The sequence below is a fragment of the Microbispora sp. ZYX-F-249 genome (assembly GCF_039649665.1).
Classification (GTDB): Bacteria; Actinomycetota; Actinomycetes; order Streptosporangiales; family Streptosporangiaceae; genus Microbispora; species Microbispora maris.
Window position 1 is genome coordinate 1 of sequence record NZ_JBDJAW010000043.1, and the last position, 57219, is coordinate 57219.

Genomic DNA, 57219 nt, shown 5'->3' on the forward strand with positions numbered 1-57219 from the left:
CGCCTGCCAGTTCCACAACCGCGACCGCTACCACAACCCCGACCGCTACACCCGCCAAAGGGTCGGCACAGACCGCTGGGCCTTCACCTACCACCCGGCCCGCCCAGCCCGGACCAGGCGGCTGCGAACCTGACATGTAGCGGAGGACACGGATCAGGGCCGGCGAATGAGGGCAGGCGGATCAGAGCCAGTCGCCGTTCTGGCCGACGGCGAGCAGGCGGTTCATGGTCTCCGGGGACCAGGTCCGGTCGGGCACGCGGTGGACGGCCCGGGACCTGCGCTGGGACTCCAGGTCGGGGAACAGGGCGAGCGAGACCTGACGCGCGGCGTCGACCACGAGCGGGGCCACCTTCTCCAGGGGAGTCCGGGCGTCGCCGACCAGGGAGATGCTGGCGACCGGCCCCTCGTGGCCGCGCACGGCGGCGGCGACGCAGGAGATGTCGGGGAAGCACTCCCCTCGCTCGAAGGCGAGACCCCGGCGCTGCCGGATGCGGTTGAGCTCCTGGTGCAGGGTGCCGATGTCGCCGATCGTCCGGTTGGTCAGGCGGCTGATGTGCCCGTCGATGAGCGCCTCGACCTGCTCGGGTTCCAGCCAGGCGAGGATCGCCTTGCCGAGGGCGGTGCAGTGGGCGGGAGCCCGGCCCCCGACGCGGGACGGCACCGACAGAGCGAACCGCCCGCCGACCTTGTCGAGGTAGAAGACCTCGGCACCGTCGAGCACGGCGAGGTGGACGACCATCCCGGTCCTGATCTGCAGGTTGTGCAGCAGCGGCGCGGCCGCCTCGCGGATCTCGCCGTGGCTGCCGTCCCGGCCGCCGAGCCCGAGTGCCCGCTTGCCCAGGCTGTAGCCGAACGACGTGTGGTCCAGCCAGTTCAGCCGTACGAGCTGGTCGAGGATGCGATGAGCCGTCGAGCGCGGGAGGTGCGTGCAGCGCGCCACGTCCTCGAGGGTGAGACGAGTGGAGCGACCGGTGAACGCGTCCATGATCAGCGTCATCCGTTCGACCATCGACGGCGGCAGCTCTCGCCGCGCGGGCGTCGTCGCCTCCTGCTCGGCCCGGAGAGCGGTCATCACACCTCCCAAAACTGAAATGAATTCTTGCTTCGGAATGTAGCAACGCTCAGCGCCCCTGAAAAGGGGGGAAGAGACATCCCCTTATGTTGCCCTCTGTCCGGTTCCGGTCAGCGGGACGAGCGGCGGCAGGGGCGTGCCCCTCCACTAGAAAGATTTCTGCCACGCGTGTTTCCCGACGTGAGGCCCTGTTCCCGATCGATGTGGAGGTGCGCCGGTGCGGATCGGCATCGTCAGTCCTGTGGTGGTCCGGCTGCCCGGGGTCCACTCCGATTGGGAGCGCGAGGCAGGAGTGGAGGATCTGGCCCGGATCGCCGAGACCGCCGACCGGCTGGGCTACCACCACCTCACCTGCAGCGAGCACGTGGCCGTCCCGGCCGGCATCGCCGCCGAGCGCGGCGCCGTCTACTGGGATCCGCTGGCGACCTTCGGCTACCTCGCCGCCCGCACGCGGCGGATCCGGCTGGTCACCCAGGTGCTGGTGCTCGGCTACCACCACCCTCTCGCCATCGCGAAGCGGTACGGCACGCTCGACCGCGTCAGCGGCGGACGGCTCACGCTGGGCCTGGGCGTGGGCAGCCTCAAGGAGGAGTTCGAGCTGCTCGGCGCGCCGTTCGAGGGCCGGGGAGCACGGGCCGACGAGGCCATCGAGGCCCTGCGCGCCTCGCTCTCGGAGCGGGAGCCGCGGTTCCACGGCGAGTTCTACGACTTCTCGGGATTCGTGGTGGAGCCGCACGCCGTGCAGCCGCGGGTGCCACTGTGGATCGGCGGCCGCACCTCACGGTCGCTGCTACGGGCCGCGACCTACGGCGACGGGTGGGTGCCGTTCGGACTGCCCCTGGACACGCTCGCGTCGATGGTTCGCGAGGCGGACCTGCCGGACGCCTTCGACGTCGTCCTGTCCGCCGGACGCCCGGTGGACCCCCTCGGCGCTCCCGACGCCGCACGGCGCGCGCTGGAGCGGGTGCGCGACGCCGGCGCGACCGTGACCGGCGTCACCGTCGCCGCGACGTCGGCGGAGCACTACCGGGAGCAGTTGGAGGCGCTGCACGCCCTCGCGACCGCGATGGGCGCCGACTTCGGGAGGACCGATGGCTGACACGGCGATGACCGGGACCGACGCCGAACGGCGGCTGGCCCGCCTGGAGGAGCGGGTCCGGATGCTGGAGGACGAGCGGGAGGTGACCCGGCTCATCCTCTCCTACGGCCCCCTGGTGGACAGCGGCAGCGCGGACGAGGTCGCCGAGCTGTGGGAGCCCGACGGCGTCTACGACGTGGACGAGCTGCTGATGCGCGGGCGGAAGCAGATCGCCGCCATGGTCCGCTCCGACGCCCATCAGGGCTGGATCGCGGGCGGCTGCGCGCACTTCAACGGCGCGCCGCACGTCACGGTGTCCGGCGACGAGGCGACCGCGATCGGCTACTCGCTGATGGTGGTGAACCGGCCCGAGGGCTTCACGCTGCGCCGGGCCACGGCCCACCACTGGACTCTGCGCCGCGGCCCGGAGGGCTGGCGGGTGGTCAACCGCACCGCGCGCGTGCTCGACGGGCGGCCGGAGTCCCCGCGGCTGCTGGCGGACGGCGTGGCCGGGAGGCCCGCGTGAACGACCGTGACCTGATCGCCGAGCGGCTGGCCCGGCTCGCCGCGGCGCTCGACCGGCGCGACTGGGACGCGATCGCGGGCATCTTCACCCCGGACGCCACCGGCTACCGCCGCAGGGGACGTGCGGAGATCGTCGCCACGATCCGGGCGCATCTCGGCGGCTGTGGCCCCTCCCAGCACCTGCTGGGCAACCACCGCGTCGAGATCGACGGCGACCGGGCCAGGTCGCTGACGTACGCGCGGGTCTACCACCAGGGCGCCGGGGCGTACGAGGGCCGCTTCTACGAGTGCTTCGGCGAATACGACGACCACTGGGAGCGCACGAGCGAGGGCTGGATGCTCACGTCCCGGGTGTTCGACATGACGATGTCGGCCGGCGACTTCGGGGTTCTCCAGCCCGGCTGAGCCCCGGTGCCGCCCGGTAGGGTGGGGGCATGCTTTGACGTCCGCCCGGTGCTCGGGCCCCTCCGCGGTTCTCCTTCGCTCATCCACGCTGACTCGAAGGAGAATCGATGACCACCTCATTCCGCATCGAGGTTCCCCGCGCGTTCGCCGCCTCCTACGGCGCGCACGGCGCCGAGGAGCGCGCCTGGATCGCCGGGCTGCCCCGCCTGGGCGGCGAGTTCCTGGAACGCTGGGGGCTGCGGCCCGACGGCCCCGCGGCCCACGGCATGGCGTCGCTGGTCGTGCCCGTGCTGCGGGCCGACGGGACACCCGCCGTGCTCAAACTGCAGCGGCTCCGGGAGGAGACCGCCGGCGTGGCCGACGGCCTGCGGGCGTGGAACGGCGACGGTGTCGTGCGCCTGCTGGACCATGACGAGCGGAGCGGCACGCAGCTGCTGGAACGGCTCGACGCGGCCCGGCCCCTGTCCTCGGTGGCCGACGACATCACGGCCCTGGAGATCCTGGCCGAGCTGCTGGCCCGCCTGACCTCGGTGCCCGCGCCCGAGGGGGTGCGGGGGCTGGCCGGGATCGCCGCCGCCATGCTCGACCAGGTCCCGCGGGCCGTACGCGCACTGCGCGACCCCGGCGAGCGGCGGCTGGTGCACGCCTGCGCGTCGGCGGTGGCCGAGCTGGCCGGTGAGCCCGGCGACCGCCTGCTGCATTGGGACCTGCACTACGACAACGTCCTCGCCGGGGAGCGCGAACCCTGGCTCGCCATCGATCCGGAACCGCTGGCCGGCGATCCCGGATTCGAGCTCCTGCCCGCCTTGGACAACCGGTGGGACGAGGTGGCGGCCACCGGCGACGTCGCCCGCGCGGTGCTCCGCCGCTTCGACCTGCTGACCGAGGTCGTCGGACTCGACCGGCGGCGGGCGGCCGGCTGGACCCTCGGCCGGGTGCTGCAGAACGCGTTGTGGGACGTGGACGACGGCAAGACGGCACTGGACCCCGTGCAGGTCGCCATCGCCACGACCCTGCTCCTTCGGCGACGCTAGCCGGACGTCTCAGGGCCGGTCGGGCATGTTGGTCCAGCCCTTGCCGTCGGCCCGGCCGTACCACCCGGACGCGGCGAGCGTGCCGCCGTCCACGGGGATGGTGTGGCCGGTGACGAACCGGGCCTCGTCGGAGGCGAGGAACTCCACGACGGCGGCGTAGTCGTCGGGCTCGCCGAACCGGCCGAGCGGCACCCACAGCGGGACCAGCCCCGGGTCTCGCCCGCGCAGCATCGCGCTCGCCGGCGTCTGCTCCGTGTCGGCGAGGTCGGGCGCGATCGCGTTGACCCGCACGCCGTACCGGCCGACCTCCACGGCGAGGCTCCTGGTGAAGGCCGACACCCCCGCGTTGTACGCCGAGTAGACGGCGTGGCCGGGGATGCCGCGGAACGCCTCCACGGTGGAGTTGTTCACCACGCAGCCGGAGCCCTGCTCGACCATCACCGGCAGGATGGCGTGGGTCAGCGTGAACACGTGCCGGAGGTTCAGCTCGTACAGCCGCTGCCACTGGGCGGGGGTGCTGCGCAGGAACGTCCTGGCGGCCGGGCGGAAGTCGCCCACGTTGTTGATCAGCACGTCCACCCGGCCGCCGCCCGCGTCCAGCGCGGCGTCCCGTACGCGGTCGGCGGTCTCCTCGTCACTTGCGTCGCCGATCGCCGTGACGCAGCGCCCGCCGGCGGCCTCGATGTCGCGGCGGGCCCGCTCGGCCGCCTCCGCGTCGATGTCGTTGAGCACCACCAGGTCGCCGCGGCGGGCGAGCCTGCGGCTGACCGCGCCGCCGATGCCCAGCGCGCCCCCGGTCACCACGGAGACGGTCATCGCTCCCCCTCCCTGCCGCGTACGCGCCGCACCGGCCTGGTCTCGATCCAGTCGATCCGCACCTCGCGGCGGGCGATGCGCCAGGCGCCGTCGTGCCGCCGGTAGGTGTCGGCGTACCGCAGGTGCCAGACCAGGTCGGACGGCCCGTCAGCCCGTACGGACAGGTGATGGGCCACGCAGGCCACCGCGCCCGTGGCGGTGCCGGGCTCCGGCCCGGCGTCGAAGACCTGCCCGGCGATCGCGTGGAAGGTCATGGTGAGGTCCCGCAGCGCGCCCATCGCGCCGGCGATCTCGTCGTGGCCCGTACGCGCGGCGACCGGGTCGAGCGCGCGCGGCGGATCCGGTAGCACGAGCACCCCGCCGGGGGTGAACAGCCCGGTCAGGCGCGGGATGTCGCGCCGGTCGGCGTACCACGCGTACCGGGCGACGAGGTCGGCCAGCGCGACGGCGTCGGCCGTGTCCAGGGTCATCGTGCTCATCCCGTGCTCACCTCGGGGTCAGCCCGAGGCGGGCGGCGCAGGCCGACAGCTCGTCCGTCGCCGCCGCGAGGTCGGCCGTCGGGGTGGGGGAAAGCAGGATCCGGCCGGCGCCCAGGGAGGCCAGCGAGGCGGCCTTCTCCGGGGTGATGCGGGAGACCAGGTGACCGAGCGTGAGCTCCAGCGCTCCGGGGTCGCGCCCGCACGCCTCGGCCTCGGCGCGCATCACGCCGAGCAGCCTGCGCAGGTCGTCTCCCACGACGCCGAGCGGCTGGAAACCGTCGCCCAGGCGTCCGGCGCGCCGGGCCGCCGCGACGCTGTGCCCGCCGATGTGGACCGGCACGGTCCCGCGGACCGGCTTGGGGTAGGTCATCGCGCCGTCGAAGTGGAAGAACTCGCCATGGTGGTCGACGCCGTGGTCGACGCCGTGGTCGACGCCGTGGTCGACGCCGTGGTCGACGCCGTGGTCGACGCCGTCCGGGCCGCCACCCGCCCACAGCGCGCGCATCACGCGGATCTGCTCGTCGGCCCGGCGGCCCCGGGTGGCGAAGTCGGTGCCGCAGGCCTCGATCTCCTCCTTCATCCAGCCCATGCCCACGCACACCCGCAGGCGCCCGCCGGACAGCGCGTCCACGGTCGCCAGGCGCTTGGCCAGCACGACCGGATGGTGGTTGGGCAGCACCAGGACACCGGTCGCCAGCCCGATCCGGCTCGTACGGCCGGCCAGGAAGGCGAGCAGGTCGAGCGGGTCGGGGATGTCGCAGTCGTCGGGCAGTTCCATCCGGCCCGAGCTGTCGTAGGGGTAGACGCTGGAGTAGCGGCTGATCACGACCGTGTGCTCGACCACCACGACGGACTCGAACCCGCACGCCTCGGCGTGCCGGGCGAAGCCCGCGATCCACTCGGGGTCGGCTGTCGTGTTCGCCGCAACCGGGGCCAGCACGGCGTATTTCATCGCTCCGCTCACGCCGGGACGCTATCGGCGCGGCCCGGGGCCGGACCGTGCTTCTCCCGATGACCGGGACGCTCCCCCACCCGCGCCGTGACCCATTCATGACCTTGATAGCCTGCCTGCTCCGAAAGGCACGGGGATCGGGGGCCCGATGGGGGAAGGGCGGCGGGTACGGCTCGGTGCGCCGCTCGACACGGCCGGGATCGTCCTCGCCACGGCCTTCTTCTGCCTGTCGCTCACGCCGTCGCTGCTGCCCCGCCCCTGGACGCTGCGGGGGATCATCGCGGGCGTGCTGTCCGCCACCGGATACCTGGTGGGCGTGATCGCCGGCGCGCGCGTACGCCCGGCCGCGGCCCGGATCCCGGTTCACACCATGACGCGGACCAGGGTGCGGTGGCGCGCGGGGTGGAACCGCACGGGACGGCGGCGGGTCCGGCGCGGGCGCTGGGCCGTCTCCTCGGGCGATGGTTCCCCGCGACGGCCGCGCAGTTCGCCGCGGGGCACCGGCCCGCACTGCTGGTCTTCGAGGAGAGCCTGGGGGCGTTCGGCGCGGAGTCGGCGTTCGGCGGCGACCGGGACCTGCGCGAGCCCGTCTACCGGGACGGCGAGACCGTGCGCTTCGCCAACCGGCCCTCGGACCTGGACGTCCCGGCGTCGCCGTGGAAGCGGCCGCGGGTCGTCTACCTGCAGCATCCCTCGGACCCGAACGTGTGGTGGACGCGCCGGCGGGGCACGGCCACGACCACGACGGCGAGGTGATCGCCGCGTGGGCGCGGATCGCGCACCGCGACACCGGTTCAGGCCTCCAGTGAGTCGATCCAGGCGAGCAGCCGGGCCCCCTCACGCGTCATGATCCCGGGGTCGCGCAGGGCGTTGGCCAGCAGCGACATGCCCTGGTAGGCGCCCACCAGGGTCAGCGCGAGGCCGTCGGGCTCGGGCAGGCCGAGCTCGCGGAATTGCTGCTCGACCCAGTCGAGCAGCAGCCGGATGACCTTGCCCGCCTCCGCGTCCAGGCCACCCTCGTCGCGTTTGTCCAGCTCGGCGGCGAGCGTGCCGGTCGGGCAGCCGTACCGTGCCGCGACGTCGCGCTGGCCGACCCACGCCTCCACGAGCCCCTTGAGCCGATCGCGCGGGTCCGGCAGCCGCTCCAGCCGCTCGGTGAGCTCCCCGAGGTGCCGGGCGTGCTCGTCCAGCGCGGCGGCGACGAGCTCGTCCTTGGTCTTGAAGTAGTAGTAGACGTTGCCCACGGGGACGTCGGCGGCGCGGGCGATGTCGGCGATGGTCGTGCGCTCGGCGCCCTGCCGGTGCACGACCTCGGCGGCGGCGGCCGTCAGCCGCCGCCGCTTGGCGCTCGCGGCCCGCACCCGGGCACTCGTCGAGTCAGTCACCCGACTGACTATAGGTGGTGCTCCGCGTCACCAGTTGGCCGGCAGTCCCGGCGTCGTGGGGGGCAGGGGGCGGTTCTTCGGGTGGATGACGTACACGACCCCGCCGCTGCCGGTGCTGCGGAGCCAGACGTTCTCGAAGTTGGCCCGCGGGTAGACGTGGCGCACCGCGTCATTGTCCGGCGAGGCGGGGTCGTTGGCGATCACGTCACCGTCGGCGGTGAAGCCGACGATGACCATGAGGTGACCGTTGGTGCTGTATCCCGCGCCGGGCAGCTCCTCCGCCTTGAACGACTGGGAGGTGACCACCGGGATGCCGGCCCGGATCAGCCGCTCCATCTCGGTCAGCGAGCGGAGCCGGGTGACGAAGCCCTCCAGCCCGTACCGGCCCGCGTACGCGGTGTTGAACGGCCAGTTCCCCGCGCCCTCGTAGGCGTAGTCGTAGGTGTACCGGGCGGCGTAGTCGACCTCGGGGTCGGGGTCGGAGGGGTTCACCCAGGAGGTCTCCTGCTTACTGGGCCACTTGCCCCAGTAGCCGAGCACCATGGTGGTCGAGGTCGGGCTGCACCACGCCTCTCCCCCGCCGTCCCACTCGGGATAGTGGCCCTCGTGGACGTTCTGGGAGCGGCGGGGCACGGGCAGCTCCACGCCCCAGGCGATGCCGCCGGGGCTCACCGGGACGGTCTGCCGGTCCGGCACGGCCGACGCCATCGCGCCGAGCGCGCGCACGACCGGCTTCGCGGCCGAGCCCGGCGCACGGTAGAGCGTGACGCGCAGCTGGTAGGAGGTGATCGCCTTGCCCGCCGCGGCCACGAACGTGTCGACCGAGACGGTGCCGTCGGCGTCCCGCTGCCCGGACAGCGACGTGCGGCGGATGTCCTCGTCGCCGTACGCCCAGCGGCCGAGCACGTACCACTTGGTCTGCCCGGCGGCGTGGCGGCCGCGCATCTCGACCTGCAGCCAGCTGCCCGCGGGCACGTCGGCGTTCCAGGAGGCCACCAGCTCGGTGGCGGCGAACCCGATGGGCCGCTCGGCGCCGGTCCACCGGGCGTACTCCCAGGTCTTCGTGCCGAGCGCGTCGGTGTAGGAGATCGTGCCCACGGGGGCGGCGAAGGACAGGGTGTTCCCCGCCTTCACGCCCTCGCGCAGGCCGGGGCCGAAACGGGCCCGCTGGTAGACGACGTCGACGGCGGACGCCGGGGGGTTGGCCGCCGCGTCGGCGGCCCTGGCGGGGACGGTGAGGGCGGAGGACGTCAGGAGGGCGGACAGGAACACGGGCAGGAACACGCTCGGCACACGCATGGCTCACCTCGGGGTGTCGTCGGCGTCCCCGACGCTAGATACCTGCCGCCCTCCCGCGCATCGGCAGGAATACGTATCCGTTACCGGCGTTCGCGGGGCAGGCCCAGCACGCGCTCGCTGATGATGTTGCGCTGGATCTCGTTGGAGCCGGCATAGATGGTGTCGGACCGGGAGAACAGGTAGAGCCGCTGCTCGTCGCTCAGGTCGTACGGCGGGCCGTCGGCGACCATGCCGGCCGCGCCGAGCACGTCCATGGCCAGCTCGCCGAGCTCGCGGTGCCATACGCCCCACACCAGCTTGGAGATGGACGACTCCGGGCCGGGCGCGCCCGCCGCGATGCCCGCCATCGTGCGCACGGCGTTGAGGCGCATGGCCTCCAGGCCGATCCAGGAGCGGACGAGCCGGTCGCGCAGCAGGGGGTCGTCGACGGCGCCCGTCCTGCGGGCCAGCGCGATGACCGCCTCCAGCTCGCGGCGGAAGCCCACCTGCTGGCCGAGCGTGGCCACGCCGCGCTCGAAGCCGAGCGTCGCCATGGCGATCTTCCAGCCGTCGCCGGGCGCGCCCACGATGTTCGCCGCGTCCGTCACCGCGCCGTCGAAGAACACCTCGTTGAACTCGCTGGTCCCCGTCATCTGCACGATGGGACGGATCTCCACGCCGTCCTGCCGCATGGGCACGAGCAGGTAGGACAGGCCGTGATGCCGCGCCGACCCCGGCTCGGTGCGGCAGACCACGAAGCACCAGTCGGCCTCCATGGCCAGGGAGGTCCACACCTTCTGGCCGGTGACCCGCCAGCGGTCGCCGTCCAGCTCGGCACGGGTCTGCACGCCGGCCAGGTCGGACCCGGCGTTCGGCTCGGAGTAGCCCTGGCACCACAGCTCCCGGGCGGCCACGATCGGCGGCAGGAAGCGGGCGCGCTGCTCGTCGGTGCCGAACGCGATGATCGTCGGGCCGAGCAGGTTCTCCCCGATGTGACCGACCCGGGCGGGCGCGCCGGCCAGCGCGTACTCCTCGTGGAAGACGACCTGCTCCTCGACGCTCGCGCCCCGTCCGCCATACTGCTCGGGCCAGCCCAGGCAGGTCCAGCCCGCCTCGGCCATGTGCCGTTCCCAGGCCAGCCGTACGTCGAACGCCTCGTGCTCGCGGCCGGGCCCGCCCAGGCCCCGGGCACCGGCGAACGCGCCCGACAGGTTGTCCTCCAGCCAGGCCCGTGCCTCTGCCCTGAACGTCTCAGTCACAGCTGACACTCTACCAAACGGTTGTTAGAATAAGGGCCATGTTCACCACCGACGAGCAGGAAGAGCTGCGGCGCACCGTACGCGCCCTGCTCGAGCGCAACCCCGCGGCCCGCCCGGCGCCCGACGAGACGCCGGAGTACGACGAGACCGTCTGGCGGCTGCTCGCCGACCAGGTGGGGGCCTTCGGCCTGGCCGTTCCCGAGGAGCACGGCGGAGCCGGCTTCTCCTACGCCGAGACGCACGTGGTGTGCGAGGAGCTGGGCCGCGCCCTCGCCACGGTGCCCTACCTGGGCTCGGCCGTGCTCACCGCCGACGCGCTGCTGACCTGCGGCGCGACCGGCGACCTTCCCGGGATCGCCGGCGGCGGCCTCGTCGGCGCACTCGCCTGGGCCGAGGGCGGCACGTGGGATCCGGCGGCGATCCGCGCCCGCGTGGCCGACGGCCTGCTCACGGGTGTCAAGGAGCACGTGCTCGACGGCGCCCGCGCCGGCCTGTTCGTCGTGCCCGCCCTCACCCCCGAGGGCGGCCTCGGCATGTACGCCGTCGAGTCCACCGCTCCGGGTGTGCGGGCCGAGACGCTGGTCACGCTGGACCGGACCCGGCCGCAGGCGCGCGTGACGTTCGACGGCGCCCCGGCGCGGCTCCTGAGCACCGACGGGCACGGCGTGCTGGAACGCCTGCTCGCGGTGGCCGCGACCGCGCTGAGCGCCGAACAGCTCGGCGGAGCGTCCCGCTGCCTGGAGATCACGCTGGAGTACGTGAAGACAAGGGAGCAGTTCGGCCGGCCGATCGGCTCGTTCCAGGCGGTCAAGCACCGCCTGGCCGACCTCTACGTGCTGGTCGAGTCGGCCAGGTCGATGAGCTACGACGCGGCCCGCGCGCTCGCCGGGGACGCCGCCGACCTGCCGGTGCGGGCCGCGGCGGCGCAGGCGTACTGCGCCGAGGCGTTCTCCGCGGTGGCGGCCGAGACCATCCAGCTGCACGGCGGCATCGGCTTCACCTGGGAGCACGAGGCGCACCTGTACTTCAAGCGGGCCCACTCGGCGGCGAAGCTGTTCGGTGACGCCGCCTGGCACCGGGCCCGCCTCGCCCCCGCCGTCCTCGGCGGCTGATCCGCCCGTACGCGTGCGGGATCATGGGAAGGGCGATAAACCAGGAGGGACAGGCGGATGGCCCATATGACTGAGGACGAGCTCGTCGAGGCCATCCGCGCGATCCCCGGTCTTCTCCCTCCCGCATCGCCCGAGGCGGTCGACGAGGTGGAACAGTTCATCGGGCACCCGCTGCCTCCGTTGCTCCGCCGTCTGTATCTCGAAGCCGCGAATGGCGGCTTCGGCCCGCGCGACGGGGTGCTGGGGGTGGCCGGGAGCGAATACGAGCACCATGCCGAAGCGGCCGACATCCTCTCCTTCAATCGGGATTCATGTGACGAGTTCCCCGGCATGCTCTGGTTGTTCGACTGGGGGTGCGGGATCTGGTCCGTCATGGATTCGCGGGATCCGGCCGGGCCGATGTGGTTATGGGATCCGAACATCGGTGACTCCGATGAACCCCTGTTCGCTCCTCAGAACATGACCCTGGCCGAATGGCTCACGGAGTCACTCAACGGCAACCTCGAGGACGCGTTTCAGACATCGGGTCTCTTTTCCGTCGCGGAACGCCGGGCATCGTTCGACGTGTGTCCCGGCGAGCTGGCATACACCCCACCCGAGTGCCTGACGGACGACGAGATCATCGCGGCCGTGTCCACGCTGCCCTGCCTGCCCCCGCCCGCGTCCTCGGCGGCGGTCATCGAGGCGGAAGGGGCGATGGGGCTCTCCCTGCCTCCGTTGCTCCGCCGGCTGTACCTGGAGGTGGCCAATGGAGGCGTGGGCCCGGGCGGGGGCATTCTGGGGATGCCCCCGCCGGATGCTTATCAAGGGACCGGGATCGTTTTCCACTATGAGGTATGGACCGCCGGGCGGAATCCTCGCGTCCCTCCCGGCTTCGCCTGGCTGTGCTATTGGGGGACCGCGATCTGGTCGCTCGTGGATTGCCGCGATCCCGCGGGCCCGATGTGGATATGGGACCCGATGGGTCCTCATCCGCGGCCGGATCAGGCGGATACCGGACTGGACCGCTCCGCGCTGACGCCACAGAACATGACTCTCGCCGAATGGCTGACCGAATGGCTGAGGGGATCGTTCGCGACGGATTTCCGGCCTTCCACTCTGCGTGCCGTGGCGGCATGCCGGGGGCGCCCGGTCAGACCCGCTGGATGATCGCGCCGGTGGCCAGCGCGCCGCCGGCGCAGATGGCGACCATGGCGGTCTCCTGGTCGCGCCGCTCCAGCTCGCCGATCGCGGCGGCGATCAGGCGGATGCCGGTCGCGCCCACGGGGTGGCCGATCGCGATCGCGCCGCCGTTCACGTTGAGCCGGTCCTGGTCGACACCGTGGACCTGCGCGAACGACAGGGGCACCGAGGCGAACGCCTCGTTGACCTCGAACAGGTCGATGTCTTCGATCTTCATGCCGGTGCGGGCGAGGAGCTTCTCTGCGGCCTTCACCGGGCCGTCGAGCAGGAACTCGGTCTCCGCGCCGACCAGGCACTGCGCCACGATGCGGGCGCGCGGGCGCAGGCCCAGCTCGCGGGCCCGGTCCTCGTCCATCAGCACGGCCGCGCTCGCGCCGTCGGAGATCTGCGACGCGGTCCCGGCGGTGTGCAGGCCGCCGTCCAGGATCGGCTTGAGCCTCGCCAGCGCCTCCGTGCTCGTCTCCCGCAGCCCCTGGTCCCTGGTGACGGTCGCGAACCCGTCCTCGCCCGGCACGGTCACGGGGATGATCTGCCCGTCGAACCTGCCCTCGGCCCACGCCCGCGCGGCCCGCTCCTGGGAGCGGAGCCCGAAGGCGTCGAGCCGCTCGCGGGTGAAGCCGCGGCGGCGGGCGATCCGGTCGGCGGCGACGTACTGCGCGGGCATGTCGCGGTCCCACGAGTCCGGCCGGGGCCTGCCGACGCCCTCGCCGATGTTGGCCATCAGCGGCACCCGGGACATCACCTCGACGCCGCACGCCATGCCGGCGTCGATCACCCCGGCCGCGATCTGCGCGGCGATCAGGTGCACGGCCTGCTGGGCCGAGCCGCACTGGCAGTCGATCGTGGTCACGCCGGTCTGCTCCGGCAGGCCCGCGTGCAGCCAGGCGGTGCGGGTGACGCTGCCGGACTGCTCCCCCGCCTGGGTGACGCAGCCGCCTATCACCTGCTCGACCAGTTCGGGGTCGAGGCCGAGGCGCTCCAGTGCCCCGCGCTGCGCGATGCCGAGCAGCTCGGCCGCGTGCAGCCCCGAGAGCCACCCGCCCCGGCGCCCGAACGGCGTCCGCGCGGCATCGACGATGACCGGAGTTCCCATGCGCTCTCTCGTTCTCGTGTCGGGGGTGTCGGCGTCATCGTGTCCCGCCGCCCCGTGACGAGCGGAGCGCGATCCCGGTCAGCGGAACCGTACAGGTCACGCCCGATCGCCCGGAACGCCCCGCTAAACCTCCTAAATCACACGCGTTTGGCCGCTTTACCGACATTTTGCGAATTCTCGCCCAATGCGCCCGAATAGTCATGGCACGCTGATTCGCATGTTCGCCCGAAAGCTTTCTCTTGGTGTTTCCATGACCGCCTTTGCCCTGGTCACGGGGGTGGCGTCACCGGTTCTCGCCCCTCCCGCCCTGGCCTCTCCCGGCGTGGTGCAGCACGTTTCCGGGCACGCGTACGCGCCGCCGCGCGTGCACGGGCGGGCCGTCTATCTGTGGGACGCCACGACCGGGCAGGACCTCCTGGACAAGAACGCCGGCAAGCGCATGCCGGTCGCGAGCCTGACCAAGATCATGACCGCGTACATCGTGCTGCGGGAGGCGAACCTCGACGACGAGGTCAAGGTCAAGCGCGAGGACCTCGAGTACGCCTGGAACAACGACGGCACGACGGCCGACCTCGAACCCGGCGACACCCTGCCGGTCGGCGACCTGCTGTACGCGTTGATGCTCCCCTCCGGCGCGGACGCCGCGCACGCCCTGGCCCGCGCGTACGGCCCCGGGGTGCCCGGCTTCGTGGACAAGATGAACGCCACCGCGCGCGAACTCGGCCTCAACGACACCCTCTACGTCAACGCCGACGGGCTGCCGACCTCACGCGGCGACGGCTACTCCACCGCCCGCGACCAGGCGAGGCTCGCGGAGATCGCACTCCGGAACCCCGTGTTCACCGAGATCACCTCGACGCGCCACCACGCGACCGAGGACGGCCGGTACGACTGGTACAACACCAACCACATGCTCGGCCTGCCGGGCGCCATCGGTGTGAAGACCGGATCCACGAACGCCGCCGGGTTCTGCCTGGCCTTCGCGGCCGACCGGGGAGGCCGCCGGCTGATCGGGATCATCCTCGGCGAGAACGTCGCGAGCCGCCGCTGGGACACCGCGGAGAGGCTGCTCGACTGGGCATCCGAGTCCTGGGCATCCGAGTCCTGGGCATCCGAGTCCGACCGCTGAGCCGGCGTACGCCCGGCGTACGACGAGGGAGCGGGCCCGCGCAATACCCCGGCGGGCCAGAAAACAGGGCCTTCCCCGATCGGTCAATCCCGGTTAAGTTCCCGATCAGTGTCCATCGGGGGGCCTGTCAACTGGAACCGTTCGGACCGTCATTGGACCCGGAGGAGAGCCCAATGCGCGCCTCGCTCGGCATGCGGGCCGTCGTCGCCACCGCGGCGTCCGCCCTCGTGCTTCCCCTCCTGCCGGCCGCGCCGGCCAACGCCGACCCCGATCCGGCGCGAATCGCGCAGACCGTGGTCGCGTCCGCGGTGAAGAAGCACCTGCGCAAGCTGCAGGACATCGCGAACGCCAACGGCGGCACCCGCGCCGCCGGCACTCCCGGCTTCGTCGCCTCCCGCGACTACGTCGCCGGTGCGCTGAAGAAGGCCGGCTACACGGTGACCCTGCAGGAGTTCGACTTCCCGTTCTTCAAGGAGAACTCCACCGCGGTCCTGCAGCGGACCGCGCCCTCCGCCAAGACGTACGCGGCCACCCCGCCGGACGGCAGCACCGTCGGCGACTTCGCCACGATGACCTACTCCGGGTCGGGCGACGTGACGGCGGCCGTCCGGGGCGTCGACCTCGTGCTGCCGCCGGGAGCGGAGGCCAACACGTCGACCTCCGGCTGCGAGGCCGCCGACTTCGCCGGCTTCCCCGCCGGCGCGGTCGCGCTGGTGCAGCGCGGCACCTGCACCTTCCAGGTCAAGGCGGAGAACGCGCAGGCCGCCGGCGCCTCGGCCGTGATCATCATGAACGAGGGCCAGGCCGGCCGCACCGCCACCCTGCAGGGCACTTTGGGCGAGCCCACCGTGCACGTCCCCGTCGTGGGCGTGAGCTTCGCGGTCGGCGAGGAGCTGTCCGCGGCGGGCACGTCCGTGCGGGTGAAGACCGACACCACGAGCGAGATCCGCAAGACCCACAACGTGATCGCCGACTCCCGGTGGGGAGATCCGAACAAGGTGGTGCAGCTCGGGGCGCACCTGGACAGCGTGCTGGCGGGTCCCGGCATCAACGACAACGGCTCCGGCAGCGCCGCGATCCTTGAGGTCGCCACCACGCTCGGCAAGATCCCGACCAGGAACAAGCTGCGTTTCTCCTTCTGGAGCGCGGAGGAGCTGGGCCTGCTCGGCTCCGAGCACTACGTCGCGAGCCTGTCCCCCGCCGACCTGGCGAAGATCAGGGTGTACCTGAACTTCGACATGATCGGCTCCCCGAACTACGCCCTGAAGATCTACGACGGCGACGACTCCGACGCCACCGGCGCCGGCCCCGGTCCCGCGGGCTCCGACGAGATCGAGAAGCTCTTCGAGAAGTACTTCGACACGATCCGTCAGAGCCACAACGGCACCGACTTCGACGGCCGGTCGGACTACGGTCCCTTCATCGCGGCGGGCATCCCGTCCGGCGGCCTGTTCACCGGCGCGGAGGGCGTCAAGACGCCGCAGGAGCAGACGTTGTTCGGCGGCACCGCCGGCGAGGCGTACGACCCCTGCTACCACCAGGCCTGCGACACCATCGCCAACGTCAACGACAAGGCGCTCGCCCTGAACACCGGCGCGATCGCCACCGCCGCCGTGGTCTACGCCTTCAGCCGGGACCTGCCCGGCCCGGACAGCCGCACCACCGCGGCGGCCGCGCGCACCGCCGCCGCCCCGGCGGCCCACGCCGGTGGAGCGCACGGCGTGCCCGCCCAGTGAGCCGTACACGGTAGCCGCACACGCGGGCCCCGCCGGACGTGGAGCGTCCGGCGGGGCCCCGCCATGTGGCCGTCAGCCCGTGAAGTTCACGTCGCTGCAGAAGAAGAACGTCTGGTCCATGTGGGAGGCCTGCCAGATCGTGTAGACCACGGCCCGGCCGCTGCGGCCGGAGGTGCTGAGGTTGACCGAGTAGTACTGCCCGGGGGCGTACCTGCCGGTCTTAGTGAGCAGCTGAAGGTCGTTCCAGCCGACCGCCTGGCGGGTCGGGTCGAAGCCCTGCCTGGTGACGTAGACGAGCAGGTAGTCGGCGCCGTGCCCGGCCTGGTCCCACAGCTTGATCGTGAAGTTGTTGCGGACGTCCGTCGCCTTCCACGCGCCGGGGACGTCCATGGCGTTGTACCGGCCGTTCTCCGCGTGGCCGCCGCTGCACAGCTGGCCGTTCGGGATCGAGGTCTGGAAGTTGCCGCCGAGGTTCATGCGGTAGAGGCCGTTCCAGTTCCACATGGCGGTGGTGTCGGCCTGCCACGCCTGCCAGCACATCGGGTCCTGCTGGGCCATGGACGGGTTCTGGAAGTCGCTGCCCCAGCGCTGCCAGCAGCCGTAGTTGCGGGAGGCCGGGTCCACGATCGACCCGTGGGCGGAGGCCACGCCCGCCCAGGTGACCAGGCAGGTGATCGACGCGGTCAGCAGGGCCGTGAGGCGCAGGGCCCAGCGGCGGATCCGGGAATGTGAATGCGCGTGCACTGTTGGGTCTCCATCTTCCGGTGGGGGGTTCCGGGCCAGATGGGGAGCGCTCCCTGACGCGCGATGCTAGTTCACCGCTTTTTGTTTGACTACTCGACCAACTACGGTCAAGGCTCCAACGTCTCCGACCTCGCGTTTCACCGCGACGGCCAAGGGGAGCATCGTGCACGTTTCATCCCGCGATGCCGGTCACCTCCTGGCGGGAGGGGCGTTCTGCCCCTGCTCCGACTTCGCCAGGAACGGCGAGCGGCCGAGGATGACGATGCCCGCCACGAGCGCCACCAGACCGCCGACCGCGCCCGCGAGGGCCGGCGGATCGACGTGCAGCCGCTCGCCGAAGATCGCCACTCCCAGGACGATGCCGATGATCGGCTCGGTCGCGGTGGTGGCGGGCAGCGAGATCCGCAGCGGCGCGGCGTCGAAGGCGCTCTGGTTCAGCAGGATGCCGGTCGCGGCGATCACGGGCAGCAGGTAGGGCTGCCAGGAGGTGAACAGCGCGGCCGGTCCCCGCGCCAGGGTCAGCAGGGACCCGCGGGTCAGCGCGTCCTGAAGGCCGTACAACGCCCCCGCCGCCCCGGCGAGCAGCATCGCCTTGGCCTGCAGCGGCATCCGCAGCGCCACCGCGACCATGCCCGCACCCACGCCCGCCACGATGAGCACCGCGGCCCAGAGCATGGTGTCCGACGCCGGCATCCCGCCGCCATGGGGACGCCCGGCCAGGAGGAAGACGGCGACGCCGCCGCTGACCAGCACCGCCCCCACCCACTCCGCGGCCCCCAGGCGCTCCTGGTAGATCAGGGCCGCCGAGGCGAGGGCGAAGATGAGGTTGGTCGCCAGGAGCGGCTCCACGGAGGCCACGTCGGCGCCCCGCAGGGCCAGCCCGCCGAGCACCTGCCCGCCGACCATCGCGGCGATCCCGGCGAGCCAGATCGGCTTGCGCGCCAGGTCGAACAGCAGCCGGACGTGCAGCATCTCGCCCAGCGGCTCGGTGTAGGCGACGTGCTGCTGTGCGACCCAGCCCAGCCCGAGGAACGCCGCGGCCGCGAGGCCGAGAACCACCGTGACGATCACGGCGCCGGTGCCCTCGGCATCATGATCGGTCACTCCCCTCGACGCCCGGGTCCGCCATACGTATCCGGCCATCCCCAGTGACAGCGACCTCATGTCCCGGATATGCTTTTTGGGCAGTCGTCCAAGGCGTCCGCCCAGGGCGGTCGTACGAAATCTGAAGGGAGCACGTGAGAGATGGCGGAGGCGTCCGCGGACCGGGGCAGGACCACGCGGCAGCGGTTGCTCGCCGCGGCGGCGGCCCTGATCGCCGAGGTCGGCTGGGGTGGCGTCAGCACGCGGATGGTGGCCGAGCGGGCCGGCGTCGCCCCCGGGGTCGTGCACTATCACTTCGCGTCCCTGACCGACCTGCTGATCGCGGCCTCGACGGGCGCCGCGCGCGGGATGCTGGAGGAGCTGACCGGGCGGCTGACGGAGCAGCCCGGCCCCGAGGCCGGTGTCGAGTGGCTGCTGGGCGAGCTGTCGCGGTACACGGGAACCGATCCGGCCTCGCTGCTGATCGTGGAGATGTACCTCGCGGCCGCCCGGCTGCCCGATCTCCGGGAGCAGTTGCAGGAGATCGTCGCCGTCTCCCGCGCCCGCATCGCCGCCTGGCTGCGCGGCAGAGGACACGCGGGCGACGCCGAGGCGGCCGCCGCGGTCCTCGTCGCGGCGGTGGACGGCCTGATGCTCCACCGCGGCCTCGACCCCGCTCTCGACCTCACCGCTCTGGCCGGGCCGCTGCGGGCCATGGTGCGCACCGGCGGACACGAGAAGGGATCAAGCGCATGAGAGCGATCATCTGCGGTGCCGGGATAGCCGGGACCGCCCTGGCATGGCACCTGGAACGCGCGGGCTGGGACGTCGAACTGGCCGAGCGCGCCCCGGCGTTCCGCGAGGGCGGATACATGATCGACTTCTACGGCCCCGGACTCGAGGCGGCCGGCCGGATGGGCCTGCGCCCCCGGCTGGAGGAGGTCCGCCACCCGGTGCACGAGATCGGCTACGTCGACGGTGCCGGGCGCCAGACCAGCCGCCTCGCCGTCGAGGCGGGGTACGCCGACGTGGTCAGCCTGCTGCGGGGCGACCTCGCCCGCGTGCTCGCCGAGCAGGTGCGCGCGCCGGTCCGGTACGGCACGACGGTCGCGGCCGTCGGCCAGGGTGACGAAGGCGTCCGCGTCGAGCTCACCGACGGCAGCCGCCACGAGGTGGACCTGCTGGTCGGCGCCGACGGCGTGCACTCACGGGTCAGGGAGCTGGTCTTCGGTCCCGAGGACCGCTTCATCCGCTACCTCGGCCATCACGTGGCCGCGTACGTGGTCGAGGACGAGGAGCTCAGCCGGCGGGTGGGCGCGCGCTACCGGATGCTGACCGTGCCGGGTCTCATGGCCGGAGCCTACGCGGTGGGCGGGGACCGGCTCGCCCTGCTGTTCCTGCGCCGCGAGCCCGATCCCGCCGTCCCCGCCGACCCGGCCGGCTCGCTGCGCCGCCACTTCGGCGGCCTCGGCTGGATCCTGCCCGAGGTGCTGGACAGATGCCCGCAGCCGCCCGAGCTCTACTACGACCAGGTGACGCAGGTCGAGGCCCCACACTGGAGCAGCGGCCGGGTGGTCCTGCTCGGCGACGCCTGTCAGGCGGTCTCCCTGTTCGCCGGGCACGGCGCGTCCCTCGCGATCGCCGCGGCATGGGTGCTCGCCGGCGAGCTCCGCGCGGCCTCCTCGGGCGACCTGTCCCCCGCCCTCGACCGGTACGCCGAACGCATGCGGCCGGTCGTCGCCGACGTCCAGTCGTTCGGCCGGCGGTTCCTCCCCTGGATGGCGCCGTCCAGCCGCCTGCGCATCACGGCCCGCGACTGGCTGCTGCGGCTGGCCTCCCTCCCCGGAGCCGACCGGCTGTTCCTGAACTCCCTGAGCCCCGGCGGCCACCGCCTCATCACCTGACGGACCGCGGGGTGACGCACCGGTAACGGCCATTTATTCCGGATGCCGCGGTCCGGAAACCCCGCCGGACTGAAGTGGCCGTCATGGAATCGGTGGCGGAAATCAGCACACCGCGGATCGCCGGGGCGCACTATCCCGTCGCGGTCGTCGGAGGCGGCCAGGCCGGGCTGTCGGTCAGCCACTGCCTGAGCCGGCGCGGCATCGAGCACGTCGTCGTCGAGGCGGAGCGAGTCGGCCACGAGTGGCGCGAGCGCCGCTGGGACTCCTTCTGCCTGGTGACCCCCAACTGGCAGTGCGACCTGCCGGGCTTCCCCTACCGCGGGCCCGACCCCGACGGTTTCATGGTCCGCGAGGAGATCGTCCGCTACCTGGAGGACTACGCCGCCTCCTTCGGGCCCCCGCTCGCCGAGGGCGTGCGCGTCACCCGCTTACGCAGGGCCGCGAGCGGGACGTTCGAACTCGTGACCACCGCCGGGGACCTCACCGCCGACCAGGTCGTGGTGGCCACCGGCCCCTACCACGCGGCGTCCGTCCCCCGGCTGGCCGAACGACTGCCCGCGGGGATCACGCAGATCCACTCCTCGCGGTACCGCCGTCCCGCGCGGCTTCCCCGGGGCGCGGTCCTCGTGATCGGCACCGGGCAGTCGGGCTGCCAGATCGCCGAGGATCTGCATCTGGCCGGGCGCCAGGTCCACCTCGCCGTCGGGAGCGCGCCCCGGGTCGCCCGTTTCTACCGGGGCAGGGACTGCGTGGCGTGGCTGCACGACATGGGCCACTACGCCAAAAGCATCGACGAGTTCGACGACGCGGACGCCGTACGCCTGCGGGCCAACCACTACGTCACCGGGCGCGATGGCGGGCGCGACATCGACCTGCGGGCCTTCGCCCGCGACGGGATGCGCCTGTACGGCCGGCTGACCGGCGCGACCGGCACGACGCTGGAGTTCGCGGGCGACCTCAAGGACAACCTCGACCGGGCCGACGCCGTGGCCGAGGGGATCAAGGACGCCATCGACGCGTACATCGCCACGCGCGGCGTCGACGCCCCCGCCGAGCCCCGCTACGTGCCGGTCTGGGAACCGGGCGAGCCGGTACGCGCCCTCGACCTGGCGGCGGCCGGGATCACCTCGGTCGTCTGGGCGACCGGGTTCACCCGCGACCACCGCTGGATCGAGATCCCCGCCTTCGACGGCCGGGGCTATCCGATGCACTGGCGCGGCGTCACGAGCTGTCCCGGGCTCTACTTCCTCGGGCTGCCCTGGCAGCACACCTGGGGCTCCGGCCGGTTCGAGGCGGTGGGCCGGGACGCCGAGTTCCTGGCCGGCCACATCGAGGCATCCCGGCGGCTCGCCGACGTCTGCGGCGCGCTGACCGGCACGCCCGCCGAACTGTCCCCCGCACTCCCGGTCGGGTGAGTCCCATGGTCCGCGACATGGTCTTCGACGCGCACCGCCACATCGGCGTGCTGCCCGCGCATCCCTTCTACGGCGGCCCCGCGGTGAACCCCGACGTCACCGCGCGGGCCACGGTCAAGCAACTGATCGCCGACCTCGACGCGGAGGGCACCGAGCGTGCGCTGGTGCTGCCCAACTACGGCGTGCCCGACCCGGCGGTCGCCTTCGCCCTCAACGATCTCGTGCTGGAGGCCGCGCAGGCCGACGACCGGATCCGCGCCGGGCTGTGGGTCTCGCCGCTGCCCCGCGACGAGGAACGCACCGCCCGCGCCCTCGGCCTGGCGGGCGAGCGGGGCGTGCGGGCGCTGAAGCTGAGCTTCCTGCTCGGCGGGCGCCCCGCCGACCCCGCCTGCCGTCCGGGGCTCGACCGGATCTTCGCGGCGGCCGAACGCCACGGCCTGGTCGTCCACGTCCACACCTCCCCCGGCGCCGCCTCGGACGTCGACGAGGTCGGGCACCTGGTCGAGTGGTACGCCGACCGCGTGCCGGTGCACCTCGTGCACTTCGGCGGCGGGATGAGCGGCCACATCAAGCTGGCCGGTTCCCGGTTCTTCGACTGGATCGCGGCCGGCAAGCGCGTCTACACCGATCTGTCCTGGGCCATCGGCTTCGCACCCTACTGGCTGGCCCGGGAGATCGAGCGGCGCGGCCTCGGCCACGACCGCGTGCTGTTCGCCAGCGACCAGCCGTGGGGCGACTTCGCGGGCGAGCACGCCCGGATGCACGCCGCGGCCGGGGACGGCGAGCTGGGCGCGCTCGTCTTCCACGACACCTTCGCCTCCCTCTACGACTGACCCACCTCTACCCGAAGGAGCAGCAGATGTCCGTCGACATGACCGACCTCGAGAAGAAGAGCATCGAGGAGATCCCCCACCCGTCCCTGCCCGAGGGCTCCAGCATCTACGGCAGCACCAAGGTGTTCCCCGACTACAAGGCCGAGAACGGCGAGTCGTACTTCACGCTCGTCCACGGCATCGCGCACGAGTCGTCGGTCAGTTTCGTGGCCGTGCTGCAGGCCACCCGGGCGCTGCGCAAGGGCTTCGAGACCGCCATCTACTTCTACGGCCCGGGCTCGCTGAACTGCCTGGCCACCCGCGGCTTCCCGACGACCGGCAACTCGGCGTTCCCGGGCGAGCACAACATCAACAACCAGCTCAAGACGTTCATCGCCGAGGGCGGGAAGGTCTACTGCTGCCGCTTCGGCCTGTCCCTGCACGGCGCCCGCGAGGAGGACCTCATCGAGGGCGTGATCCCGACGCATCCGCTGGACGTGCAGGACGCCCTGATCCACTACGCCCGCAAGGGCGCCGTCATCAACTCCACCTACCAGCTGTAGTGCCGTGACCGTCGATCTGCGGATCATGACCCGCGCCGAGCTGGCCCTGCGCGGCGTGGCCTTCGACACGCCCGTACGGCGGCCGGACGGCGCGGGGCCCAGCGGCGACGGCCACGTCCTCGTCGACGGCGCCGGCGCGGCCCTGCCCGTCGCCCCGGACAGCCCTTACACCGTGCGCGACGGCACGGTCTGGCTCGGCGACCAGGACACCGGCGTCTCCCTCGTCCCCGTGCGGCGGCCGAGGTTCTACGACCTGACCACCGCCGACGGCGTGCCCTACGAGAAGATCGCCCGCCTGCACGGCGCGGACGTGCTCGCCACGACCGTCGTCCAGACATGCGTCCGGTACGGCGAGGCCGACCGCTGCCGTTTCTGCACCATCGAGGAGTCGCTGCGGTCGGGCGCCACGGTGGCCGCCAAGACGCCCGCCCAGCTCGCCGAGGTGGCGGAGGCGGCGGTGCGGCTCGACGGCGTTCGGCAGATGGTGATGACCACCGGAACGACCACCGGGCCCGATCGCGGCGCGCGCACCCTGGCGCGGTGCGTGCGCGCCGTGCTGGACGCCGTGCCGCACCTGCCGATCCAGGTGCAGTGCGAACCGCCGGGCGACCTGGCCTGGATCGGCGCGCTGCGCGAGGCCGGGGCCACCGCGATCGGCATCCACGTGGAGTCGCTGGACGAGGAGGTCCGGCGGCGCTGGATGCCGGGCAAGTCGTCGGTGCCGCTGGTCGAGTACGAGGCCGCGTGGGACGAGGCGGTCCGGGTGTTCGGGCGCAACCGCGTCTCGACGTACCTGCTGGTGGGGCTGGGCGAGGACCCCGACGAGCTGATCGCGGGCGCGGGCCGGCTCATCGGGCGCGGCGTCTACCCCTTCGTGGTCCCGTTCCGCCCGATGCGGGGCACGCTCGCCGCCCGCGACGGGATCGGGCCTCCCGGCGCCGGCCTGCTGACGTACGTCACCGAGGGCGTGGCGGCGCTGCTGCGCGCGGCCGGCATGCGCGGCGCGGACCAGGGGGCGGGCTGCGCGGCCTGCGGCGCGTGCGGCGTGCTGAGCGCGGCGGGCGGGTGAGGCGCCGATGTACCTCGACGGGAACCCGCGGGCAGCGGCATCGGCCGATCCGCCCGACATCCTCGCGCTGCTCGGCGACCACAGCACGCTGGCCCGGCGGCCCGGCCTCCGGATCGAGCAGGCCGCGGACGCCGCGGCCCTGCGCGCCTACCGGCGGCTGCGGCACGAGGCGTTCGTCCGGGAGCAGGGGCTGTTCGACGGGCACGACCTCGACGACAGGGACGACGATCCGCGCACGGTCACGCTGGTGGCGAGGGACCCGGCGGGCACGGTCGTCGGCGGCGTGCGCCTCGGGCCCGCCTGCGACGGCCCCGACATCGGCTGGTGGACGGGCGGGCGTCTCGTGGTGGCGCCCGCCGCGCGCGGCGCCGGCGGCGCCGGCGCGGCGCTGGTGCGGGCCGCGTGCGCCCGCGCCGAGGCGGAGGGGGTGCTGCGGTTCGAGGCGACGGTGCGGGCCGGGGCCGAGACGTTCTTCCGCCGCCTGGGCTGGACGCGGGTGCGGCCGGTGACGGTCTCGGGCGCGCCCCACGTGCTGATGCGCCACCCGATCGGCCGGATCGCGGCCCAGGCCGCGGCGGCGAAGTCGGCGCTCGGCCCGCTGCTCGCCGCCCTCGCCGGGCGGGATCCGCACGCCCTCGGCGGCCCGGGCTTCACCGGCGACGACGCGGCGCCGGTGCCCGGCGGCGATGTCGTCGCCGCCTGCGACGCGATCGTGCCGTCCATGGTCGAACGCGACCCGGAGTGGGCCGGCTGGTGCTCCGTCCTGGTCAACCTCAACGACCTGGCCGCGATGGGCGCCGCCCCGGCGGGGCTGCTCGACGCGCTCGCCGCCCCCGACGCCGCGCACGCCGCCCGGGTGCTGGACGGCCTCGCGCGGGCCGCCCGCGCGTACAACGTGCCGGTGCTGGGCGGGCACACGCAGCTCGGGGTGCCGGCCGCGCTGTCGGTGACGGCGCTCGGCCGCGCCGCGCGTCCCGTGCCGGGCGGCGGCGGGCGCCCCGGTCATGCCGTGCGCCTCACGGCGGACCTCGGCGGCGGCTGGCGGGCCGGATACCGGGGCCGCCAATGGGACTCGACCACCTCCCGCCGTACGGACGAGCTGCGCGCGATGCTCGGCGCGGTCGCGGCCGGCGCGCCCGCCGCCGCCAAGGACGTGTCGATGGCCGGGATCGCCGGCACGCTCGGCATGCTGGCCGAGGCGAGCGGCTGCGCGGCCGTGCTGGACGTGGCCGCGGTGCCGCGCCCGGCCGCCGCCGCCGCCATGGGCGACTGGCTCACCTGCTTCCCCGGCTTCGCGATGCTCACGGCGGACGAGCCGGGCGCGCCGGCGCCTCCGGCGGGACCGGCCGCCTCGGCGGTGTGCGGGGAGCTGACCACCGGCCGGGGCGTCTCGCTGCGCTGGCCCGACGGACAGGTCACGGAGGCCGTCGCCGGCCCGGTGACCGGATTGGGGACCGCGTGAGCGCCCTGCGCATGGCGGCGGTGTCCGCCGGGTTCGGCCGCGACCTCGAGGAGGACTTCGCGATCGCCGAACGCCTCATCAAGGAGGCCCGCAACGAGGACGTGCGGCTTCTCGCGCTGCCCGAGGCGTGCCTCGGCGGTTACCTGCTCAGCCTCGACGGCGACGCGGCGGACGCCGGGCCGCCCCCGCTCGCCGTGGACGGTCCCGAGATCCGGCGGCTGGCCGCGCTGGCCGGCGACATGGTCGTGGTCGCGGGCTACTGCGAGGACGGCGGCGACGCCCGTTACAACAGCGTGGTGTGCGTCAGCGGCGACGGCGTGCTGGGCAACCACCGCAAGGTCCACCAGCCGCTCGGCGAGAACGCCAGCTACGCCTCGGGCGACGGCTTCCACGCCTTCGACACGCCCGTCGGCAGGATCGGCATGATGATCTGCTACGACAAGGCGTTCCCGGAGTCCGCCCGTGCGCTGGCCCTCGACGGCGCGCAGATCGGAGTGTGCGTGTCGGCCTGGCCGGGCTCGCGGACGAACGCGGCGCGGGACCTGGAGCGTGACCGCTGGAAGCGGCGCTTCGACCTGTTCGACCGGGCCCGGGCGCTGGAAAACCAGATCGTGTGGCTGTCGGCCAACCAGGCGGGCACGTTCGGGTCGCTGCGCTTCGTCGGCAGCGCGAAGGTCGTGGACCCCGGTGGCGAGATCGTCTCGGCGACGGGTGTCGGGCCCGGCACGGCGGTCGCCGAGGTCGACGTGCCGCGGGCGCTGGAGACCGCGCGCCGGTCGATGGGCCACCTGCGCGACCGCCGTCCGGAGACCTACGGGGCGGCGGGGCAGGCGGGGCACGCGGGGTGAGCGTCCTGCGGATCGCCGCGGCGGCCGCCCACTTCGGCCGCGATCTCGCCTTCGACCTGGCCCGCATCGCCAAGGTGATCGGCGATGCCCGCGCCGCGGGCGCCCGGCTGCTCGTGCTGCCCGACGCCGCGCTCGGCGGCTACCTCGCCGACCTGCGCCGGCCGGACCCCGACGCGCTGCCGCCCGCGCTGAAGCCGGACGACCCGGTGATCGCGCGGGTGGCGGCGCTGGCCGCCGAGATGGTGGTGTGCGTCGGCTTCTGCGAGGACGGCGGCGACGTCCGGTACAACGCGGCCGTGTGCGTCAGCGGCGACGGCGTGCTCGGCCTGCACCGCAAGGTGCACCTGCCCGCGGGCGAGACCGCGGCCTACGGTCCGGGCGACCGGTTCGACGCCTTCGACACCCCGGCCGGGCGGCTCGGCATGCTGATCGACTACGACAAGACCTTCCCGGAGTCGGCCCGCAGCCTCGCGCTCGACGGCGCGCAGATCCTGGCGTGCCTGTCGGCGTGGCCCGCCAGCGTCACCAACCGCGCGCCCCGGATGGCCCAGGACCGGCAGTCGCGGCTCTTCGACCTGTACGACCAGGCGCGGGCCGCGGAGAACCAGGTCGTGCTCGCCTCCTCCAACCAGACCGGCGTGATGGGCGGCATGCGTTTCCTGGGCCAGGCCAAGGTCGTCGGGCCGGGCGGGGACGTGCTCGCCCGCACCTGGTCGAAGGCCGGGCTGGCCGTGGCCGAGCTCGACGTCGCCGCCGAGATCGACCGCGCCCGGCGGATCCTGCGTCACCTCGACGAGCGCAGGCCCGACGTCTACCGGGAGGCGCGCGGGTGAGGATCGCGCTGCTCAGCTACTCGACCAGGCCCCGCGGCGGGGTCGTGCACACCCTCGCCCTCGCCGAGGCGCTCGCGGCGGCGGGACAGCACGTGACGGTGTGGACGCTCGGCCGGGGCGGCGATTCGGGGTTCTTCCGCCCGGTCGCCCCGGCCGTGCGGCTGTGCGTCGTGCCGTTCCCCGACATTCCCGGGGAGGGCGTCGGCCCGCGCGTGCTGCGGTCGATCGCGGTGCTGCGCAGGGCGTTCGCCCCGGAGGCGGCGTCCTACGACGTCGTCCACGCCCAGGACTGCATCAGCGCCAACGCGGCCGGCCGGTGCGTGCGGACCGTCCACCACGTCGACCACTTCACCACGCCCGAGCTGGCCGCCTGCCACGAGCGCGCCATCGTGACGCCGTACGCGCACGTCTGCGTGTCGGAGGCGGTGGCGGCCGAGCTCGCGGCCGGGTGGGGCATCACGGCGGCGGTGATCCCCAACGGCGTCGCGTACGAGCGCTTCGCGTCCGCTGATCCGGTCGCCACCGGGATGTGGCGCAGGCGGCTCGGGTCGTACGTCCTGACGGTCGGCGGCATCGAGCCGCGCAAGGGCTCGCTCGACCTGCTGGAGGCGTACGCGCTGCTGCGGGAGGCACGGCCGGACGTCCGGCTGGTGATCGCCGGGGGTGAGACGCTCTTCGACTACCGGGACTATCGGGCGCGGTGGGAGGCCAGGGCGGCGGAGCTGGGCGTCGAGCCGGCGGTGCTCGGCCCTGTCTCCGACGCGGACCTGCCGCCGCTCGTGACGGGCGCGGGCGCCTTCGCGTTCCCGTCGGTCAAGGAGGGCTTCGGGCTCGCCGCGATGGAGGCCCTGGCGGCGGGCGTCCCCCTGGTGGTGCGCGATCTGCCCGTCCTGCGTGAGGTCTTCGGCTCCGCCGCGCGCTTCGCCGCCACTCCCGGGGCCCTCGCCGCCGAGCTCGCCCACGCCCTCGGCCACACCGATCCCGGCAGGCGGGCGGCGGGGCGGGAGCTCGCCGCGCGCCACACCTGGACGGCCGCCGCCGAACGGCACATCGCGCTGTACGAGACGCTCGGGCCGTAGGCTCGGAACGTGGCGATCAGACCCTTCGACGCGGTGCTGTGCGACTTCGACGGTGTCGTGAAATTCCAGGATCTTGAGCAGCAGGCGGAGGTCGAGCGGGCGTACGGGGTGGAGCCGGGAACGGTGGCGCGGGTGACCGGCGGGTCCGCGCTGGTGGTCCCGGCCCTGACCGGGCTGGTGACCCGCGAGGAGTGGCTGGCGTCGGCCGTTCCCGTCCTCGCCGAGCTGGTCGGCTCGTCCGCGCGGGCGAGCGCGCTGACCGCCGACTGGCTGGCGGCCCGCACGTGGGCGGACGAGGAGGTGCTCGCGCTGCTCAGGCGGGCCCGCGCCCGCGTCCCCGTCGTGCTCGTCAGCAACGCCACCTCGGAGCTGGCCGCCCACCTGCGTGAGCTGGAGCTGCACGACGCCTTCGACCACGTCGTCAGCAGCTACGACGTGGGGGTGGCCAAGCCCGACCCGCGGATCTTCGAGATCGCCGCGGGCCGCGCCGGCGTCCCCGCCCGGCGCTGCCTGTTCGTCGACGACCTGGCCGAGAACGTCGGCGCGGCGAGGGTGCTCGGCATGACCGGGGTCGTCTACCGCGCCCCGGCGGACCTGGCGGCGGCGCTGCTCCCACTGCTCGGCGAGGCTCCCTGATGGCGGTGCGCCGGGTGCTGGCCTTCATCGACAGGCCCCGGGAGCGGTTCGGGGAAGCCGCCGCGTTCTGGACGGCCGTGACCGGCACGCGCCTGTCGCCGCGGCGGGGCGACTGCGGGGAGTTCGCCACGCTGCTGCCGGAGACCGGTGACGCGTGCGTGAAGATCCAGGCGGTGGGCGACGGGGGCGGCGCCCACCTCGATCTGGAGGTGGACGACGTCCGCGCCGCGACGACCCGGGCCGTGGCGCTCGGCGCCGCCGTCGCCGGCGACCACGGCGACTGGGCCGTGCTGCGCTCCCCGGAGGGCAGGGCGTTCTGTCTCGTCCCCGGAGAGGGGACGACGCGGCGGCCGCCCGTCTTCGCCGGAACCCGCCTCGACCAGGTCTGCCTCGACATCGCCCCCGGCGCGTACGAGGAGGAGGTGGCCTTCTGGGCGGCGCTGACCGGGTGGCCGCCGCGCCGGGGGTCGCTGCCCGAGTTCACGGTGCTGGCGATGCCGGGGATGCCGGTGCGGATCCTCCTGCAGCGGCTCGGCGAGGGGCCCGGCCGGTCCGCCCACGTCGACCTGGCCTGCGCCGACCCCGACACCGCCCGCGTACGGCACGAGCGGCACGGCGCGGTGCTCGTGGCGCGGGGGCGGCACTGGCTCGTCATGCGCGACCCGGTGGGCGGCGTCTACTGCCTCACGCGCCGGGACCCGGTGACCGGCTCGCTGCCGGGGTGACGATCAGGCGGCGGGGCGCAGGTGCCGCAGCGCGGCCGACAGCCGCTCCAGCTCGGCCACCATCGTGTCCGCCGCCCCGTTCATGACGTCGTTGGGCCGCAGGCGGCCCTCCTCGTCGAGGAGCTGGGCGACGAAGGGGATCGAGACCGCGTCGAACACCGGCACCATCTTCAGCGTGGTGACGACCTGCTTGAGCATCTGCACGGCCCGCGTGCCCGCGGACACGCCGCCGTAGCTGACGAACCCGGCCGGCTTGTACTGCCACTCGTGGTGCAGGTAGTCGAGGGCGTTCTTGAGAACGGCGTTGAAGCCGTAGTTGTACTCCGGCGTGACGAACACGAACGCGTCGCCGCGTTCGACGGTCGCGCTCCATTCTTTGGTGTGCTGGTGGACGTACTGCCGGAGCCGGGGGTGGTTCGGCTCGTCCAGGAACGGCAGGTTCACCTCCGCCAGGTCGACGAGCTCGACCTCGAAGGCGTCCTGGGCGGCCGCGCGGTCGCGGAACCACTCCGCCACCGGTAGCCCGACCCGCCCGGGACGCGTGCTGGCGATGATGATCTGCAGAACTGGCTTAGCCACAATTCCCCCAAACAGCTAATAAGCGGACAGAACCCACCTAACGGTACGCTCTGATCGGCAGGGAACACCGATCGGGGCGCGCCGATTCCCAAGGCGGCCCCGTCCTCTGCGGCCACGCCGCGGAGCCCCAGGAGGAGAGCCCACCGCGATACTCCCCCTGTCGTAGAGCTCCTGCCCGCTACGACCGGCGAGGTAGCCGAGACAGTCGTCCCTGGGCCGACGACGGCGGGGAGTCCGTCGCGCGAGCATTGCCGCTGATCGATCCTCTTCGAAAGGACGAAGCGACGATGCTGTTCGTTGAGCTGCTGGTGCCCCGGGGTGTCTTCGATGAGCAACAGCGCCGAAGCCTCGCCGGGCGGCTGACCGCACGGCGCCTGTTGTCGGCCGCGCGGGGAGAGACGATGGCTGCCGATCCTGGCGTGATCGACCTGTTCGACTCGCTCACCCACACGGTGGTGCGCGAGGAGGAGATATGGAGCGTCGGCGGGCGGCTGCTCGACCCCTCGCAGGGCCCCTGGTACGTGGTGAACGTGATCGTCGGGATGTGGGGGAAGGAGATGAGCGAGCACCTCGTCTCACGCGTCACCGCGGAACTGGCGGAGGCGGAAGGAAATCCCGAGCCGCGGGCCGTGGTGCACGTGATCAGCCTTGCCCAGGGCGGTTACGGGCTGCGCGGGCGGGCCCAGCACTCCTCCGACGTCCTGCGACTGATCGAGCAGGCCAAGACCAGCCCTGCGGCTCCGGTCGCCGCCGACGTGATCGTCGATCCGGTCTGCGGCGCGGCCGTCCCGCTCACGGACGCTGTCATCCTGGAGCGCGGCGGGAAGACCTATGGCTTCTGCTGCACCCACTGCCGCGGGCACTTCGTCAAGCAGTCGACCGACGCCGCGGCGTCCTCATGACGCTCTTCGAGGTGGCCCTCGGCCACGCCGGGTTGTGTGCCCGGGAAGGCCGATGGGCGTGCCGATAGACGCGGCCGGCACACCCCTCGGCACAACCTCAGCGGGCGAGGTGGCGGCTGATGACGAGGCGCTGGATCTGGTTGGTGCCCTCGAAGATCTGCATGATCTTCGCCTCGCGCATGTAGCGCTCGACGCGGAACTCCCGCGTGTAGCCGTATCCGCCGAAGACCTGGACCGCGTCGGTGGTGACCCGCATCGCGGTGTCGGTCGCGACCAGCTTGGCGACGCTGGCCTGCCTGCCGTACGGCAGGCCGGCGTCGCGGCGGCGGGCCGCGTCGAGGTAGGTCGCCCGGGCGCAGTCCACGCCCGCGGCCATGTCGGCGAGCAGGAAGCCGAGCCCCTGATGGTCGATGATCTTCTTGCCGAACGTCTCGCGCTCCTTGGCGTACGCGACGGCCTCGTCGAGCGCGGCCTGGGCGAGGCCGACGGCGCAGGCGGCGATGCCCAGCCTGCCGGAGTCGAGCGCGCCGAAGGCGATGGGCAGGCCCTGGCCCTCCGCGCCGATGAGGCGGTCGGCCTCGATCGGCACGCCGTCCCAGTGGGCGGTGGTGGTGGGAATGGCGTGCAGGCCCATCTTCTCCTCGGGACGGCCGAAGGTCAGGCCCTCGGCGGCGCCCGGGGCGAGGAAGCAGGACACGCCCCGGCTGCCCTCGCCCGTCCGGGCGAACAACGCGTAGAAGTCGGCCCGGCCGCCGTGGGTGATCCACGCCTTCGTACCGGTGATCCGGTAGCCGTCCTCCGTCTTGTCGGCCCTGCAGGTCAGGGCCGCCGCGTCCGACCCGGCCTGGGGCTCGGACAGGCTGTAGCCGCCGATCAGCCGCCCGGCGAGCATGTCCGGCAGCCAGCGCTCCCGCTGCTCGGGCGTGCCGTACGTCGCGACGGGGAAGCAGGACAGCGTGTGCACGCTCACGGCGACCGCGACGGCGGCCCACCGCGCGGCCAGCTCCTCGATCACCTGGAGATACACCTCGTACGGCTGGCCGCCGCCGCCGTGCTCCTCCGGATAGGGCAGGCCGAGGAGCCCGGCCGCGCCGAGCGTGGCGAACAGGCCCTCGGGGTAGGTCTCGGCCCGTTCGTGCTCGTCGACCCGGCGGGCGAGTTCCTTGTCGGCGATCTCACGCGTCAGCTCGATGAGGTCCCGGGCGTCCTGTCCGGGCAGCAGACGGTCGACAGTCACGGCACCTCCACCAGTGCGGGGTCGTCCAGCCGGGCGAGCAGGGCCGCCGCGCGGTCGCGGAACTCCGCGACACGGGCGAGCTTCACGCCCTCGTAGCCGCGGATCACGTCCGGCAGTGCGGCGATCTCGGCGACGGTCTGAGCGGTCGCCGGGGTGAGCCGCTCGATCGCGCGCCGTACCAGCTCGCGGTACTCCCCGACCAGCGTACGCTCCACGCGGCGGACGGCGGCGTGCCCGAACACGTCGAGGGCGGTGCCGCGCAGCACGCGGGCGGCCCGCAGCCCGCGGAACACGACATCGGCGGACCGGCGCAGCCTGATCTTGCGCCGCAGGCCCATCGCCCGCAGCAGCGGCGGGTGCAGCAGCACCGACACGGCCGCGCCGGGGCCGAACTCCCGCTCGCGCCGGGCCCGCTCCACGGGGTCGAGGTGCAGCCGGGCGACCTCGTACTCGTCCTTGTACGCCATGAGCTTGTGCAGCCCCCGGGCGTAGGCGAGCCCGATCCGCGCGCCGGCCTCCTCCCCCGCCCGCCCGGCGGCCAGCGCGGCCACCCGGCGCACGTCACGCGCGTACGAGCGGGCGTAGGCCGCGTTCTGGTAGCCGGTCAGGTCGGCGATCCGCACGGCGAGCGTCTCCTCGAGCGCTCCGGTCCCGGCCGCCTCGCGCAGGGCGGCGACGCCGACCGGCACGGCGGGAGGGGCCGGGGGGATCGCGGCCCGGAAGACGGCCTCGCGGTCGATCACGGCGGCCCGTCCCCACCGGAATGCCGCCAGGTTCCGCTCCACCGCCGCCTTGTTGAGCCGGATGGCCCGCTCGATCGCGCCGGCCGAGATCGGGATGCAGCCGTGCTGGTAGGCCGCGCCGACGAGCACGAGGTTGGCGGGCATGTGGTCGCCGAACAACGCCTCGGACAGCGCGCCGGCGTCCACCTGGAGGCAGGCCTCGGGCAGGGTGGCCGACGCGATGCGGGCGACCGCGTCCTCGGGCCCGGACAGGGCGGCGCGGCCGGTGACCATGGCGGCGGTCGGCACGATCGCGGTGTTCACGACGGCGACCGTACGGCCGGGCGAGGCGACGGCGAGCGTGTCGTCCGCGGCGGCGGTGAGCACGTCGAAGCAGACGAGGACGTCGGCGGTGCCGCGGGCGGCGCGGACCGACCCGCCGATCGGGTGCGGGGACACGCGCACGTCGCTGACGACGGGACCGCCCTTCTGCGCCAGCCCGGTCTGGTCGAGCCCGGCGGCGTGCAGGCCGTCGAGGTGGGCGGCCATCTGCAGGATCTGCGAGACGGTGACCACTCCGGTGCCGCCGATGCCGGGCATCCGCAGCAGCACCGAGCGCTCCGGGAACCGCGGCGCCGGCTCGGTCAGCGCCACCGGCGGCTCGGGCACGGTACGCGACGCCGCGGGACGGGGCTCGACGAGCAGGAACGACGGGCAGTCGCCCTTGAGGCAGCTCAGGTCGGAGTTGCACGATGCCTGGTGGATGCGGGTCTTGCGGCCGAACTCGGTCTCCACCGGCTGCACCGACAGGCAGGTCGAGGCGTCCCCGCAGTCGCCGCAGCCCTCGCACACGCGCTCGTTGACCACGACCCTGGCCCTCGGCGTGGGCAGTTTTCCGCGTTTGCGCAGCCGCCGCTCCTCGGCCGCGCACCGGTCGTCGTGGATGAGCACGGTCACCCCGTCGATCGCCGCGAGTTCCTTCTCCACCGCCGGGAGGTCGTCGCGGTGCCGTACGGACGCGATCGGCGCCAGCCGCACGCCCCGGTAGGTCTCCGGCTCCGGGGTGGTGACCACGACGCGGCGCACGCCCTCGGCCGCGAGCCACCGCGTCAGCGCCGGGACGTCGAGGCGGCCCTCGGCGCGCTGCCCGCCGGTCATCGCCACCGCGTCGTTGTAGAGCAGCTTGTACGTCATCGAGACGCCGGCGGCGACGGCGGCGCGCACGGCGAGCGAGCCGGAGTGGTGGAAGGTGCCGTCGCCGAGGTTCTGGGTGAAGTGGCGGTCGGAGGTGAAGGGGGCGAGGCCGAACCACTGGGCGCCCTCGCCTCCCATCTGCGTCATGCCGATCCGCCTGCCGCGTCCGTCGCCGTCCAGGGCGATCATGGCGTGGCAGCCGATGCCCGGGCCGACCAGCGTGTCGTCGGAGGCCCGCGTGGAGGCGTTGTGCGGGCAGCCCGAGCAGAAGTACGGCGTGCGGACGGCGGCCAGAGGGAGCATGACGCGACGCCTCGCGGGGGCGGGCGACAGGATCGCCGCCCGGCGGGGCAGGCGGTCGGGGCCGAAGCAGGTGGCGAGCGCCCCGGCCACGTCCTCGCCGCCGAGCGTGCCGCGCGCCGTCAGCAGTTCCCGGCCGACGACGTCGGGCCGCCGGCCGGTGTCGTACAACGCCTGCTTGAGGTGCCCCTCCAGGAACGGCACCTTGTCCTCGACCACGAGCACCCGGTCGAGCCCGGCGGTCATGGCGGCGAGGTCGTCGTAGGCGAGCGGGAAGGGCATGGCGAGCCGGATCAGCCGCAGGCCGAGGTGGTCCATCGCGGCCTCGTCCAGGCCGAGGTCGGCCAGGGCGCGCAGGACCACGGCGTAGGAGGCGCCGGACGCGAGCACGCCCGTCGTGGCCCCCGGCGCGTCGTGGGTGATCCGGTTGAGGCCGTGCGCGCGGGCGTACTCACGGGCCAGGCCGAGTCTGCGGGTGAGCATGTCGTGCTCGGCGTCGAGCGAGGCCGGGCCGACCAGGGTGGGCGGCGCTCCCCGCTCCGCGCGGTCCGGCACCGGGACGCCGGACCGGATGGTTTCGCGCAGCCGCCCGAGGTCGACGGTGGCGGAGGCGTCGGCGACGTCGGCCACGATCTTCAGGCCGGCCCACAGACCGGTGGCCCGCGACAGCGCCACCGCGTGCAGCCCGAGTTCGACGACCTCCGCCACGGAGCCGGGGGCGAGCAGCGGCATCGACAGGCTCTGGCACATCGGCTCGCAGGAGCTGGGCACGGTCGACGACTTGCTGCCCGGGTCGTCGCCGATCCAGGCCACCGCCCCGCCGAGCGGCGCGGTGCCGGCGACGTTGCCGTGCCGGATCGCGTCCGCGGCCCGGTCGAGGCCCGGGTTCTTCCCGTACCAGAAGCCGGTCACCCCCTCGTGCCGGCGGCCCGGCACCTGCGCGAGCAGCTGCGTGCCCGCCACCGCCGTGGCCGCCAGCTCCTCGTTGAGGCCGGGCCGGGCCACCACCCCCGCCTCCTCCAGGAATCGCGCGGCCCGTGCCATCTCCAGGTCGACGCCGCCCAGCGGCGAACCGGGATATCCGGAGACGAACACCCGCGTGTCGAGGCCGCGCGCGGCGTCGAGGCGGCGCTGCTCCAGGGTGAGCCGGACGAGGGCCTGGACGCCGGAGATCAGCACGGTGCCGTTCTCGGCCGCGTACTTGTCGTCGAGCGAGACGGCCGGTGAGGACACGGGCGAGGACACGCGAACCTCCTGGGATCGAGGGGTGACCCACAGCACACCAACGCCCACGGCGTCCGCGCAAGCATCGCGCGGCAAGCCGCCCGGAAAACGCAAAAAGATGGGGAATCGCGCCCGGAACGCTACTGTTCTTTGCGCCGATGACGGTTGGAGAGGGACATGCCCATGGCGGAGATCGACGACATCGACCACCGGCTGCTGCGCCTGCTGCGCGAGGACGGGCGCAGGACCTTCTCGGAGATGGCCGCCGAGATCGGGTTGTCGGTGGCCGCGGTGAAGCGGAGGGTCGACCGCCTGCGGGAGATCGGCGTCATCACGGGCTTCACCGTGCGGATCGACTACGCCAAGCTCGGCTGGGGCATCGAGGCGTTCACCGAACTGCGCTACCCCGGCACCACCCCGGTCGGCAAGATCGTCCGTACCGCCACGGATGTGCCGGAGGTGCAGGAGGTGTTCACGATCGCCGGCGACCCGGACGCGCTCATCCACGTCCGCGTCCGCGACCTCGGCCATCTCCAGCAGGTCATCGACCGGCTGCGCCGCGCCGGCGACGTGACCGGCACCAAGACCCTGCTCGTGCTGGGGTCGTGGACCCGCGACGTCGGGCCGGTCGAGGACCTCAGTCGTCGTCCCCTCGGGAGCTGAAGCCGGCGGAGTTCACGAAGTCGATCAGCGGGCCGTCGGCGAGCCTGCCCGTCCGATGCGCCCGCTGCAGCTTGATGAGCAGGTCGCGGACGCGCCGCGCGGCCTTGTCGCCCCTGCCCCTGCCCTCGGCGAGGTCCCTGGCCGTCTTCCTGATGGCGTCGTGGGCTTCGCGGGCCAGCTTCGGCTCGATGCCGCCCCGGCTCTCCTGCGCCTGCACGGCGTGGTCGAAGGCGGCCAGCCACTCCATGTAGCCGCGGTAGACGCGTCGCGTCGCGGACGGCGTGGGAGACGGCCTCGGTGACGGCCTGAAGGACGGTGTCCTGGACGGCCGGGGCGACGGACTCGCCGAGGCCTTCCTCGACGGGCCGGGTGACGTCTCGGCGCGGGTGGCCGCCGGCGACTGGGCCGCGACCGCGGGTTCGGCCCGCCCGCCGCCGTCGGACAGCGCCGCCACCCCGATCGTGATCACGGCGAGCCCCGCCACCGCGGCGCCGAGCCGGATCAGCGTCCGCCGTTCGGGCGACCGCGGAGTACGGCCGGCCGGGACGGCGGGCGGCGGGGCGTCGAGCAGGGCCGTGTCGCCCGCACGCGCACCACCCGGATACGGCCCGTGCGCCGGGGCCGCCCCGGTCTCCCACGCCACCGGCCCGCCTTCCCACGCCGCCGAGCCGCCTTCGCGCCCCGGCTGCGTCGCGGAGAGGGCGACGGTCGCCAGGACCCGGCGCGCGACCTCCGCGTCGGCGGGCCGTGCGGCGGGGTCCTTCGCCAGCAGCGCCATGATCAGGCGTTCCAGCTCGGCGGGGATGTCGGGCCGGTGCCGGCCGGGCGGCACCGGGGCCTGGTGCATGTGCTGATACACCAGCTCGGGGGCCGACCCGGTGAACGGCGGGTGCCCGCACAGCAGCTCGTAGCAGACGCACCCCAGCGCGTAGAGGTCGCAGGCGGCCCCGCCGCCCCGGCCGTCGATCTGTTCCGGCGCGAGATACGCGGCGGTGCCGACGACGGTGCCCACCATCGTCAGCCGCGCCGCCTCGGTCGCCACCTGGGCGACGCCGAAGTCGACCACCTTGAGCACGCCGCTCGCGGTGCGGTGCAGGTTGGCGGGTTTGACGTCCCGGTGCACGACCCCGGCGCGGTGGGCGGCGTCCAGCCCCGCGGCGGCCTGGCTCATGAGGTCGCACGCCTCCGCCACGCCGTACCGGCCCCGGTCGAGCAGCTCCGCGGCCAGGCTGCGGCCGGTCAGCAGCTCCATCACCAGGTAGGGCCGCGCGTCCTGCTCGCCGACGTCCAGCACCGTCACCACGTTCGGATGGACGACGCGGGCGGCGGCGCGTGCCTCGCGGGCGAAGCGTTCCCGTGAGGCGACCCCGGCGACCTGCGGCGCGAGGATCTTGACCGCCACGGGGCGGTGGGCACGCAGGTCCCGGCCCCGCCAGACCTCGCCCATCCCGCCCTGGCCGATCAGCTCCTCCAGCTCGTAACGACCGCCGAGCGTGGACGGCACCACGTCCCGCACCTCCCCATAGCGACTCGGGCCCAGATGATCGGGAGCCAACCTATCCTCTCGGGCAGGCCGGGCGGGAACGGCCGGACCGCCGGACGCCTTCCCCGGCGGCGACGGCACGGGCGGCCGCTCAGGCGCGTAACTCGGGGAACTCGTCGTCCCGCCACTCCCTCGACGGCGGGGTCCCCTCCTGCGCCGCGGAGGTCTCCCTGGCCCGCAACTCGCCCCGGCGGATCTTCCCCGAGATCGTCTTGGGCAGGTCGGCGAACTCGATCCGGCGCACCCGCTGGTACGGCGCGAGCCTCTCGCGGGCGTGCCGCAGGATGGCCGCGGCGGTCTCCCGGTTCGGCTCCCAGCCCGCGGCGGGCACCACGTACGCCTTGGGCACGGCGAGGCGAATGGGGTCCGGGGCGGGGACGACCGCCGCCTCCGCCACGGCGGGATGCTCGATGAGCACGCTCTCCAGCTCGAACGGCGAGATCTTGTAGTCGGACGCCTTGAACACGTCGTCGGTGCGTCCCACGAAGGTGATCGAGCCGTCGGCGTCCCGGACCGCGACGTCCCCCGTGTGGTAGAGCCCGCCGGCCATGGCCTCCTCGTCGCCGTCCAGGTATCCGGTCATCAGGTTGACCGGACGGGCGGCGAGGTCGAGGCAGATCTCGCCCTCGTCCGCCGGCCGGCCGGTCACCGGATCGACGATCACGACCGGGACGCCGGGAAGGGGGCGGCCCATCGAGCCGGCCTTCACCGGCGTGCCGGGCGTGTTGGCGATCAGCGCGGTCGTCTCGGTCTGGCCGTACCCGTCGCGGACGGTCAGCCCCCACGCCCGCTCCACCTGGGCGATGACCTCGGGGTTCAGCGGCTCCCCCGCGGCGACCGCCTCACGCAGGCGGCCCGGCCCGTCCCCGAGGTCGGCCTGGATGAGCATCCGCCACACGGTCGGCGGCGCGCAGAACGTGGTCACCTCCGCCCGGCGGATCAGCGCGAGCAGGGCGGCGGCGTCGAAGCGGGAGTAGTTGTGCACGAAGACCGTCGCCTCGGCGTTCCACGGTGCGAACAAGCAGCTCCAGGCGTGCTTGGCCCAGCCGGGTGAGCTGATGTTGAGGTGGACGTCGCCCGGCCGCACCCCGGCGAAGTACATCGTCGTCAGGTGCCCCACCGGATAGGACACCTGGGTGTGCCGCACGAGCTTGGGCCTGCTGGTCGTCCCCGAGGTGAAGTACAGCAGCAGCGGGTCGCCGGGAGAGGTCCGGGCCTCGTACGGCTCCGGATCCGGCATCGCGTACGCGTCGCCGTACCGGAGCCAGCCGGTCGCCTCGCCCACGCAGACGCGGCCGTAATCGCCCGGGACGCCGTCGAACTTGTGCGTGTCGGCCGCGTTGGCGACGACGTGCCGGACGCGTCCCCGGCGCACGCGGTCGGCGAGGTCCGCCGTGCCGAGGGCGGTGGTCGCCGGCATGATCACCGCGCCGAGCTTCATCACGGCCAGCATCGACTCCCACAGCTCGACCTGGTTGCCGAGCATGAGCAGCACGTGGTCGCCCGTGCCGACCCCCTGTGCGGCCAGCCAGGCGGCCACCCGGTCGGAGCGGCGGGCCATCTCGTCGAAGGAGTGACGCCGCTCGGAGCCGTCCTCCTCCACGATCCACAGGGCCGTGCGGTCGTTGCCCCGGGCGATGACGTCGAACCAGTCCGTGGCCCAGTTGAACCTGTCGCCGAACACCGGCCACGCGAACTCACGCGCCGCCCGCTCGGGGTCCTCCCGTAAGCGGAGCAGCAGGTCGCGGGCTTCCCGGAAGGCGTGGGTGCCGGTCGTCTCGCTCACGCGGAACTCCTCATCGTCGAAGCGGTCCGTCACGGCTTTCTGTCAAGGCCGGCGCCGTCTGTCAAGACCGGCGGGGACGCGCGGGGCGAGGCCGGATTGTCCTCATTCGGTGCTGCGGGCCGGGGAGGTCCAGGAGCCGGCCGCGCGGAGTTCCTCCAGGCGCTCGCGGGCCTCGGACAGCGCTATGAGCACGTGGGGATCACCGGGCGCCCGGCCGGCGAGGTCCTCGTACAGCTCGATCCGCCGGCGGCACAGGCCGGCCTGCAGGTCGCGGTGCTCCTGCTCGCCGACGCCGCCCGCCATCGTCTGCAGCAGGGACTCGGCCTGGTCGATCAGCTCGGCGCGTTCATTCGCGCTCATGGGCGGCAGGCCGGCGTGGGGAGACTCGTCGCCGAGCTCTTCCCGGTTGCCCAGCCACACGTTCAGATTCCCGATCACCTCGGCGAGGTGGTCGGCGCTGTCCAGCACCTCGGCCGCGCGTTCCGGCAACAGCCAGGCGTACAGCAGGCGGCGGCGGAAGTCCCGCTCGGCGTCGGCGTACCGCTCATGCGCGGCCTGCCGGCTGACCGTTCTGCGACCGGCCCTGCCCAGGGCGACGCCTATGCGTTCCCAGCTGACGTTCCTCAGCCGCTCGTAGATCACGGCGAAGGTCAGCAGACGCTGCGCGTCCTCGACCAGCCTGGCGGCCTCCTCGACGAGCAGGACCTCGTCCGAGCCGGGCCGGTTGGTCGGCACCAGCGCGGCGGTCTTGTCCGCCAGAACACGCCCCCGTTCCGAGAGGGCCAGCCGGGCGAGCCCCGCCCATGAGTAGTTCGCCGACCCGAGCGCACGCGGATCGTCGTGCCGTCCGGGGGGAGGGGCAGACTCGGTCACAGGTCAAGCCAACCTTGACACCGGAAGAGGTGTCAAGGATGTCTTGACGTCGAGGTGCGGCGCAGGCCGTGGTCACACACCCGCCTCCACGTCGTCGGGCTCCTCGTCGCCTTCGGCGGCGAGGAGGGTACCCTCGGTGAGGGCGGGAGCGCGGCGGCTCGGCCGGAAACCGAGCAGCGTCTCGGCCAGTTCCTCGTTGCCGGCGAACCCGGCGTCGGCGTCGATGGTCTGGTCGCCGTCCCAGAGCATCAGCATCGCCGAGACCGCGTGGGCGCTCTTGTCATGGTGCATGTCGTAGTGCGCGGCCATCGGCACGGTGTCGAAGTGGATCCACAGGTCGTGGCCGGTCATGAACAGGTCGAGACCGAACTTCACGGTCAGGCCCAGCAGCTCGGGCTTGTACCGGTCGTCGATGCCGGCGAACGCCTCGTCCAGCGCGATCACGCGCGGGCAGGTGGGCTTGGCGGACGAGTAGAGGGCGTTGGCCGCCGCGAACAGCGGGAGGTGGATGGCCGCCGACTTCTCCCCACCGGACATCTCCTCGTGCTTGGCCCGGGTGAGCTTCACCTCCTTCTCCCCCGGCACGGCGAGCACCAGCTCGAAGCCGTACCAGGTGCGGTAGTCGAGCACGTCGGCCAGGGCCTGCCGGTACGTGGCGCGCGGGTGCGCGGCGCGGTAGCCGCGGATCATCTCCCGCAGCAGACCGCGCAGCTCGGCCAGCCCGGCCGCGCCGAGCCCGTGCGCGTCCCGGTCGAGGAGCCGCGCGACCGCGACCTGCCGGTCGTTCAGCCTGTCGGAACGGCCCCAGCGGATGCCGATCCTGGTGCCGGACGACATGGGCCGCGACCGGGTGTCCTCGTTCATCCCGCGCACGAGGTCGCGCGCGGTGCGGACCCGGTCGTGCACCTGCCGGGCGAGCGCGGTGAGCAGTTCGTCCTCCAGCACCGTCCGCTCCCGCTCCTCGAGCAGCACGCCCTGTTCCCGGACCCGGCCGGCGACGCGCCGGGCGAACGCGGCGACGGGATTGCGGCCTCCCTCGTCGCTGACGTAGACCATCACGACGCCGGTGGGGTCGTGCTCCAGGCGGTAGTCCTCGGCGCAGCCGTCGAGCGCGTCCTGGAAGGTCCGCAGCGAGGCCGACAGCCGGCTCGCGGAGCTCTTGAGCGCGCTCTCCCCCGGCACGCGGATGTCCGCCATCTCCGCGGCGAAGGCGTCCAGCAGGGCGGCGACCTCTCCTGGCAGCACCCGGCCGACGAGGGCGGCGGGATCGGGCGGCGGCCCGCCCCCCTCCCCGGCGATGGCGTGGGCGGACAACTCCGCCGCCACCGACGCGGCCGCCTCCGCGGGCTCGGGCCAGCCGACGTGGGCGGGCCACGGCTCGGTGGCGGCGACGCCGAGCAGCGGGCGCAGCTCCAGGTGCGCGTACGGCCCGAACGACGCGGCGTGCTCGAAGAGGTGCCCGAGGGCCTGACCGAGCGATGCCTGACCGTGCTTGAGGTCGTTCTCGGCGACGATCAGCGCCCGGTCCTCCCGCGCCGCCGCGGCGGCGTGCTCCTCGCACCGCCGGCGGACCTCGGCGAGGTGGCGCTCGGCCTCCTCCACCTGGGCGAGCACCTCGCGCAGCGGCGCGTCGAGGGCCTCCTCACCCGCCCTGAGCTCCTCGGCGTCGGCCCGGTGCTCCCGTTCCTTGTCCTGCAGAACGCGGGAGTCCGCGTCGTGCCGCTCGCGCTGCCGCGCGATCGCGGCCTGCCGGGAGGCCAGGTCCCGCTCCTCGGACGCGGCCCGCTCACGGCCGTCGTGCAGCCGCTGTGCCGTCGCGAGGAAGTCGTCGACGGCCCGCGCGACCGCGTCGACCTCCTGCTCGGCGACGGGCATGCTCCGTTCGGCCGCGACCTGCCGCAGCCGCCGGCGGGCCGCGTCGACCTGGGCCACGGCGGCGTCGAGGTCGCGGCGGCGGCCGGCCAGCGCCGCCCGCGCCTGGGCCAGCAGCGCGGACTCGCGCGACACACGGGCGAGGGCCGCGGCGACCGCCGTGGCGGGCGGAAGCTCCCGCCGTGCCCGGGCGAAGTCCTCCAGGCGGCGGTTGGCGCGCGCCAGGTCCCGCTCGGCGGCCTCGTGCGCCCGGCTCGTCTCGCCGATCATCTCGTCGTACTCGGCGAGTCTGGCCGCGCGGCGGTTGGCCCGGTTCGTGGCGCCGATGTATTCGGGCGACGGCTTGGGCCGGGCGCCGACGAGGAGACCGAGACCGAACTGGGCCCCGCGGGTCACCACCGGCACCGGTCCACCCGGTCGATCCCGGTGGGGCGTGATCGTGTCGGCGACCGCGACCGACCGCAGCACGTCCACGACGACCGCCGCCGGAACGAGGTCCTGCTCCTCCGGCACGAGCACGTCGGCGAGCGTGGGGCCGGCCGGGCGGCTCTCCTCGGGGAGCGGGAGCAGGTAGCCGTCGGGCTCCGGCGCGGCGAGGGCGTCGAGGGTGTGCCGCGCCTGCGGGTGCACCCAGGCGGTCAGCAGTCCCGCGCCGTACAGGGCTCCTTCGAGCCCGGCCGCCTCCTCCGCGCCGAGGCCGTCGGCGAAGCGGACGAGCCGCCACAGGGGCGCCCCCAGGCGTCCGTCGCGGTCCGCCGTCCGGCGGTCGTCGTGCGGCGGCGCCTCGTCGCGCTCCGCCGCGATCTCCTCCCGCTCGCGGCGCAGGCGGACGAGCTCGGCGGCGAGGTCGCGGACCCGGGCGGACAGGCGTTCCGCGGACCTGGCCGCCTCCGTGCGCCGTTCCTCGGTCCGCACGCCGTAGACCTCGGCCGGGGACGGCGCCCCGGCGTCACCGGCGTGGCCGAGGGCCTCGGCCAGCGCCTCCACGTCCGCCGGCCCGGCCACGGCCTCGTCGTATCCGGGCCGCTCGTCCCCCGTGTGCTCGTCCTCCCTGAGGTCCTTCTCCACCGGCGCCGGCGGACCTGCCCAGCGGGCGGCCCAGGCGTCGAGGGCCTCCCGCGCGTCGCGGCGCGCCGTCGCCAGCGCGGCGTCGGCGTCCTCGCACCGCCGTTCCCGTTCCTCGACGTCCTTGTCGGCCTTGTCACGGTCGGTCTCGGCCCGGAGCCGGTCCCGCTCCGCCCCGGTCACCCCGGCGATCTCGTCGCGCACCTTCGCGACGTCGTCCCGGCGGGCGGCGGCCCGGGCCCTCGCCGTCGTGAGCAGGTCCTCCCCCGTGTCGGCCGGGCCGTCCCCGTCGTGGGAGATTCCGGCCCGCTCCGCCGCGTCCGCGAGGTCCGTGGCGTGGCGGACGATCGCCGCCCTCGCGCCCTCCAGCCGCTCCGCGAGCTCGCCCGCCTCCCCTTCGAGGGCGGCCAGGTGATCGGCGGCGTCCGCCAGCCGGGCCCGCTCCCGCTCGATCTCCTCGCCCGTCTTGGCGGTCTGACGGCGGCGCAGGTCAAGCTCGCCCCGGGCGCGGTAGGCGTCGTCCGCGCGCAACGCGGCGAGGCGGCGCTCCAGGCCCTCCCGCTCGGTCTCCGCCGCGGCGGCGGCCGCCGCCGCGGTCTCGCGTGCGGCCGCGGCCGTCCTGCGCGTCTCCTCGGCCCGCACCAGCGTGCGGGCGTGGTCCACCGCGCCGTCCATCTCCGTCTGGATGCGGGACAACCGGGCCTTCGCGTGGGTGCGCAGATAGGCGACGTAGTCGGTCAGGAACGCGCGTACGGCCTCGTCCGCGACGGCGAAGTCGTCGAACTGCTTCTGCACCGCCGCGAGGTTCTCGAAGTCGCGGGCCGCCTGGTCGACGAGCTCCTCGTCGAGAGGGCTGAGACCCGAGGTGAGCGTGGCGGACACCTTGTCGGGGTCGAGGTCCTTGGCCAGCAGCGGGCGGCGCAGCGCCAGGAGCAGGTCGAGGAGCTGGGTGTAACGCTCCCTGCCCAGCCCGAACAGCCGGGCGTCCACCGCGTCGCGGTACTGCGTGGCGGTCTCGCTGTGGGCGTCCGGCCCGAGTACGGCCTTGAGCTGCCGCTCGGTGAGCGGCCGGGAGTCGGGCGCCAGCAGGCCGAAGTCGACGCCGAGCCGCTTGTCGGTGACGAAGAACGAGGTGCGCACGCCGTCGCGGTGCCGGTGCGCGCGGATGCCGATGACGAGGGTGACCGTCTCGTCGGTCTCGGCGGGCTCCGCCCCGATCTCCCGCCGGGCGAACTCCATCCACACGTAGCCGTACTCGGCCTCCTGCCCCCGGTAGAGCAGGTTGGACTTCATCGTCCGGTTCTCGCCGCTGAACGGGTCGAGCCGCCGGGCGTCGGCCACGCCGTCGAGGATGAACGGGAAGAGCACCTCGAGCGCCTTGGTCTTGCCCGAGCCGTTGTGCCCGCGCAGGACCAGGCGCCCGTCGGCGAAGGCGAACTCCTCGTCGACGTAGTCCCAGACGTTGACCACACCGGCTCTGCTGGGCTGGAACCGGTCGCTCGGCGGCGTCATCGCTCCTCCTCCTGCGCCGGCGCGTGCTCCCACGCCGACGGGTCCTTCTGTGGGGCCGGCGCGGGCAGCGCCACCAGCGCCAGCTGGCCGCCCGAGGTCCGGGTGGGCAGGGCGGCGCGGATGTTGCGATACCGCAGCGCGGCGGGCAGGACGAGCACGCCGCCGGGCACCGGCCTGAGCAGCATCAGGTCCGCGAGGAAGGCGACGACCGCGTCGAGCAGCCCCCGTGCGTCCTGCTGCCAGGCGGTGGTGAACGAGGCCGCCCCGAACTCGTCGTACAGCTCGGTCGTCATCGACTCGAGGCGGCCGCGCTCCACGAACGGCGCCTCGGCGGGCGCGGGCCGGTCGCCGGGGGAAACCGGCTCCGCCTCCGCGGCGGACCAGGCGAGTTCGGAGACGACGCCGTCGCGGGGCAGGCCTGTGTCCATCCGCGCGACGAGGCCCGCCTGATCGGCGGCGAGCGCGGGGACGGGCAGCCGCTCCGGGACGTGCTCGGGGTCCTCCAGCAGGTCGGCGATCTTCGCCAGCAGGAGGCCGGCGGCCCGGCTCACCGCGTTGCCCCGGCCCGGGAACGGCCGGTCGGTGAACACGCCGCCCGGGTCGGCGAGCATGACGCCCTCCGCGCGCCGTTCCAGGGCCAGCCCGGTGAACCGGACGAGGTCCTCGGCGAGGCACGGGGACCGCAGCGCGTCGGCCACCTCGGGGTCGACGTCCGCGTAGTACACCACGGGGAACTCGGTGAGCAGCCGCCTGGCCCTGCGGACGGGGTTCGCGTGCGGCGGCTCGTGCACCAGGCCGGCCGCGCTGGTGAGGTGCTGGACGGGCCGGGCCGGCTTGAACAGCACCGCGCAGATGTCGTGGTCGATGTCGTACAGCGCGTCGCCGCGCTCGGTGTCGCGCGCCCACCACTCCAGGCTGCCGTCGGACAGCCGGAGCGCGCCGCGGTCCACCAGCCAGCCCAGCACGTCGACGACGGCGGCCTTGTGCGAGCCGATCGCGGGGTCGAAGCCGAGACCGCCGACGGAGTTGGCCAGCGGCGTGAAGGTCCGCACCAGGTCCGCCAGGCTGATCTCGATGCGGGAGCGCTGGAACGACCCGAGCACCAGGCACAGGTAGGCCAGCCGCCGGCGGTCGAACGGCTTGCCCTTGCGGGAGAAGATCGAGCGCTGCGTCTCGTCCAGGACGTCGAGATGGCGGACCAGCCGCACGTGGTGGGTCGTGGCGATCAGCGTGTAGCCGAGCAGCTCGCGGAAGTCGCGCGTCATCTCGTCGGCCCACCGCAGCACCTGGTCGAGCACGCCGGGGCGCGGCCGCTCCTTGGTGATCAGGTCGCAGGTCAGCACCCGGCGGACCGCCTGCTGGTAGGAGCCGAGGTCGGCGGCGGAGACGCCGACGGCGGCCCGGGCGCGAGTCGTCACCGGGAACCCCCCGCCCGCGAACCCGCCACCGGCGTCCGCCCGGCGATCTCGACCCGGAACCCGGGCAGGTGGAGCAGCCCCCGCGCGGTGCGCACCGCGCTCCCGCGGTCGGACGGCACGAGCCGGATCATCACGGCGTCGTCGGCGCCGGACCCCCTCCTCAGGCGGCCGGCGACGACCGTGCGTCCCTCCAGCGCCCGTGTCATCAGCTTCAGCAGGACCCTGGTCTCCGCGTCGTCGAGCTCCCGGCCGTGCGCGCCCATCCCCACCAGGTGCCCGGCGGCCTCGCGCTCGGCCGCGCGCTCCGCGGCCTGCTCGCGGCGCAGCGCCGCCCGCGCGCCGGGGTTGCCGCGCACCGGCGTGGGCACGCCCGTCGTGGGCGCCTTGCCGCTGCGGAAGAGCGTGACCGACACCTCCACTCCCGGCGCGTCCCACCACGTGTTCCTGGGCGAGATCTGTTCGGTGTCCTCGTGGGCCGCGCCCAGGTGCCGCGCGCTGCGCAGGTTGAACGCCGCGCCCATCAGCGCGTGGGCGGCGCCCTCGTCCGGTGCGTTCCAGACCCACTCGGCCAGGTGCCGCAGCTGGGTCGCCCGGTTGACGCCGCCGCGCTGCGCCTCCGAGATCTGACGCAGCAGCGCGATCACCCCGGACACCGCGATACGCGTCGCGTTGCGCAGCTCCCCCGCGCGGGACTCCTCCGGCCCCTCGGGCGCGAACCACGCCCGCAGCACGGACCAGCGGCGGCGCCAGTCCTCCAGCCGCTCGTGGCGGTCCATGAAGGGCCGCTCGTCCGCCGCCGCCGCGCGGTCGAGCAGGGAGGCGAGGCCGCTCGTCTCGACGTCGCGTACGGCCGCGGCCAGCCGGGGAAGATAGCGGTCGAGCTCCGCCATGAACTCGGACATGTGCGTCAGCAGCGCGTTCTTGTAGCGCAGGAAGGTCTCGGGAGAGGCGTCGGTGGAGCGGATGATCTCGCCGAGCGTCACGTGGAAGTGCGCGGAGCGGCGTCCCATGTCCTCCATCACCGAGTCCAGCCGGGACAGCCGGCGGTAGACCTGCTCGCCCTGCCCCGCGCGGTTGGCCGCCGCCAGCGCCTTGAGGTCCTCCAGGATGTCGGAGAAGACCAGCCGCGACAGGTTCGCGTCCTGGATGCGGGCGGCGAGCAGGCCCTCGACCGAGGTGTACGCCCAGTAGCCGAGCTCGCTGAACTGGTAGACCGACTGCCTGTTGCGGTAGCGGACGAGGTTGCCGGCCCGCGAGGCGTCGTCGAACCGGTGCACCACCCCGTCCTCGTACAGGGCGTCCAGCCGGTCACGCAGGTTGCCGTCGAAGGTGGGCACCTCGTCGTGGAGCCGGGCGAGCTCGGTGAGGGCCCCCTGCACCTCGCCCGCGTCCACCTGGACCCGGTGCACCTCCCGCAGCCGGTCCATGGCCCGCAGCACCCACAGGTAGGCCACATGGTCGTCACGCCTGGTGAAGTTGAACAGCCTGAACCGATCGCTGATCGCCGGCGAGTCGAGGTCAAGCGCCCTGCGTTCCGCCATCCGGCCCCCCAATCCGTGTCACGGATCCCTGCCGGGAATCCGTGTCGCACCCGCCCGATCGCGGAGTCCCGCCCGCCACGAGAGGCGGGCGGGGCTCCGCGTGCCGAGGAAGACCGTATTGGAGGGCACCGACAGTTGCGACCTGTCCCGGCGTCCACGCCCGACGTCGCCTCCGATTCCCGGCAGCGGGCCCGGAACCCTTGTCGGCCGTGGACGCGGAGCGTCAGCGGAGCGCGTGCGCCTTCGCCCAGTCCACTATGGCCGCGGCGATCAGCTCGGGGTGGTCTTCGGGCGTGTGGTGCCCCGCGACCTCGTCGAACCGCCGGATCTCGAGGGCGGCCATGGTGGCCGCGCACCAGTCGATCATGTCCTCGTGCACCATCGTGCCGGGTCCGGGCGCGAAGGCGAGCAGGAGTTTCGGCACCTCCGGACTGGCGGCCAGCCACTCGTCGTACGCCTCCACGCGTGCCACCACGTCGGCCGGCTCACCACCGAGCGGCATCGAACGGGCCCATCGCAGCAGCGGCAGGCGACTCTCCCTGGTCGGGTACGGCTTGCGGTAGACGGCCAGGTCGTCCTGGTCCATGGGGCCGGCGACGGTGCCCGGCAGTCCCTTCAGGAAGGCGTCGTCGTCCAGGATCATCTTCTCGCCGACGCCCTCCGTCTTGATCGCCGCGAACAGCTCCCGGCCGCCATCGGGGAACTCCTCCCAGCTCATCGGCTTGACGATGGTCTCGGTGAAGGCGATCCCGCGTACCCGATCCGGATGACGGGAGGCCCAGTCGAAGGCCAGGGCGCCGCCCCAGTCGTGCCCGACGAGGACCACGTCGCGAAGGTCGAGGGCGTCGAACCAGGCGTCCAGATAGCGGGCGTGATCCGCGAAGGTGTACGCGATGTCGGGCTTGCCGGACTCACCCATGCCGATCAGATCGGGGGCCAGGCGGCGGCCCTCGCCGACCGCGGGGATCACGTGCCGCCACAGGTGGGACGAGGTGGGGTTGCCGTGCAGGAACACCGTCGGCGCCCCGGAGCCGGTGTCCCGATAGTGGATGGTGGAGCCGAGGACGTGCTGAACAGGCATGACAGAGCCTTTCAAAGGTTGAGCTTCGTGATGCGATCGACCGCGATCTCGATGACGATCCGCCCGGGTGGGTCGGGCGGCGCCGTGCCGTACCGCCCGGCGTAGCGGCGCGCCGCCTCGCCGACGCGGCCCGGGTCGTCGTGCACGGTCGCGGAACCTTCGAGCGTGACCCAGCGGAACCCGTCCACCTGACAGAGCGCCGCCCGGCCGCCGGAGGCGGCGGCCAGGTTGCGGGCCTTGACCGAGGAGGCCACGGTCAGCACGCGGGCCAGGCCCGCTCGGGGATCCCAGGTGAAGCGCACGGCCACCACGTGCGGCGAGCCGTCAGGGCGGAGGGTGGTCAAGGTCGCCACCGCCGGCTCGGCCAGGAACGCCTCGATCGGGCTCACCGGAAGGCGGCCACGTTGCGTACGGCCCAGTCGGCGAAGGACCGGGGAGCGCGGCCGAGGACGCGTTCGACGTCCGGACCGGCCCGCCGCTCGGCCTCCAGCGGCTCCCCCAGGATGGCGAGCGTCCCCTCCACCACCTGCTCGGGCATGAAGTGCAGCATCTGCGCCCGCGCCTCCTCCCGGGTCTGCTCGGTGAATCGCACCGGCGTGCCCAGCGCGTCCCCGATCGCCGCCGCGCGTTCCCGCGGCGTGGTCGGGGCGGGGCCGGTCAGTTCGTAGACGCGGCCCGCGTGCCCGTCCTCGCGCAGGACGGCCGCGGCGACCTCGGCGATGTCGTCCGGGTCGACGGTCGGCAGGCCGACGTCGCCGAACGGAGCGGCGATGGTACGGCCGCCGCGTACGGACTCGGCCCAGGCGTAGGCGTTGGAGTGGAAGCCGCCGGGCCGCAGGATCGTCCACTCCAGGCCGGACCGGCGCACCGCGTCCTCGAAGGCGGCGGGGTGGCCGTAGAACTGCGGCCTGGTCCCCGCTCCCTGGGAGGACAGCAGGACGACCCGGCGTACCCCGCCGGCCCGGGCGGCGTCGAGGATCGCCTGCGGGTCCTGACCGGCCACCAGCAGGAACAGCGCGTCCGCTCCGTCGAGGGCGTCCTTCAGCCCGGCGGGGTCCTCCAGGTCGGCCCGCACGTGCCGTACGCCCTCGGGCAGTGCGGCGGCCCGCCGGGAGACGGCGGTCACCCGCTCGCCCGCGGCGGCGAGCAGCGCCACCAACCGGCCCCCGACGTTTCCGGTGGCGCCCGTCACGACAATCATGGTCGCTCCAATAAGTTAGTTGGCTGACTTACTGGGAGCAACCGTAGCGGTCGGGGGTCCGCTTGTCGACTCCCAGTCAGTCGCCCGACTGACTCACTTTCCCGGTAGCGCTCAGTCCTTCACCGCGCCGGCGGTGACGCCCGCGGCGACGTATCGCTGCGCGATGACGAGGAGGACCGTGGCCGGGATCGAGGCGACGACCGCGGTGGCCATGATGGCGTTCCACTGCTGGTTGTTGTTGCCGATGTAGTGGTAGATGCCGAGCGTGATCGGCTGGTGGCCGCCGCCCTGGTCGAGTGTGGAGGCGAAGACGAAATCCGACCACGCCCACAGGAACGCGAACAGCGACACCGTGATGACCGAGTTGCGGCTCACCGGCAGCACGACCGACCAGAACGTGCGCAGCACGCCCGCGCCGTCCACCCGGGCCGCCTGCAGCAACTCCTCGGGGATGCCGGACATGAACGCGGCGAGGATCAGCACCGCGAACGGCACCGCCAGAGTGGAGTCCGCCACGATCAGCCCCGGCACGGTGTTGAGCACACCCGTGGCGAGGAAGATGGCGTAGAACCCCATCGCCATGATCACGCCGGGGATCATCTGGGCGATCAGCAGCAGGAAGCCCAGCACGCCGCCGCCGCGCGGGCGCAGCTTCGCCAGCGAGTACGCCGCCGGCACCGCGATCACCAGCGTCAGTGCCACGGTGCCCAGCCCGACGACCAGGCTCACCCCGAGGTACGGCAGCTGCTGCTCCAGGACCGCGCGGTACCCCTCGAGCGTCCCGTCCACCGGGAACCAGTACGGCGGCGTCTTGCGCATGTCCTGGTCCCGGGTGAAGGACACGTTGATCATCCAGTAGACGGGGAACAGCATGAGGGCGGTGAACACCACGCCCAGGCCGGTCCGCCACCAGCCACGCCCGGTCGTCCTCATGCCGCCCCCTGCCGTCGCTGCGCGCGGATGTAGACGAGACCGAAGACCAGCGCGATCACGATCAGCAGGTTGCCGACCGCCGCGCCCGGCCCGAAGGAGGGCAGCAGATTGCCGAAGCCCAGCCGGTAGGACCAGGTGGCGAGCGTCGTGGACGCGTCGCTGGGCCCGCCCTTCGTCATGATCCAGATGATGTCGAACACCTTCAGCGTGTAGACCAGCCCGAGCAGCAGCGTGATCGCCGAGACCGGCCGCAGCAGCGGGAACGTCACCCTCCAGAACCGCTGCCAGCCGGTCGCGCCGTCCAGCTCGGCCGCCTCGTGGATGTGGGACGGGATCGCCTGCAGGCCGCTGTACAGCACGACGAGGTTGAACGGGATCCCGATCCAGATGTTGGCGATGGTCACCGACCACAGCGACCAGTCCGGCGACGTCAGCCAGTTGACCGGGTCGATCCCCACCGCCGCGAGCACCGCGTTGACCACGCCCGACTCGCTGTTGAGCATCCACGACCACGTCGAGGACGACACGATCAGCGGCAGCAGCCACGGCACCAGGAACAGCGCGCGCAACGTCGCCGACAGCCGGAAGCTCCGGGTGAAGAACACGGCCAGGGCGAGCCCGATGGTGAACTGGAAGGCCAGCGACACCACGGTGAACACCACCGTGTGCCACAGCGCCGGCCCGAACGTCGCGTCGCGGACGACCTTCGCGTAGTTGGCGAGCCCGGTGAACGGCGCGTCCCCCTGCACGAACGACCGCACCGTGTAGTCGCGCAGGCTCAGGTCGACGTTGCGGTACAGCGGGTAGACGTAGAACGCGAGCAGGTAGACGACCATCGGCGCGAGGAACGCCCAAGCCGCCCACCGGCCCGATCGCCGTGCGGGCGCGCGGTGGGCGCTGCCGGCCCCCTGGGAACGTGGCGCCGGGACCCGCACCCGCCGGCTCTCCCCGGCGCGCGGAGGCGGCGTCTGTGTTGCGTGTTTCATGCTTTCCTTCGTCTGACGAGAGGGCGGGCCCGGACGCTCCGGGCCCGCGCGCCGCGCCTGCTGAGCCGCGCCTGATGAACCGTGCCTGATGAACCGTGCCTGATGAACCGCGCCTACTGGATCGCGCTCGCCGCCGTGGCCTGGGCGGCCGTCAGCGCCTCCTGCGGCGGCTGCGACCCGCTCAGCGCGGCCTGCATCGCCTTCCACATGGGCTCGGAGATCTTCGGGTACTTCGTGCCGAGATCATCGCTGGTGCGGCCCTTGGCCGCCTTGACCGCCTCCACCCACACCTTCAGCTCGGCATTCCGCTCGACCTGCGTGGCCTGGACCTCCTCGGTCGGCGCGATGTACGACAGCGTCGTCGTGGTGGTCAGCGAGTTGCCGGTGCTGGCCAGGCACGTCACCAGCTTCTGCGAGGCGACGTAACGGGCGATGTCCTTCTGCACGGGCACGCTGACGAACTCGCCTCCGGTCGGCGCCGGGGCGGTGCCGCCACCCTTGGCGGGGATCGGGATGATGCCGTACTCGAAACCGGTCTTCTTGGCGTTGGCCAGCTGCCAGGTGCCGTTCTCGCCGAACGCGAAGTCGCCGGTCGCGAACTCCTGCCAGCTCGTGGTCTGGGTGTTGTTGATCACCGAGGTGGGGGCGTACCCCTTCTTCACCCAGTCGGTCCACAGCGACAGCGCCGCCACGCCCTCCGGCGAGTCCAGCTTGGTGAGGTTCGCGCCCGCGCCCCAGAACCACGGCAGGAACTGGAAGCTGCCCTCCTCGGTGCCGATGGCGGAGAACGTGATGCCCTTCTTGCCCGCCGCCTTCACCTTCTCCAGCGCCGCCGTCAGCGACGCCCAGTCCTTCACCGCGGCCGCGTCCACCCCGGCCTTCTTCAGCACCTCCTTGTTGTAGTAGAGGGCGAGGGTGTTCGCCCCGATCGGGACGCCGTACGTCTTGCCGCCGATCTGGCCCGCGGCCAGCAGGTTCGGCGAGACGGCCGAGGTGTCGATCTTCGTCTCGTCGGTCGAGGTCAGCACGCCCGCCTCGGCCAGCGTCGAGACGACCGGGTTGTCCACGATCAGCACGTCCGGCGAGTTGCCCTGCTGGGCCGCCAGCAGCGCCTTGTTGGTCAGGTCGGTGGTGTCGTAGGCGGTCCGCTTGACGGTCACCCCCGCCTGCGTGCCGCACTGGGTGAGCAGCTTCACCCAGTCGGAGGAGTCGTCGAACTGCGGGTACGGGTCCCAGATCGTGTAGGTCCCGCCGCCCGCGGCCCGGCCCGCGCCCGCCGGGGCGCCGCCGTCACCGCCGGACGACCCGGAGCACGCGGTGAGCCCACCCGCGACGGCGAGGACCACCAGGCCCAGGCCGGCGGCGCGCCGGCCCCTGTCGAGGCTTTCCATAGCGTTCTTCCTTTCGATGTCCGGCGCGGCTCAGGTCAGCTGGATGTAGTCCAGCTCGGCGTAGCCGGTGCCGCCGGCGAAGTTGGGGGACCCCTTGGCCAGGCGGATCACGTTGTAGCCCGCCCGCAGGTTGACCGTGGTGCCGACGGTGGCGCCGAACTGGCCCCAGGCCGCGGTGGGCGGGTAGCTGACCGTCGTCCAGGCGCCGCCGTTGTAGGCAAGGCCCTGCGTCGCGGTCGCCCCGGTGGCGTTGGCGTAGCCGATGGTCATCGTGTACGCGCGGGCCGTCGGCACGTTCACCACGAAGTCGACGTAGCTGTCGGTGCTGTGCGTGCTCGTGTTGTTGTCGATGCGGCCGACGTAGCCGCCCTCGGACGCGCTGGAGCTCGTGAGCCGCTGGGCGCGGAAGACGGCGGCGTTCTCCGCCTCGTACCGCTGCTGGTAGGACGGCACCCCGCTCACCGGCTGGATCACCAGGTTGTAGGCGCTCGTCGCCGACATGTTCGGCACCGAGACGCTGATCTGCCCGTTGCTCACGGTGTACGTGCTCGTCGAGACGGTCGTGGGCGCGGTCACGGCGGTGAAGCGGCCGCTCGCGGGGGTCGACTGCAGGGTGACCCGGACCGAGGAGCCCAGTGCGCCGATGCCGGTGACGCGGACCGTGTTGGTGCCGGACTCGTTGCCGAAGACCACGTTGACGATCTTGCGGGTGGCGTCGTAGGAGGCGAAGCCGTCCAGCCCGGTCTGGGTGGCGGGGGTCGTCGTCACCATGCGGCCGGCCATGTCGCCGTACCACTTGTACAGCCACCACGTGCCGGTGGGCTGGCTGTTGTTGACGACCAGCCCGTTCAGTGTGCCGTACTCGTACCAGAACGCCCGGTGCGCGGACTCGACGCCGCCGCGCTCCAGCTTGGCCACGTAGCTGGCGATCCGGCCGGGGACGTCGACCTCGCTCGTCGCGGCGTACTCGTTGATGGAGATGCGCCGGGGGCTGATGCCGAGCGAGCTTTCCAGCGCGCGGTAGTCGGCGATGTGCGCGGCGATGGCGGTGGGGTCGCCCAGCTCGTGCCAGCAGATGACGTCGGGCAGCGTGCCCGTGGCCTTGGCACTGCTCAGGAAAGACGACAGCCAGGAGCGGTTGTAGTAGGAGGTGCTCGGGCCGACGATCGGCGTCGTGCTGTCGAGCGCCCGCACGGCCCGGTAGGTGCGCGTCCAGCCGTCGTTGAAGGACCCGGCGGCGGAGGTGTTCCACGTCCAGTCGGGCTCGTTCCACAGCTCCCACCCGATGACGTTGGTCACCGAGGTCGCGTTGAGACGGGCGCGGACCATGGTGTCGACCTTGGCCAGCCAGTCGTTCCAGCTCACCCACCCGTACGGGAAGTTCGGGTAGATGTCCGGCATCCGGATGAACTCCCCGGCGCCGACGCGGGTGGCCTGCGGGGCCACGAGCAGTGAGTCGCCTCCGGGCGGCTGGCCGTTGGGCCGCTGTCCCACGCCGGGGGCGGGCTGGGTCAGCGAGTTGAGTTTCAGCGGCAGCAGCGTGGAGTCGGCCGGGCGGCCGTTCTCCGCCAGGCCGTACAGGCCGCCGGCGGCGACATGGGTGACGGGCCGGAAGGGCTGGGCGACGTTCACCGTGAGGGTGGCGCCCGCCGCGCCGGCGGGCGTCAGGGGGACGAGCGCCGTGGTCAGGGACACGGCCAGCGCGGACAGCAGGACCGCGCTTCGGGGTCTGCGCATGAACGACCTCGCTCTTTCTGTAGCTCAGGTGGGGGGTAGAGCAGGAGGTGAAGCGGGACCGTCCCTCCCCGAGCCGGCGGACGCCGTGGACGGTCCCCATGCGGGCGGGCCGGACCGGAACTCTGCCGGGGCCGGCCCGCCGCGGTCATCCGGCGGCGGCGACCGGGATCCAGACCCGCATCGGGCCCTCGCTCCGGTTGCCCCACAGGAAGTACGGCACCGCCGTGAGCGTGAGCGGCGTGACCGCCCGCTCCCGTCCGGGTGCGGCGGTGTACAGCGAATCGCCGGCGTCGGCGACCAGTCCGCGGGCGGTGAGGACGACCGGGACGTCCGGCAGGTCCTGCCGGTGACCCGCCGTGATCGGAGCCCCGGGGTCGAGCCGCACGTCCTCCAGGACCGTGCCCGGCGGCAGGTCGGCCTGCTCCAGGCAGTACACGAGCGGGCCGCGCGCCAGGGCGACGCACCCGCGCACCGCGTCGACCCGTGGGTGGGCGGCCACCTGCCGGACGGACATGTCCAGGTCGAGGACGACGGTCGTGCCCGGCGTCCAGGCGCGGGTCAGCCGGACGTAACCGTCCCGAACGGGCGCCCGGACCGGTTCACCGTCGACGCTCACCGTGTACGCGGCGCACCAGGCGGGCACGCGCAGCGCGAGTGCCCAGGGCGCGTCGGCCTCGGAGGTCACGGAGGTCACGGCCAGCTCGACGCGTCCCTGCCAGGGGTAGGCCGTGCGCATCTCCACGCGGCGCCCGTCAGGGGTGGTCAGGGTGGCGTCGCCGTACAGGTGGATCTGCAGGCCGCCCTCGTCGGCGGTCGCCAGGTAACCGGGCAGCGAGGCCATGAGACGGGCGATGTTCGGCGGGCAGCAGGCGCACGAGTACCAGGGCAGGCGGCGCGCCGCCGCCTCCTCGCCCGTGCTCGCGTGCCCGGTGCGCACGTGCAGGGGGTTGGAGTAGAAGAAGTGCCTGCCGTCGGACGACACGGCGGCGGCGACCGCGTTGTACAGCACCCGTTCCATCTCGTCGGCGTAGCGGGCCCGGCCGGTCGCGAGCAGCAGCCGCCAGTTCCACTGGAAGCTCGCGATCGCCGCGCAGGTCTCGCCGTAGGCCCGGTCGGGCGGCAGCTCGTACGGGTCGCCGTAGGCCTCCTCGCGGTGGCGCGAGCCGTGCGCGCCGGTGACGTAGGTCCGCGAGCGGAAGGCGTCGGCCCACAGCCGCTCCGCCACGTCCAGCAGCGCCAGGTCGCCGGTCTCCACGGCGACGTCGACCACCCCGGCCAGCAGGTACAACTGCCGTACGGCATGCCCGGTGACCTCGCGGACCTCGCGTACCGGCTGGTGGTCCTGGTAGTAGCGGGGGCCGAACCGGCCATGGCCGAGCAGGCCGCGCCCGCGCAGGTCGAGGAAGCGCCGCGCCAGGTCCAGGTACGGCCGGTGGCCGGTCACCCGGTACAGCTCGGCGAGGGCGGTCTCGACCTCGGGGTGCCCGCAGACCTCCTCCACTCCGTCCGGGCCGAACCGCTCGACCAGCAGGTCGGCGAACCTCCGGGCGACGGTCAGCAGCTCGGGGCTCACCCCGGCGCGGGCCGCGGCCACCGCCGCCTGGAAGAGGTGGCCCGCGCAGTACAGCTCGTGGCTCCAGTCGGGCCTGGCCCACCGCTCCTGCGGCGCGACGACGGTGAAGTAGGAGTTGAGGTAGCCGTCCGCCCGCTGGGCGCGGGCGAGCAGCGCGGTCGTGCCGTCGACGAACGAC

At 73.3% G+C, this 57219-nt stretch carries 50 protein-coding genes and 1 pseudogene (1 of these 51 only partly in view); 24 read left to right on the plus strand and 27 right to left on the minus strand.

Features of this window, described 5'->3' with window-relative positions; all coding sequences use genetic code 11:
• Positions 1-181: 181 nt before the first annotated feature.
• Complete coding sequence (locus tag AAH991_RS33470) at positions 182-1072, minus strand: IclR family transcriptional regulator (RefSeq protein ID WP_346229928.1); 891 nt, start codon at positions 1070-1072, stop codon at positions 182-184.
• Between the two features lie 217 nt (positions 1073-1289).
• Here AAH991_RS33470 and AAH991_RS33475 point away from each other — a divergent pair, with 217 nt between their 5' ends.
• From AAH991_RS33475 to AAH991_RS33490, 4 genes are all read left to right on the plus strand, one after another.
• A complete protein-coding gene (locus tag AAH991_RS33475; RefSeq protein ID WP_346229929.1) occupies positions 1290-2171 on the plus strand; it encodes an LLM class F420-dependent oxidoreductase in 882 nt (293 codons plus the stop codon).
• Complete coding sequence (locus AAH991_RS33480; RefSeq protein WP_346229930.1) at positions 2164-2676, plus strand: nuclear transport factor 2 family protein; 513 nt, start codon at positions 2164-2166, stop codon at positions 2674-2676. Before AAH991_RS33475 ends, AAH991_RS33480 begins: the two co-directional genes overlap by 8 nt.
• Positions 2673-3080 carry a nuclear transport factor 2 family protein gene (locus AAH991_RS33485; RefSeq protein WP_346229931.1) on the plus strand — a complete coding sequence of 136 codons (408 nt, stop codon included), beginning with the start codon at positions 2673-2675 and terminating at the stop codon, positions 3078-3080. The genes AAH991_RS33480 and AAH991_RS33485 overlap by 4 nt, the downstream gene beginning before the upstream one ends.
• Positions 3081-3187: 107 nt before the next feature.
• Positions 3188-4114, plus strand: coding sequence for an aminoglycoside phosphotransferase family protein (locus AAH991_RS33490; protein ID WP_346229932.1), 927 nt, complete (start codon positions 3188-3190; stop codon positions 4112-4114).
• Between the two features lie 9 nt (positions 4115-4123).
• Here AAH991_RS33490 and AAH991_RS33495 read toward each other — a convergent pair whose 3' ends face one another.
• From AAH991_RS33495 to AAH991_RS33505, 3 genes are read right to left on the minus strand one after another with little or no spacing between them, the layout of a single operon-like run.
• Positions 4124-4930 carry an SDR family NAD(P)-dependent oxidoreductase gene (locus AAH991_RS33495; RefSeq protein WP_346229933.1) on the minus strand — a complete coding sequence of 269 codons (807 nt, stop codon included), beginning with the start codon at positions 4928-4930 and terminating at the stop codon, positions 4124-4126.
• The gene (locus tag AAH991_RS33500) at positions 4927-5409 is read right to left on the minus strand and encodes a nuclear transport factor 2 family protein (protein ID WP_346229934.1); all 483 of its coding nucleotides are present in this window, start codon (positions 5407-5409) and stop codon (positions 4927-4929) included. Before AAH991_RS33500 ends, AAH991_RS33495 begins: the two co-directional genes overlap by 4 nt.
• Positions 5410-5416: 7 nt before the next feature.
• Positions 5417-6373, minus strand: coding sequence for an LLM class F420-dependent oxidoreductase (locus AAH991_RS33505; RefSeq protein ID WP_346229935.1), 957 nt, complete (start codon positions 6371-6373; stop codon positions 5417-5419).
• 136 nt (positions 6374-6509) lie between these two features.
• Here AAH991_RS33505 and AAH991_RS40570 point away from each other — a divergent pair.
• Positions 6510-6710 (plus strand): annotated as a pseudogene (locus AAH991_RS40570) (alpha/beta-hydrolase N-terminal domain-containing protein); the annotation flags it as partial.
• Between the two features lie 41 nt (positions 6711-6751).
• Complete coding sequence (locus AAH991_RS33510) at positions 6752-7117, plus strand: alpha/beta-hydrolase family protein (RefSeq protein WP_346229936.1); 366 nt, start codon at positions 6752-6754, stop codon at positions 7115-7117.
• Positions 7118-7155: 38 nt separating this feature from the next.
• Here AAH991_RS33510 and AAH991_RS33515 read toward each other — a convergent pair whose 3' ends face one another.
• The 3 genes from AAH991_RS33515 to AAH991_RS33525 all read right to left on the minus strand — a co-directional run bounded on the left by AAH991_RS33515 (position 7156) and on the right by AAH991_RS33525 (position 10283).
• Positions 7156-7746 (minus strand): TetR/AcrR family transcriptional regulator, encoded by a 591-nt coding sequence (locus AAH991_RS33515; RefSeq protein ID WP_346229937.1) that lies wholly within the window; start codon positions 7744-7746, stop codon positions 7156-7158.
• A 27-nt stretch (positions 7747-7773) separates the two neighbouring features.
• On the minus strand, positions 7774-9045 hold the full coding sequence (locus AAH991_RS33520) for a C39 family peptidase (protein WP_346229938.1): 1272 nt from the start codon (positions 9043-9045) through the stop codon (positions 7774-7776).
• Positions 9046-9125: 80 nt separating this feature from the next.
• Positions 9126-10283, minus strand: a complete 1158-nt coding sequence (locus tag AAH991_RS33525; protein WP_346229939.1) for an acyl-CoA dehydrogenase family protein — start codon at positions 10281-10283, stop codon at positions 9126-9128.
• 38 nt (positions 10284-10321) lie between these two features.
• Between AAH991_RS33525 and AAH991_RS33530 the strand changes: the two genes are divergently transcribed.
• Both AAH991_RS33530 and AAH991_RS33535 read left to right on the plus strand, forming a co-directional pair.
• A complete protein-coding gene (locus tag AAH991_RS33530) occupies positions 10322-11395 on the plus strand; it encodes an acyl-CoA dehydrogenase family protein (protein WP_346229940.1) in 1074 nt (357 codons plus the stop codon).
• A gap of 66 nt (positions 11396-11461) precedes the next feature.
• Positions 11462-12544, plus strand: a complete 1083-nt coding sequence (locus tag AAH991_RS33535; protein WP_346229941.1) for an SMI1/KNR4 family protein — start codon at positions 11462-11464, stop codon at positions 12542-12544.
• Here the strand turns inward: AAH991_RS33535 and AAH991_RS33540 are convergent.
• Positions 12528-13670 (minus strand): steroid 3-ketoacyl-CoA thiolase, encoded by a 1143-nt coding sequence (locus AAH991_RS33540; protein WP_346229942.1) that lies wholly within the window; start codon positions 13668-13670, stop codon positions 12528-12530. The genes AAH991_RS33535 and AAH991_RS33540 overlap by 17 nt on opposite strands.
• Before the next feature lie 250 nt (positions 13671-13920).
• On the opposite strand from AAH991_RS33540, the gene AAH991_RS33545 reads away from it, so the two are divergent.
• Positions 13921-14799 carry a D-alanyl-D-alanine carboxypeptidase family protein gene (locus AAH991_RS33545; protein ID WP_346229943.1) on the plus strand — a complete coding sequence of 293 codons (879 nt, stop codon included), beginning with the start codon at positions 13921-13923 and terminating at the stop codon, positions 14797-14799.
• 173 nt (positions 14800-14972) lie between these two features.
• Positions 14973-16535: a M28 family metallopeptidase gene (locus tag AAH991_RS33550; RefSeq protein WP_346229944.1), complete on the plus strand. Its 1563-nt coding sequence runs from the start codon at positions 14973-14975 to the stop codon at positions 16533-16535.
• A 72-nt stretch (positions 16536-16607) separates the two neighbouring features.
• On the opposite strand, the gene AAH991_RS33555 is transcribed toward AAH991_RS33550, so the two are convergent.
• Positions 16608-17279 (minus strand): lytic polysaccharide monooxygenase auxiliary activity family 9 protein, encoded by a 672-nt coding sequence (locus AAH991_RS33555; RefSeq protein WP_428834059.1) that lies wholly within the window; start codon positions 17277-17279, stop codon positions 16608-16610.
• Positions 17280-17468: 189 nt separating this feature from the next.
• Positions 17469-18383: a DMT family transporter gene (locus AAH991_RS33560; protein WP_346229945.1), complete on the minus strand. Its 915-nt coding sequence runs from the start codon at positions 18381-18383 to the stop codon at positions 17469-17471.
• A gap of 141 nt (positions 18384-18524) precedes the next feature.
• Between AAH991_RS33560 and AAH991_RS33565 the strand changes: the two genes are divergently transcribed.
• From AAH991_RS33565 to AAH991_RS33620, 12 genes are all read left to right on the plus strand, one after another.
• Positions 18525-19118, plus strand: a complete 594-nt coding sequence (locus AAH991_RS33565; protein WP_346229946.1) for a TetR/AcrR family transcriptional regulator — start codon at positions 18525-18527, stop codon at positions 19116-19118.
• On the plus strand, positions 19115-20266 hold the full coding sequence (locus AAH991_RS33570) for an FAD-dependent monooxygenase (protein WP_346229947.1): 1152 nt from the start codon (positions 19115-19117) through the stop codon (positions 20264-20266). Before AAH991_RS33565 ends, AAH991_RS33570 begins: the two co-directional genes overlap by 4 nt.
• An 83-nt stretch (positions 20267-20349) precedes the next feature.
• Positions 20350-21681: an MSMEG_0569 family flavin-dependent oxidoreductase gene (locus tag AAH991_RS33575; protein ID WP_346229948.1), complete on the plus strand. Its 1332-nt coding sequence runs from the start codon at positions 20350-20352 to the stop codon at positions 21679-21681.
• A 5-nt stretch (positions 21682-21686) separates the two neighbouring features.
• The gene (locus AAH991_RS33580) at positions 21687-22514 is read left to right on the plus strand and encodes an amidohydrolase family protein (protein WP_346229949.1); all 828 of its coding nucleotides are present in this window, start codon (positions 21687-21689) and stop codon (positions 22512-22514) included.
• Between the two features lie 26 nt (positions 22515-22540).
• Positions 22541-23056: an MSMEG_0572/Sll0783 family nitrogen starvation response protein gene (locus tag AAH991_RS33585; protein WP_346229950.1), complete on the plus strand. Its 516-nt coding sequence runs from the start codon at positions 22541-22543 to the stop codon at positions 23054-23056.
• Positions 23057-23060: 4 nt separating this feature from the next.
• Positions 23061-24125 (plus strand): MSMEG_0568 family radical SAM protein, encoded by a 1065-nt coding sequence (locus AAH991_RS33590; protein WP_346229951.1) that lies wholly within the window; start codon positions 23061-23063, stop codon positions 24123-24125.
• A gap of 7 nt (positions 24126-24132) precedes the next feature.
• On the plus strand, positions 24133-25587 hold the full coding sequence (locus tag AAH991_RS33595) for an MSMEG_0567/sll0787 family protein (RefSeq protein WP_346229952.1): 1455 nt from the start codon (positions 24133-24135) through the stop codon (positions 25585-25587).
• A complete protein-coding gene (locus AAH991_RS33600) occupies positions 25584-26435 on the plus strand; it encodes a carbon-nitrogen hydrolase family protein (protein WP_346229953.1) in 852 nt (283 codons plus the stop codon). The genes AAH991_RS33595 and AAH991_RS33600 overlap by 4 nt, the downstream gene beginning before the upstream one ends.
• Positions 26432-27268 (plus strand): carbon-nitrogen hydrolase family protein, encoded by an 837-nt coding sequence (locus AAH991_RS33605; RefSeq protein WP_346229954.1) that lies wholly within the window; start codon positions 26432-26434, stop codon positions 27266-27268. Before AAH991_RS33600 ends, AAH991_RS33605 begins: the two co-directional genes overlap by 4 nt.
• Positions 27265-28347 carry an MSMEG_0565 family glycosyltransferase gene (locus tag AAH991_RS33610; protein ID WP_346229955.1) on the plus strand — a complete coding sequence of 361 codons (1083 nt, stop codon included), beginning with the start codon at positions 27265-27267 and terminating at the stop codon, positions 28345-28347. The genes AAH991_RS33605 and AAH991_RS33610 overlap by 4 nt, the downstream gene beginning before the upstream one ends.
• A gap of 9 nt (positions 28348-28356) precedes the next feature.
• On the plus strand, positions 28357-28983 hold the full coding sequence (locus AAH991_RS33615; protein WP_346229956.1) for an HAD-IA family hydrolase: 627 nt from the start codon (positions 28357-28359) through the stop codon (positions 28981-28983).
• Positions 28983-29708: a VOC family protein gene (locus AAH991_RS33620; RefSeq protein ID WP_346229957.1), complete on the plus strand. Its 726-nt coding sequence runs from the start codon at positions 28983-28985 to the stop codon at positions 29706-29708. Before AAH991_RS33615 ends, AAH991_RS33620 begins: the two co-directional genes overlap by 1 nt.
• A gap of 3 nt (positions 29709-29711) precedes the next feature.
• On the opposite strand, the gene AAH991_RS33625 is transcribed toward AAH991_RS33620, so the two are convergent.
• Positions 29712-30287, minus strand: a complete 576-nt coding sequence (locus AAH991_RS33625) for an NADPH-dependent FMN reductase (protein WP_346229958.1) — start codon at positions 30285-30287, stop codon at positions 29712-29714.
• Positions 30288-30574: 287 nt separating this feature from the next.
• Between AAH991_RS33625 and AAH991_RS33630 the strand changes: the two genes are divergently transcribed.
• Positions 30575-31189, plus strand: coding sequence for a hypothetical protein (locus tag AAH991_RS33630; protein WP_346229959.1), 615 nt, complete (start codon positions 30575-30577; stop codon positions 31187-31189).
• A gap of 97 nt (positions 31190-31286) precedes the next feature.
• On the opposite strand, the gene AAH991_RS33635 is transcribed toward AAH991_RS33630, so the two are convergent.
• Both AAH991_RS33635 and AAH991_RS33640 read right to left on the minus strand, forming a co-directional pair.
• Positions 31287-32426 (minus strand): acyl-CoA dehydrogenase family protein, encoded by a 1140-nt coding sequence (locus AAH991_RS33635; protein ID WP_346229960.1) that lies wholly within the window; start codon positions 32424-32426, stop codon positions 31287-31289.
• Positions 32423-35887, minus strand: a complete 3465-nt coding sequence (locus AAH991_RS33640; protein WP_346229961.1) for an indolepyruvate ferredoxin oxidoreductase family protein — start codon at positions 35885-35887, stop codon at positions 32423-32425. The genes AAH991_RS33635 and AAH991_RS33640 overlap by 4 nt, the downstream gene beginning before the upstream one ends.
• 162 nt (positions 35888-36049) lie before the next feature.
• On the opposite strand from AAH991_RS33640, the gene AAH991_RS33645 reads away from it, so the two are divergent.
• Positions 36050-36529, plus strand: coding sequence for an Lrp/AsnC family transcriptional regulator (locus AAH991_RS33645; protein WP_182907427.1), 480 nt, complete (start codon positions 36050-36052; stop codon positions 36527-36529).
• On the opposite strand, the gene AAH991_RS33650 is transcribed toward AAH991_RS33645, so the two are convergent.
• The 14 genes from AAH991_RS33650 to AAH991_RS33715 form a co-directional block, all read right to left on the minus strand.
• Positions 36504-38036, minus strand: a complete 1533-nt coding sequence (locus tag AAH991_RS33650; RefSeq protein ID WP_346229962.1) for a serine/threonine-protein kinase — start codon at positions 38034-38036, stop codon at positions 36504-36506. The genes AAH991_RS33645 and AAH991_RS33650 overlap by 26 nt on opposite strands.
• A 127-nt stretch (positions 38037-38163) precedes the next feature.
• On the minus strand, positions 38164-39858 hold the full coding sequence (locus AAH991_RS33655) for an AMP-binding protein (protein WP_346229963.1): 1695 nt from the start codon (positions 39856-39858) through the stop codon (positions 38164-38166).
• A gap of 102 nt (positions 39859-39960) precedes the next feature.
• Positions 39961-40731: a hypothetical protein gene (locus AAH991_RS33660; RefSeq protein WP_346229964.1), complete on the minus strand. Its 771-nt coding sequence runs from the start codon at positions 40729-40731 to the stop codon at positions 39961-39963.
• Positions 40732-40803: 72 nt separating this feature from the next.
• Positions 40804-45180 carry an SbcC/MukB-like Walker B domain-containing protein gene (locus tag AAH991_RS33665; RefSeq protein ID WP_346229965.1) on the minus strand — a complete coding sequence of 1459 codons (4377 nt, stop codon included), beginning with the start codon at positions 45178-45180 and terminating at the stop codon, positions 40804-40806.
• A complete protein-coding gene (locus tag AAH991_RS33670) occupies positions 45177-46598 on the minus strand; it encodes a DUF2398 family protein (RefSeq protein WP_346229966.1) in 1422 nt (473 codons plus the stop codon). Before AAH991_RS33670 ends, AAH991_RS33665 begins: the two co-directional genes overlap by 4 nt.
• Entirely contained in the window at positions 46595-48139 is a 1545-nt protein-coding gene (locus AAH991_RS33675) for a TIGR02677 family protein (RefSeq protein ID WP_346229967.1), read from the minus strand. The genes AAH991_RS33670 and AAH991_RS33675 overlap by 4 nt, the downstream gene beginning before the upstream one ends.
• A 223-nt stretch (positions 48140-48362) precedes the next feature.
• Positions 48363-49220, minus strand: a complete 858-nt coding sequence (locus AAH991_RS33680) for a haloalkane dehalogenase (protein WP_346229968.1) — start codon at positions 49218-49220, stop codon at positions 48363-48365.
• An 11-nt stretch (positions 49221-49231) separates the two neighbouring features.
• A complete protein-coding gene (locus tag AAH991_RS33685) occupies positions 49232-49609 on the minus strand; it encodes a pyridoxamine 5'-phosphate oxidase family protein (protein ID WP_346229969.1) in 378 nt (125 codons plus the stop codon).
• Positions 49606-50421 (minus strand): NAD(P)H-binding protein, encoded by an 816-nt coding sequence (locus AAH991_RS33690; RefSeq protein ID WP_346229970.1) that lies wholly within the window; start codon positions 50419-50421, stop codon positions 49606-49608. Before AAH991_RS33690 ends, AAH991_RS33685 begins: the two co-directional genes overlap by 4 nt.
• A gap of 111 nt (positions 50422-50532) precedes the next feature.
• Positions 50533-51354: a carbohydrate ABC transporter permease gene (locus tag AAH991_RS33695; protein WP_346229971.1), complete on the minus strand. Its 822-nt coding sequence runs from the start codon at positions 51352-51354 to the stop codon at positions 50533-50535.
• The gene (locus AAH991_RS33700; protein WP_346229972.1) at positions 51351-52340 is read right to left on the minus strand and encodes a carbohydrate ABC transporter permease; all 990 of its coding nucleotides are present in this window, start codon (positions 52338-52340) and stop codon (positions 51351-51353) included. The genes AAH991_RS33695 and AAH991_RS33700 overlap by 4 nt, the downstream gene beginning before the upstream one ends.
• Before the next feature lie 113 nt (positions 52341-52453).
• Complete coding sequence (locus tag AAH991_RS33705) at positions 52454-53731, minus strand: sugar ABC transporter substrate-binding protein (RefSeq protein WP_346229973.1); 1278 nt, start codon at positions 53729-53731, stop codon at positions 52454-52456.
• Between the two features lie 30 nt (positions 53732-53761).
• Entirely contained in the window at positions 53762-55468 is a 1707-nt protein-coding gene (locus AAH991_RS33710) for a carbohydrate-binding protein (protein WP_346229974.1), read from the minus strand.
• A gap of 145 nt (positions 55469-55613) precedes the next feature.
• Positions 55614-57219, minus strand: the 3' portion of a protein-coding gene (locus AAH991_RS33715; protein ID WP_346229975.1) for a glycoside hydrolase family 127 protein. The gene runs 353 nt beyond the window's last position; 1606 of the gene's 1959 nt are visible here — the last part of the coding sequence; its start codon lies off the right edge, out of view — the gene reads right to left on this strand; the stop codon is at positions 55614-55616.

Coding starts and splice junctions, on each gene's coding strand:
- AAH991_RS33470 (WP_346229928.1), bottom strand. CDS start 1,072: ATGACCGCTCTCCGGGCCGAGCAGGAGGCGACGACGCCCGCGCGGCGA.
- AAH991_RS33480 (WP_346229930.1), top strand. CDS start 2,164: ATGGCTGACACGGCGATGACCGGGACCGACGCCGAACGGCGGCTGGCC.
- AAH991_RS33490 (WP_346229932.1), top strand. CDS start 3,188: ATGACCACCTCATTCCGCATCGAGGTTCCCCGCGCGTTCGCCGCCTCC.
- AAH991_RS33495 (WP_346229933.1), bottom strand. CDS start 4,930: ATGACCGTCTCCGTGGTGACCGGGGGCGCGCTGGGCATCGGCGGCGCG.
- AAH991_RS33500 (WP_346229934.1), bottom strand. CDS start 5,409: ATGAGCACGATGACCCTGGACACGGCCGACGCCGTCGCGCTGGCCGAC.
- AAH991_RS33520 (WP_346229938.1), bottom strand. CDS start 9,045: ATGCGTGTGCCGAGCGTGTTCCTGCCCGTGTTCCTGTCCGCCCTCCTG.
- AAH991_RS33530 (WP_346229940.1), top strand. CDS start 10,322: ATGTTCACCACCGACGAGCAGGAAGAGCTGCGGCGCACCGTACGCGCC.
- AAH991_RS33535 (WP_346229941.1), top strand. CDS start 11,462: ATGACTGAGGACGAGCTCGTCGAGGCCATCCGCGCGATCCCCGGTCTT.
- AAH991_RS33540 (WP_346229942.1), bottom strand. CDS start 13,670: ATGGGAACTCCGGTCATCGTCGATGCCGCGCGGACGCCGTTCGGGCGC.
- AAH991_RS33545 (WP_346229943.1), top strand. CDS start 13,921: ATGACCGCCTTTGCCCTGGTCACGGGGGTGGCGTCACCGGTTCTCGCC.
- AAH991_RS33550 (WP_346229944.1), top strand. CDS start 14,973: ATGCGCGCCTCGCTCGGCATGCGGGCCGTCGTCGCCACCGCGGCGTCC.
- AAH991_RS33565 (WP_346229946.1), top strand. CDS start 18,525: ATGGCGGAGGCGTCCGCGGACCGGGGCAGGACCACGCGGCAGCGGTTG.
- AAH991_RS33570 (WP_346229947.1), top strand. CDS start 19,115: ATGAGAGCGATCATCTGCGGTGCCGGGATAGCCGGGACCGCCCTGGCA.
- AAH991_RS33575 (WP_346229948.1), top strand. CDS start 20,350: ATGGAATCGGTGGCGGAAATCAGCACACCGCGGATCGCCGGGGCGCAC.
- AAH991_RS33580 (WP_346229949.1), top strand. CDS start 21,687: ATGGTCCGCGACATGGTCTTCGACGCGCACCGCCACATCGGCGTGCTG.
- AAH991_RS33585 (WP_346229950.1), top strand. CDS start 22,541: ATGTCCGTCGACATGACCGACCTCGAGAAGAAGAGCATCGAGGAGATC.
- AAH991_RS33595 (WP_346229952.1), top strand. CDS start 24,133: ATGTACCTCGACGGGAACCCGCGGGCAGCGGCATCGGCCGATCCGCCC.
- AAH991_RS33620 (WP_346229957.1), top strand. CDS start 28,983: ATGGCGGTGCGCCGGGTGCTGGCCTTCATCGACAGGCCCCGGGAGCGG.
- AAH991_RS33630 (WP_346229959.1), top strand. CDS start 30,575: ATGCTGTTCGTTGAGCTGCTGGTGCCCCGGGGTGTCTTCGATGAGCAA.
- AAH991_RS33645 (WP_182907427.1), top strand. CDS start 36,050: ATGGCGGAGATCGACGACATCGACCACCGGCTGCTGCGCCTGCTGCGC.
- AAH991_RS33665 (WP_346229965.1), bottom strand. CDS start 45,180: ATGACGCCGCCGAGCGACCGGTTCCAGCCCAGCAGAGCCGGTGTGGTC.
- AAH991_RS33675 (WP_346229967.1), bottom strand. CDS start 48,139: ATGGCGGAACGCAGGGCGCTTGACCTCGACTCGCCGGCGATCAGCGAT.
- AAH991_RS33680 (WP_346229968.1), bottom strand. CDS start 49,220: ATGCCTGTTCAGCACGTCCTCGGCTCCACCATCCACTATCGGGACACC.
- AAH991_RS33690 (WP_346229970.1), bottom strand. CDS start 50,421: ATGATTGTCGTGACGGGCGCCACCGGAAACGTCGGGGGCCGGTTGGTG.
- AAH991_RS33695 (WP_346229971.1), bottom strand. CDS start 51,354: ATGAGGACGACCGGGCGTGGCTGGTGGCGGACCGGCCTGGGCGTGGTG.
- AAH991_RS33700 (WP_346229972.1), bottom strand. CDS start 52,340: ATGAAACACGCAACACAGACGCCGCCTCCGCGCGCCGGGGAGAGCCGG.
- AAH991_RS33705 (WP_346229973.1), bottom strand. CDS start 53,731: ATGGAAAGCCTCGACAGGGGCCGGCGCGCCGCCGGCCTGGGCCTGGTG.
- AAH991_RS33710 (WP_346229974.1), bottom strand. CDS start 55,468: ATGCGCAGACCCCGAAGCGCGGTCCTGCTGTCCGCGCTGGCCGTGTCC.